This is a genomic window from Aureimonas sp. AU20, from assembly GCF_001442755.1.
Lineage (GTDB): Bacteria > Pseudomonadota > Alphaproteobacteria > Rhizobiales > Rhizobiaceae > Aureimonas.
The window spans coordinates 1,245,958-1,302,792 of the sequence record NZ_CP006367.1; the positions used below are offsets into that span (position 1 = coordinate 1,245,958).

Below are 56,835 nucleotides of genomic sequence, written 5' to 3' on the forward strand. Positions count from 1 at the left end.
GGCGGTTCTTGAGGTTCTTGCGCCGGTCCCGCAGATCGTCGGGTTCCGGCGTCTCGCTGTCCTCCACCCCGGCCTCGACCCCGCGATGGATATGCCGGCGATAGATCGCCAGCATGGCCTCCACGTCGGAATCGCGCGAGGGGCGGATCGCGATCTCATTCTCCTGATCCATGGACGGGCTCGAAACCTTTGGTCTTATTCCGCGACGACATAGGTGTGGAGCCGCACGCGGCCCGCCTCGTCGGTTTCGCGGTAAACGCCCTGGATTTCAACCTCGAAGCCGGGGAACGTGTTGAACGAGGATTCGAACATCTTGAGATAGTCGATCATCGGCTGGGCGCGCTCGCTCAGCCGCTCGCCCGGCACGATGGTCGCGATGCCCGGCGGATAGACCACGAAGGGCGTGGTCGCGATGCGCCCGGCGATGGCATCGATCGGCAGATAGTCGACATCGTTGCGCACGAGGCAGCGCGCCGCGTCGTGCGGTGACATGGCGATCTCCGGCAGGTGCTCGGCCGAGAACTGCATGGCCTGCAGGGCGCTGACATTGGCAGCGCGGAAGAAGCGATGCATGGAGGCGCAGAGATCGCGCACCCTGACGCCGGCATAGCGATGGGCCCGGCGGCGGTAGAATTCCGGGATGACGTCTTCCAGGGCTGCGTTCTCGTCGTGCAGCCGCTTGAAGGCGACGAGGCCGGAAATCAGCGTGCCGGCCTTGGAGGCCTCGACGCCCGGCGTCAGCAGGAAGAGAAGCGAGTTCAGATCGTTCTTCTCCGCCACGATCCGGTTTTCGCGTAAGTATTGCGCGACGACGGGGGCGGGAATGCCGTGCTCGCCATAGGCCCCGTTCGCCCCGTCGAAGCCGGGCGTCAGCAGCACCAGCTTGTTGGGGTCGGTCATGGCGAAGCCCGGCTCCATGTCGCGGAAGCCGTGCCAGCGGGCCTCCGGCGAAAGCTGCCAGAAGGCCGGGTTGGTGGCGAGCTGGTCGGTCGACACGCTTTCCCAGGGCACGACATGGGCCGCGCCCGGCCGCGCCGCGTCGGGAATCGAGACCGTGTCGGGCACGAAGGGCTCGAAGAACCAGCGCCGTTCCGGCCGCTGCTCCTTCTCCTCGAACTCGCGGCGAACGGCGCGGATCTTCTTGCGCAGCTCGATGCCGAGGCGGATCGTGTCGTCCCAGAGCACTTCGCCCGAGCGGCCCTTCATCATCTGCGCGCCGACGTCGAGCGAGGCGAAGAGCGGATAGAAGGGCGAGGTGGAGGCGTGCTGCATGAAGCTCTCGTTGAAGCGACGATGCTCCACGCGCCGCTTCTGGCCCTTGATGTGCCGGTCCTTGATGTGGATCTGCGACGCCTGGGAGAAGCTCGCCAGCTGCTTGTGGGTGGACTGCGTGGCGATGATGCCCGGCGCATCGGGACCGAGATCGGCCAGGCCCATGGCGAAGCGACCCGCATAGAGCGGGTGGAACTTCATGAAGCCCGCCCAGGCCTCGTCGAAGAGGATGTATTCGCACAGATGCCCGATCCGCTTCAGGATCATCTCGGCATTGTGGATCGTGCCGTCATAGGTGCACTGCTCCACCACGGCGACGCGGAAGGGGCGGGGCTTCTTCCAGGCCTCGGGGTCCTTCACCAACGGATGGGTGCGGATGCGCTCGCGCAGCGCCGCCTCGTCCAGCGAGGCGAAGTCCATCGGGCCGATCAGCCCGTAGGAATTGCGGGCCGTCGGCACATAGACCGGGATGCCGCCCGAGATCAACAATGCGCCGTGATGGGCGGCCTTGTGGTTGTTGCGGTCGAACAGGACGAGGTCGCCGTCCGTCACTAGGGCGGCCAGCGCCACCTTGTTGGAGGTGGAGGTGCCGTTGAGGACGAAATAGGTCTTCTCGGCGCCGAAGATCTTCGCCGCTTCCTTTTGCGCGGCGAGCGCCGGCCCTTCGTGGGTCAGGAGATCGCCGAGATCCAGCACCGAATTGTCGAGATCGTCGCGGAATACCGCCTCGCCCAGATGCTCCATGAACACCCGGCCGATCGGCGAGCGGCTGTAGAAGACGCCGCCATTGTGACCCGGGCAGGTCCAGAGCTGGTTGCCCTCCTCGGCATAGTCCACCAGCGCGCCGAAGAAGGGTGTCTTCAGCGTCTCGGCATATTGCTTGAGGCGGCTGATGAGATTCTTGGCGATGAAGGCCGGCGTTTCCTCCGACAGGAAGACATAACCGTCGATGAAGTCGAGCACCTCGACCGGCACGTCCTCGAAGCGCTTGCGGCGGATGAGAAGGATGATCGGGAAGTCGAGCCCGCGCCGGCGCATCAGGTTGATGAGCGCGGCGGTCTTGCCCTCCAGCCCCTTCTTGCCCCAGTCCACCATCATGCAGCCGATGGCCGCGTCCGTCTGCACGGAGATGGCGGCGTCCTCCAGCGTGCGGGCGCGCACGACCTCGAAACCGGACTTTTCGATCTCGTCGACGATCTGGTTGTACCGGGCGCCTTCCAGGTCGTCGGCGTCGAAGGAAGGCGTGGCGAAGAGGAAGGTAAAGCGTCTGAAATAGTCCATGAGGCACCCGGTTCGTCGTGGCGCGGACTGTCGGTGCGTTTCATGACAGGACCAAGACAGTCCGCCATTTCAGCCGCCAAGCGCCCGACAGGGCCGATGAGAAAAAGGAAAAGGGGAGAAGGGCGGGACGCCCGGCGGGGCGACGCGCGCCCGAAAACGAGACGGACCCGGCGCGCCGCTAGGCGCGCGGGTCCGCTCGCAAGAAGGGTTCGGGCAATCAGCCCTTGGTGGTCTGCGCGGGGGCGGCGGGCCGGTTCCCGATCATGCGCCAGTTCTTGTAGAACAGCGACTTCATCTGGTCGGCGATCATCGACACGCCCGAAAGGAGCGCACCGAGGAAACCCGGCACCGGGGTCGGCCGGATCACGTCCATGAAGACATTGTAGCGCCGCGCGTCCACCTCGTTCACCGAGCGATGAAACAGCGTGTCGTCGAAAATGTAGAGCGGGTTGTCGCGCCAGAGATGGCGCGCGCCGTTGCACTCGATGAAGACGCGGTCGCTGTCGGCCGGCTTGAGGTTGAGCAGCACGCGCAACGTCAGGCGCAGCGGGCCGTAATGCCAGGTGGTGGATTCCTTGCCGGAGAAGACCGAAACCGCGATCGTCTTGACGTATTTGAACTCGCGGTTGAACTCCGGCACCGTGTCGATATTCGGCTTACCGTACCAGCGATAGACATACATGCCCCGCCGCCCGTCATGGAACTTGGCGTCGATCTCGCTCGTGATCTCGTCACGCCGGCTGCGGAACGTGTCCAGCACGGTCTCGATCTCGGCGCGCCATTCCGGCGGGAAGTCGTCCAAGGTGTAGACGCCCGGGTTGCGGCGACTGAGAAGATCCACGAACAGGTTGAAGGGCGAGAGCAGCCAGGTGAGAATGCCGTTGCCCATGAAGTAGCGACTGACGAGGAGGCGGTTCTTGCCCTTGTTGCGCGATACGTCGATCGCGCCGCAGACGAGCCAGAACGCCGTCAGGATGGGCACGAACCACAGAAGCAGCGCCAGAACGGGAATCGCGATGGCGGCGCGGCGAAGCGCCTTCTTCTGGCCCTTGGTCATGGAATGGGTCCGCCTGCTATCCGAATCGGTTCGGCATAACGCACATTTGATTGTGGCGCGCGCAAGAGCTCCCTGTCGCGGCTCCGCAATTTTTTCGCCGGCGTGGCGGGCAGGTCGCCGCGGATGCCGGAGAGGGCCTCGCAAGCCCGCTAGCGCACGGCTTTCAAGACATCCGCCAGCCCGAGAGTGGGGGCGGCGGGGCGCGTCAGGTCGAGACTGTTGCCGAGCAGTTCGACATGGCGCCGCATCAGATCGGCCGCCGCCTCGCCCTCGCCCCGTGCGAAGCAGCCGACGAGCGCGTGATGGGCGTGGTCGTCGCACAGCGCTTCGCGCCGCGACCAGTAGAGCGCGATCACCAGCGAGGAGCGCGACATCAGCTCGCCCAGGATGCGCGCGAGCACGCTCTGGCCGGCGATCTCCGCGATCAGTCGGTGGAACTCGGCGGACTGGAACAGCGCGGCGTTGGCGTCCCCTATCGCCAGCGCGCGGTGCTCGGCCTCGATCGAGGCTTCGAGCCGGCCGAGGGCGGCTGGGGTCATGCGGGCGCTCGCGAGCCGCGCGATCTGCGGCTCGATCAGGGCGCGCGTCTCGAAGATCTCGCGCGCTTCCTCCGGCGTCGGCCGCGCCACCCGCGCGCCCTTGTTGCGCTCGATGATCAGGACGCCGTCCTGCGCCAGGGTCTGCAGCGCCGAGCGCACCACCGTTCGGCTGACGCCGTAGACCTCGGCCAGATCCTCTTCCGCCAGCCGCGTGCCGGGGTCGATCCGATGATGGACGATCGCGCTCATCAGCCCGTCATAGATCGGCTTCCAGGACGGGACGGGCGCCTTGCGCCCTTTCTTGGCGGGGGGAGGGGTCGCGATGTCCTGGGCGGTCATGGGATTCGGGGCTTTGAAACGGGACGACCTATCGTCGCATGGGGCGTGGATGCGGCAAAGATGCGATCCGATACAATATCTGTATACAATTTCAGCAGAAGGGCGACTTTCCGGGCGACCGGTGGCGAGCTGCCTCCCGCTCTCGCCCGCCGCAACCCCGGCAGGCCTGCCCTTCACGAATTGGAAGGGATTGGCACGCGGTTTGCAAACACTCCAACCGGACGGGTTTGGAGCAGAGCATGGCGCAGGGCGATCTGGAACTGGTGCAGCTGACCAAGCGCTACGGCGCGACGGTGGCGGTGGACGCGATCGACCTGCGCGTTCCCGCCGGCAGCTATTGCTGCTTCCTCGGGCCGTCCGGCTGCGGCAAGTCCTCGACGCTGCGCATGATCGCCGGGCACGAGAGCGTTTCGGGCGGCGATATCATCCTGGGCGCCGGCAACATCACCGACCTCGCCCCGGCACGGCGCGGCACGGCCATGATGTTCCAGAGCTACGCGCTGTTTCCCCATCTCATGGTTCTCGACAACATCGCCTTCTCCCTGAAGATGAAGGGCGCCTCCAAGGCCGATCGATATGCCAAGGCGCGGCGCGTCATGGATCTCGTCGATCTCGGCCGGTTCGAAACGCGCATGCCGGCCCAGCTTTCGGGCGGGCAGCAGCAGCGCGTGGCGCTGGCCCGCGCGCTCGTCACCGATCCCGGCATCCTGCTTCTGGACGAGCCGCTGTCGGCGCTCGACCCGTTCCTGCGCCTGAAGGTGCGCACCGAGCTGAAACGCCTGCAGCGCGAGCTCGGCATTTCCTTTCTTCATGTCACCCACGGGCAGGACGAGGCCATGGCGCTGGCCGATCTCGTGGTCATCATGAAGGATGGCCGCATCGAGCAGGCCGGCAGCCCGCAGGAGGTGTTCCACCGGCCCAAGACCGCCTTCGTCGCCCGCTTCATGGGCGGGCACAATGTCCTGACCCTCGACGGCCGTCCCGTCACCGTGCGCGTCGACCGGGTGCGCCTCGGCGCCGGCAACGCCGAGGCGCGCACGCTGAGCGGCGAGGTGCGCGGCGTCGAATATGGCGGCGCGACCGTCACCGTGGTTCTGGCCGCCGGCGAGGCGGGCGAGATCACCGCCGTGATTCCCGAAGAGCAGTTCAACGCGAGCCCCGCCGCCCTCGGCGAGGCTTGCCGCATCCATTGGGCGCGGGGCGAGGAATTCGCCCTTCAGGCCGCCTGATCCACCCACCCACCGTCCTTGCAACCGGAGAGCCTACGCATGACCGATCCCGTTCAGCCCGCCGGCCTGTCGCGCCGCTCCTTCCTCAAGTCCGGCTCGGCCGTGGCCGGCTTTGCCTTCGTGGGCGGTGCCTCCGTCACCGGCTTTCCCTTCGTCTCCGGCGCCCGCGCGCAGGAGGCCAAGACGCTGCGCTATCTCGGCACGGCGGTGAACCAGTCCAAGGAAATCGCCGACAAGGTGAAAGCCGATCTCGGCATCACCATCGAATACGTGCCCGTCACCACCGACGAGGTGACCAAGCGCATCATCACCCAGCCCAACACGTTCGACATCGTCGACACCGAATACTTCTCGCTCAAGAAGTTCGTGCCGACCGGCAACCTGATGGGCATGGACGCCAAGCGCATCAAGGAATTCGACAACATCACCACCGTCTTCACCAAGGGTGAGATCGACGGCAAGCCGATCGGCGGCCAGGGCACCGCGCCTTGGAAGGTGCTCTATCTCGAAGCCAACAAGTCAAAGAAGTTCTCCGCCAGCCCCACCGAGTGGATCTCGCTGATCCCCACCACCTACAATGCTGATACGCTCGGCATTCGCCCCGACCTCATCAAGCGCCCGATCTCCTCCTGGTCGGAACTCCTGAACCCCGAGTTCAAGGGCAAGGCCTCCATCCTCAACATTCCGTCCATCGGCATCATGGACGCTGCCATGGCGATCGAAGCCTCGGGCAAGTACAAGTATCCCGACAAGGGCAACATGACCCGGGACGAGATCGACATGACGATCGAGACGCTGATCGAGGCCAAGCAGGCCGGGCAGTTCCGCGCCCTCTGGTCGGACTTCAACGAGAGCGTCAACCTCATGGCCTCGGGCGAGACCGTGATCCAGTCCATGTGGTCGCCCGCCGTCACGGCCGTGCGCGCCAAGGGCATCGACTGCGTGTTCCAGCCCCTGAAGGAGGGCTACCGCGCCTGGGCCTCGGGCTTCGCCCTGCCGGCCACCCTCGACGGCCCGAAGCTCGACGCCGCCTACGAGTTCGTCAACTGGTTCCTCTCCGGCTGGGCCGGCGCCTTCCTCAACCGCCAGGGCTACTATTCCGCCGTGCTGCCCACTGCGCAGAAGTCCATGGAGCCCTACGAATGGGCCTACTGGATGGAAGGCAAGCCCGCCGAGAAGGACATCCTCTCCCCCCAAGGCCAGGTCATCGCCAAGGCCGGTGCCTTGCGTGACGGCGGCTCCTTCGCCGACCGCATGGGCGCCGTCGCCTGCTGGAACGCCGTCATGGACGAGGACTCCTACATGGTCCGCAAGTGGAACGAGTTCGTCGCGGCGTAAGGCGCTGACGTTGGCGGGGGACGCCGTCCCCCGCACCCCCTTGCCAGGGGAAATGATTTCCCCTGGACCCCTCTTTCTCTCGGGCGTGTCCCAACCCTGGGAGGGCCCCTGGCCCTCCCAGGGTTGGGAAAGAAGTCCCAAAAGAAAGCAAGGGTCCGGGAACTCGTTCCGTCCGCAGGACGGGCGAGACCCGTGGCTCGCCCGTTGGGCGGGGATCGGGGCGGCAGCCCCGCAAACCTGCGGCCACGGCCGCGAAGACCTCACGCGACGGAGGCCGTATGGCTGCGAGCGATCGGACGGGGCTGGCGCCCTACCTACAGGCGGCGCCTTTGGCGTTGGTGTTTCTGGTGTTTCTGGTGGTGCCGCTCGTCTTCATCGCGATGGTGAGCGTCTGGACCTACGACAATTATCAGATCCAGCCGGCCTTCACGTTGCAGAACTACATGGACGTGTTCGATCGCTGCATCGTCAGGCTGCCGACGCTGTGCACGACCTTTCGCACCTATGTCTCCACCTTGAGCTTTGCCGGGCTGGTTTGGGCGCTGACCTTCGGGATCGGGTTCACGATCGCCTACTTTCTGGCGTTCGAGGTGCGGTCCAAGGCGATCCAGTCGGTGCTGTTCCTGATCTGCACGATCCCGTTCTGGACCTCCAACGTCATCCGCATGATCTCGTGGATTCCGCTTTTGGGGCGCGAGGGGCTGGTGAACAAGGCGCTCGTCGGCATCGGACTGATCGACGCGCCGCTGGACTGGCTGCTCTATTCCAGCTTTTCGGTGACGCTGACCTTCGTCCATCTGTTCACCTTCTTCATGGTGGTGCCGATCTACAATTCCATGCTGCGCATCGACGGCTCGCTGATCGAGGCGGCGCGCGATGCGGGGGCGTCGGGCTGGCAGATCCTGTGGAACGTTATCCTGCCCCTGTCGAAGACGGGCATCGCCATCGGCTCGATCTTCGTCTTGACCATCGTGATGGGCGATTTCATCACGGTCGGCCTCATGGGCGGGCAGCAGATCGCCTCGGTCGGCAAGACGATCCAGACCGAGATCAGCTATCTCCAGTTCCCGATCGCCGCCGCCAACGCCGTGGTGCTTCTCGCCACCGTGCTTCTCATCGTCTTCGCGCTGCTGCGCGTCGTCGACATCCGCAAGGAGCTTTAGAGTGTCCTTCGACAATGCCTGGGTCGGCGGACCGGTCCTCACCCCCTTCCGCGGCGTCGCGGATGCTCGCCGATGCCGCCGGCATCGACTGCGCTCCTCTCCTTGCGTCGAGGGAAGCATGCCTCGCTCCCCCTCCGCCTGGCATCATCGAAGGACACTCTGACCATGTCCGAAAAACGCTCCCGTGCCTTCTTTCCGCTCGCCGTCTTCTTCACGCTCTTCGTCGTCTTCCTCTACGGGCCGACGCTGACGGTGCTGATCCTCTCCTTCCAGGGTCCGGAGGGTGGACTGACCTTCCCGATGAACGGCGTCTCGACCCACTGGTTCGGCGTGCTCTGGCAGGGGCTGGGCGTGGTGGACGTATGGGCCGCCTTCGGCCGTTCCTTCCGGCTGGGGCTGGTGGTGACGGTGCTCACCGTCGTGATTTCGGTGCTGGCGGGGCTGGCGTTCCGGCGGCGCTTCTTCGGCTCGACGCTCCTGTTCTACACCGCGATCGCCAGCCTGATCCTGCCCTCCATCGCCGTGTCGCTCGGCATCGCGCTGGAGTTTCGCATCTTCGACGATTTCGTGAAGGCCTATGGGCTGGGCGGCGAGGGCTACCAATCGGGAATGGGCCTCTTCACCTCGGCGCTCGGCGCGCATCTGACATGGACGCTGCCCTTCGGCCTTCTCGTGATGTTCGCGGTCTTCAACCGCTTCAACCCGGCCTATGAGGAGGCGGCGCGCGATCTCGGCGCCTCGCCCTGGCAGACCTTCCGCCATGTCGTGCTGCCCATCATCGCGCCCTATCTCATTGGCGTGGCGCTGTTCGGCTTTACCTTGTCCTGGGACGAGATCGCCCGCACCAGCCAGGCGATCGGCGGGCCGAACACCTTGCCGCTGGAGCTTCAGGGCCTGACCACGACGGTCACGACGCCGGCGATCTATGCGCTGGGCACGCTCACCACGGCCGTTTCCTTCCTGGTCATCGCGCTGACGCTGGGCACCGGCCTGTTCCTGCGCCAGCGGCGGCTGCGCGGGGCTTCGGACGCCGGCAAGGGCACGTTGTGAGAGGTCCCATGCATCTCTGCTTCATCAACCCCAATTCCACCGCCGGCATGACGGGCAAGATCGCGGAGGCCGCGCGCGCGGCGGCGCGACCGGACACGGCGATCACCGCGCTCACCAACGCGGACGGCCCGCCCTCGATCCAGGGCCCGGCCGACGGCGCCCTGGCCGAGCCCGGCCTCCTGCACCTGATCGAGCGCTATTCCGAGGATTTCGACGCTTTCGTGATCGCCTGTTTCGATGATACGGGGCTGGCGGAGGCGCGGCGGGTGACGCAGAAGCCCGTGATCGGCATCGGCGAGGCCGCCTATCGGCAGGCCGTGCGCGCCCGGCTGCGCTTCAGCGTGGTGACGACCCTGTCGATCTCCGTCCCCATTCTGGAAGAGAATATCGAGGCCTATGGCTTCGCGCCCTTTTGCGCGAAGGTGCGCGCGTCCGAGGTGCCCGTTCTCGATCTGGAGCAGCCCGGCAGCGCGGCGCGCGAGCGCGTGGCGGCGGAGATCGCAGCGGCGCTGAGCGAAGACCGGCCGAACGCCATCGTGCTCGGCTGCGCCGGCATGGCGGATCTGGCGGAGCTCTTTTCGGCCCGCTTCGGCCTGCCCGTGTTCGACGGCGTGGCCGCCGCCGTGGCCGAATTGGAAGCGCTGGGCGCGGCCGCAGAGGCGCAAGCCCGCGCCTGAGAGCGCGCGCGCTTCACGCGGCAAGGGAGGTGTGAAGCACCGGCTCGTATCCGGCCCGCAACACGTCCACAGTGGGCGCGGGCGTCAGCACATTCACGCTTCGCGCGCAGAGTGGCTCGGCGTCGAGATACCCGGCCGGGCTCCAGCGATGCCGCCGCCCTCGCCACACCAGCCAAGCCGCGCCGTCCGCCTCCACCATCGCGCCGTCCGGCAGGCTGTCGAGCGGGGCCTCATAGGTCACCTGCCGCCGGTCGCGCGTCACGCGCGCGGCATGAAGCGCGGCATCGACGGCCTTTGCGCCCGGCTTCGCATCCAGGGGCCAGCAGGCGAGGAAGCGCCGAAACGCTTCCGGGCAGCAAAGCGCGCAGGCGCGGTGACCGGCGGCGAGCGCCGTCGCCTCGTCCAGAAAGAAGAGTTCTGTATAGGCGCCGGGCGCCATCAGCGCGCGGCCTGTCGTGCCGTAGTCGAGCCGGCAGATGATCCAATGCGGATGGCGCCAGCGGCTCGTACCCAGCCTGCGGTTCTCGTCGTGCAGGATGCCGCGATTGCCCATGAACAGCCCTCGCGCGGGATCGGCGACGATCTCGCCGAAGGGCGTAACGCGGTTTGGCAACGGCATGGCTCGACCCTTCGGCTGGTGCGTCGAAGGGCAGGGGAGCATTCGAAAGGGGAGGGGCGCAAGGGCGCCGAGCCGCGCGGCGGCGGTCAGCCCGCCCCGGCAGCAGGTACGGCGGCTCTGGTCAGGACCGCACGTCTTCCACGAGCACGGCGCGGTCCGCCATGGCGATGACGCCGAGCGCCGAGATCAGATGAAACACCGCCAGCCAGAGCATGGTCTTCTCCCTTTCGTTCGGGAGAGCCTACGCGGCGCCAAGCTACGGCCGGGTTAGGGGACGTGGTTAGGATTTTGTATTGCTCCGCATGCTGGCAGTCCAGTCGGGATAGCCGGATGATAGTGTTATTATAATATACTATGGATGATGACGGAAAATTATCTTCTTGTCTTGAATGATCGGGTTCATAAACATCTCGAACTCAAATAAAGAAGCGTGCAGTCGGGCGCTTCGGGTGTGATCTATTCGCAGCCGCCCGGCCCCTTTCCCCGGTGAAGGAGCACGTCATGCTGGATCGCAGACAGTTCATGGGCGGAGTGGCGGCCCTGGCGGCCTCCGGGCGCGCGGTGGGCGAGAGCCTGGCGCAGGACGGAGCGGGCGATCCCTTTGCCGGGCGGGCGAGCCTTCGCGAGACCGGCGAGCGGGTCGGCATTCCGTTCGGCCTCTGCGAGCCGGCGAACCGCTATCCCGGCAACCGGCCCTATCTCGACCGGCTGGCGGGGGAGGCTTCGCTCTGCGTGCCCGGCAACGACTTCCATTGGCGCGCCGTCCAGCCCTCGCGCAAGGTCTTCAACAGCACCAAGCTCGATCTCTTCGCGCGCTATCTCGCCACCAAGGATCTCGGCATGGTCGGCCACACCCTGCTTTGGTACCACGGTGTGCCGGACTGGGTGGCACAGCTGGAAACGGCCGCCGACATGCAGGCCGCCATGGAAGCCTATGTCGGGCACATGGTGGCGCGCTTTCGGGGGCGGGTCGTGCGCTGGGACGTCATCAACGAGCAGGTGGACCCGGCCAGCCCGCGCGAGGACGGGCTGCGCCAGACGCCCTATCTCGACCGGATGGGCCCGGGCTACATGGCGCGGGCCTTCGCCGTGGCGCGCGAGGCCGACCCGAAAGCGCTGCTCTGCTACAACGAATACGGGTTCGAGCACGCCAAGCCGGAGGAAACGCGCAAGCGCGCCGCGCTTCTCGCCCTGCTGCGGCGCCTGCGCGAGGAAAAGGCCGAGATCGACTGCGTCGGCTTCCAGTCGCATCTCGACGGTTCCGCCAAGCTCGACCTCGACGGCCTGACGGGTTTCACCCGCGAGGTCGTGAAGCTCGGCTACCGCGTCGCCATCACCGAGCTCGACGTGAAGGACACGGGCCTGCCCGCCGACGAGACGAAGCGGGACCGGATCGTGGCCGATCAGGCCAAGGCCTATCTCGACTGCGTGATGGCCGAGACCAAGCCGGTGACGATCACGACCTGGGGCTACACCGACGACAAGTCCTGGTACCAGTTCTACGACTGGAGCCGGCGGCGCGACGGACGCCCGCTTCGCCCGCTCGCCTTCGACGTCGATTTCCGGCGCAAACCGCTCTGGGGCGTCCTCGACGCGGCGCTGAGCGTGGCGGGGTGACCGGAGGCGTCTGGGACGAGGATCGAGGGCGGCGAAGAGGACCGCCGCCCGTTCGCGGGTCGCGCTGTCGAACAGACGCCCCCGATCAGGCCCAGACCACGTCGCTGCTGTCCAGCGACTCCACGCCCAGCGTGCGGAACGAGTCCGTGCCGGTGCTGTGGTGCACGGTCCAGACGTCGCCCTCGTGGGTCAGCGTCGCGCCCGCCCCAAAACCGACGAGGCGGATCGTGTCGTGCTCCGTGCCGGTTCCCGCCGCGTGGAAATCGGTGATCGTGTCGAAGCCCGAGCCCTTCTCGAAGACGAAGGTGTCGTTGCCGCCGCCACCCGTCAGCCAATCGTCGCCGCCCTTGCCGTTCAGCACCTCGGCGCCGCCATGGCCGGTGATCCGGTTCGACAGGCCGTTGCCGGTGAGCGTCAGGTTCCAGCTCATCGCCGTCAGGTTCTCGACATTGGCCGGCAGCGTGAAGTTGCCGTAGGTTTCCACCGTGTCGATGCCTTCGCCGGCCTTCTCGACGATGGTCAGCTTGCCGGTGGCATAGGCGCGGTAGGTGTCGTCGCCTCGTCCGCCGATCAGGATGTCGTCGCCGCCCTTGCCGTCGAGAAGATTGTTGGAGCCCGAGCCGACCAGCCGGTCCGCCCCGGCCGTGCCGATCACGTTCGTGCTGTAGCCCGCGCTCACCGGCGGCTGCGCCGGCAGCTTGAAGTCGTCGGCGGCGAAGTCTGCGATCTTGTGGTTGCGGAACACCAGCGTGTCGTAGGGCGACAGCGCGAGATAGACGTCCGAGCCGACCTGGCTCATCGCGCCCTTCACGTCCGCGAACGTGGCGAAGGGCGAGGCGTCGAGCCGCACCACGTCACCCATCCCCGGCCCGGCCTCGAAGTCGGTGATGATGTCGGAGCCCGAATCCTTGCCGAAGACGAACGTGTCTCGCCCGGCGCCGCCGGTCAGAATGTCGTTGCCGCCGAGGCCCGCCAGGACATTGTCGCCACTGTTGCCGGTGATGATGTTGGACTGCCCGTTGCCGGTGCCGGCGATGTTGGCGGAGCCCGTGAGCGTCAGGTTCTCGACGAAGCCCGGGAGGGTGTAGGACACCTCGGAGCGAACCGTGTCGATGCCGCCGCCGCCGAGCTCCACGATCCGGGTGGCTGCGTTGCGCACGAGATAGGTGTCGTCGCCCGCGCCCCCGGTCAGCGTGTCGGCGCCCGCGCCGCCGTCGAGGAGATCGGCCCCCGCCGTACCGCTAAGGCTCTCGGCCGCAGAGGTGCCGGAGAGAGTGGTGGTCGGGGTGGCGGAGGTCTTCAGCGTGTAGTGGGCGAGCGTGTAGTCGTTGAGCTGATAGGCGGTGATGGAGTCGATCTTCATCTGCGCGACGAGATCCTTGGCCGGCGTTCCCGACAGGCCGCCGACCGCGATGTTGGCCAGCATGTACATGGCCGAGTTCATGTCGGAGGGCGTGTCCACCGTCATCATCTCGTGCCCGTCCACGAAGTAGGTCAGCGTGTAGGGCGTCCAGGTGACGCCGTAGGTGTGCGAGCCCGATAGGTCGTCCAACAGGCCGTAGCCGCCCTTGTTCATGCCGTCGCTGGCGGAATGGGCGTCGAAATGCACTGCGCCCGGCTGGTCGCCGAAGACCTCCATCACGTCGAGCTCGGGCGGCCAGGAATTGTTGACGGGCAGGAGCCAGAAGGCGGGCCAGACGCCCGAGCCCTGGGGCAAAGTCGCCTTCATCTCGAAATGGCCGTAGGTCTGGGCGAACACGGCCTCCGAGGTGATGAGGCCGGACGTGTAGGCATAGCCGCCGGCGGCGGCCTGCTTGGCCGGGTCGATCGCCTGCGCGGTGATGGTCAGCTCGCCATTGGCGACGGAGAACGGGTTGAGGCCGAGCGGCGCTGCGGCCTCCTTGCCGGGAAGGCCCCGGAACGTGTCGTCGACATAGATCTGCCCTTCCTTGTTGGAGGACAGCGTGTAAGCGTTGAGCCCGCCCCATTCGTACTTGGTGAGCCAGGTTCCACTGGTGCCGTCGAAGCGCGAGAAGCTGTTGAAGTCGTCGCGAAAGGTCTGGACCATCGCGCTCCTGTCGAGGTCGAAGACGAAGTCCTTGGCCGAGAGCGAGGTGGCGAGCGTGTTCTGGAGCGTCAGCGTCTGCCCGTCGCCGAGCGCGATGAAGCTGTTGGTGCCGACCTGCTGGATGGCGCCCTTCAGCTCCGCGAAGCTCTTGAAGCTCGCGCCGTCGAGGCGGATGCGGTCGCCCTCAGTTGAGGAGAAGTCGGCGATGACGTCGGAGCCTTGCCCACGCGCGACGACGAAGAGATCGGCGCCGCCCTTGCCGACGAGCACGTCGTTGCCGCCCCCGCCGTTCAGCGTGTTGTTGCCCTCGTTGCCGGTGACGAGATTGTTCAGCTCGTTGCCGATGGCGGTGGAGTTCGCCTTGCCCATGAGGGTGAGGTTCTCGACCGACTGGCCCTTGGGCAGGGCGAAGCCGATGTCGTTCCAGCTCAGCACCGTGTCGATGCCGCCGCCGGCCTTCTCGACGATGTGCGCCGTGGTGTCGGAGGCGACATAGGTGTCGTCGCCGAGCCCGCCGGCCAGCGTGACGTGCTTGGCATAAGCGATCATGTAGTCGTTGCCCGCGGTGCCGGTGAGGCTGTTGTTGGCGAGCGTGCCGGAGAAGGTCGTGGACGAGCCGCCGCTGACCGGCAGCGCGTTCTCGAACAGGACGTTCTCGGCCACGAGCTTGGCGGGCGCGACGTTCTTGAGGGTCAGCGTCTCGCCGTTGCCGAGCGCGATCACCGTGTCGGCGCCCACCTGACTCGCGCTCGCGCGAAACGCCTCGAAGCTCTCGAAGGCGAAGCCCTTGAGATCGAGGATGTCGCCCTTGGTGCCGGTCTCGAAATCGGTGATCGTGTCGGAGCCGTTGCCCTTGGCGATCACGAAGGCGTCGCGCCCGGCGCCGCCGGTCAGCGTGTCGTTGCCGTCGCCGCCGTCCAGCGTGTCGACGCCGCTCGTACCGACGATCGTGTCGGTGACGTTGAGGAGGCGGACATGGGCGGCCGTCAGGCTGCTCATCGAGACATTCTTGAGGATGACGCCCTCGTGCCCGCCGAGATCGATATGGAGATCGGCGCCGACCTGCACCATGCGCTTGCTGAGCGCGGCGAAGCTGCCGAAGGCGGCGCCGTCGATCTTCAGGAGATCGGCCTGCGCGCCCGTGGTCTGGAAGTCGGTGATCGTCTTGGTGCCGGTGCCCTTGGTGACCACGAACGTGTCGCTGCCGCCCTTGCCGGTCAACGTGTCGGCGCCCTGGCCGCCGTCCAGCACGTTGGCGGCGTCGTTGCCGGTGAGGATGTTGTCGAGGTCGTTGCCGGTCCCGTCGATCGCCGCCGTGCCCATGAGGGTGAGGTTCTCGATCGACTGGTCGCCCGGCAATCGATAGCTGAACCAGGTCTGCACGGTGTCGATGCCCTGGCCCGCAAGCTCCACAATGCGGGTGGTGCCGTTGACGATATAGGTGTCGTCGCCCGCCCCGCCCTTGAAGGTGACGTTGGCGGCCTGGGCGGAGAACTGGTCGTTGCCCCCGCTTCCCTCCAGCGCGGCGTTGGCGGTGCCCGCCGTCAGCCATTTGTTCGGCGCGGCGGAGGCGAGGAGCAGCTTGCCCGTCAGCGCACCGGGCGCGTCGCTTGGCGAGGGGGCCGGCGTGGCGCCGACGCCCTGCTGGCTGTCGGTGGCCGGAACGGATGTCTCGACGGCGGGAGTCGGGGGCGGCGTAGAGGGTGTCGGCGCGCTCTTGGCGAACTGAAGGTTGGCGCTGGTGAGGCTGGCGAGCGAAACATTGGCGAGGGTGAGGACCTGCCCGCCGCCGAGATCGACGCTGAGGTCGGCGCCGACCTGCAGGGCGCTTGCCTTGAACCCCGCGAAGTCCGACAGCGCCGTGTCCACGAGCTTCAGGACGTCGCCGCCGCGCGCCGAGAAGTCGGTGATCGCGTCGTTGCCGCCACCCTTGCCGACCACGAACGTGTCGGCGCCCGCGCCGCCGGTCAGGAGATCGTCGCCCGAGCCGCCCTGGATCGTGTCGGCACCAGCCGTTCCCACAAACGAGAAGCGGAAGTTGGAGGCGTCGAGATCGGCGGCGGCGACGCCCTTCAAGAGCACCGCGTCGCCCGCCTCCAGAAGGATCAGCGTGTCGGCGCCGTGCTGCACGATCCGCCCCTTGAGCGCGGCGAAGTCGGCAAAACCGGTGCCCTCGATCTGCAGCGTGTCGGCCGAGGCGCCCTTGGCCGCGAAGTCGCGGACCACGTCCTGCCCGCCGCCCCGCTGGAAGACGAACGTGTCGCGCCCGCCGCCGCCCACGAGAATGTCGTTGCCGCGCCCGCCATTCAGGGTGTTGTTGCCGGAATTGCCGGTGAGGACATTGTCGAGATCGTTGCCGGTGCCGGTGGAATGGGCGGTGCCGGCCAGGGTCAGGTTCTCGATCGACTGCGTGTTGTCGAGCGTGAAGGACGAGGCCCAGGTCTTCACTGTGTCGATGCCCTGGCCCGCGAGCTCGAAGATCCGCGTCGTCTGGTTATAGGCGATGTAGGTGTCATCGCCCGCGCCACCGCTCAGAACTGTGTTGGCGCCGCCGCGGATCTCGTCGCGCCGGCTTGTTCCCGTGAGGCTTGACCCCGCCGTGTCGGCATAGAGCCAGACCTCCGGCCGGGCGCTGGACTCGGCTGCGGCTGATTGGGCAAAGCCCGCCATCGCCGCCGCGATTTCGGCCTGCGTGGCGATCGCTGCCGGCTTGCTCTGGTCGGTTCCGTTCGCCTGCGTCGATTGGGTCATCTCTCGCATCCGCTTCTGCTGAAGGCGGGGGGCTCACGCCCGCCGGCCGTCAAGCCAACCATCTTGAATGGATCGAAGGATACGGAACCTCTGATATTGTTATCTGAATTCGATCGGACGCATTTTAGAGACTAAAGTCATTCGTCCTCTATAGGACAAATTATGTGCTGCTAACGAAGTATAGAAATATTAAGAAAATGTTGCGTTGCACTTGACCCTTGGTTGTAACCCATAGGATCATGCGAGCGCGAAGTCTGAATATCGGGAAGTGCAGCCGTTTTGGACGGCGGCCGAGATGTTCGACTTTCCTCTCGCTAGAGCAACGAGCATCTCCATGAAAATCGCCATCGTCGGATCTGGCTATGTCGGACTTGTGTCCGGCGCCTGCTTTGCGGATTTCGGCCACACGGTTCGCTGTGTCGACAAGGACGCGAGCAAGATCGCTGCCCTGCGCGAGGGGCGCATTCCCATCTTCGAGCCGGGTCTGGAAACCTTGGTCTCCACCAACGCGGCGGCCGGGCGCATTGCGTTCGACACCGATCTCGCTTCCGCCGTGGCGGAGGCCGACGTCGTCTTCATTGCGGTCGGCACGCCTTCAAGGCGTGGCGACGGCTTCGCAGACCTCACCTATGTCTACGCCGCCGCGCGGGAGATCGCCCATTCGCTGCGCGGCTACACCGTGCTCGTGACCAAGTCGACCGTGCCGGTGGGCACCGGAGACGAGGTGGAGCGGATCGTGCGCGAAGCGCGCCCCGACGCCGATTTCCACGTCGTATCCAACCCCGAGTTCCTGCGCGAGGGCGCCGCGATCGACGATTTCAAGCGGCCCGACCGTATTCTCGTCGGCTCCGACGAGCCGCGCGCGCGAGAGGTCATGGCGGAGGTCTACCGGCCGCTTTATCTGAACAGCGCGCCGATCGTCTACACCAGCCGGCGCACGGCCGAGCTGACCAAATACGCCGCCAACGCCTTTCTGGCGACCAAGATCACCTTCATCAACGAGATGGCGGACCTGTGCGAGAAGGTCGGCGCCGACGTGCAGGACGTGGCGCGCGGCATGGGGCTCGACAATCGCATCGGCTCCAAGTTCCTCCATGCCGGGCCGGGCTATGGCGGCTCCTGCTTTCCCAAGGACACGCTCGCCCTCATCAAGACCGCGCAGGATTTCGGCGCGCCCTCGCGCATCGTGGAAACGGTGGCGGCGGTCAACGAGCAGCGCAAGCGCTCCATGGCCCGGCGCGTGATCGAGGCCTGCGGCGGCAGCGTGCGCGGGCGCACGATCGCGCTACTCGGCCTCACCTTCAAGCCCAACACCGACGACATGCGCGACGCGCCCTCGCTTGCCGTCGCCACCGCCCTGCAGGACGGCGGGGCGCGGGTGCGCGCCTTCGACCCCGAGGGCATGGGGCAGGCGGCGCTGGTGCTGAACGACATCGCCTATGCCGCCGACGCCTATGGCTGCGTCGAGGGGGCCGACGCCGTGGTTCTGGTGACGGAATGGAACACGTTCCGCGCGCTCGATCTCGACCGGATCGGGGCGGCCATGAAGGGCCGCGTCTTCGTGGACCTGCGCAATGTCTACAAGCGCGCCGTGATGGAGGCCAAGGGCTTCCAGTACCACGATGTCGGCCGGGGCGGGGATGCGCCGGGCGCCGCGCGCGCCGCCGACGTCGCAGCCTGAGGTCAGGCCCCTTTGCCCGTCTCGGGATCGAGGCGGGCCGTTCCGGCGGGCCGAGACGGCGCCGCCGGCTGCATCGATTTCGCTTGGAGCCTGGCATGAACCCCTACACCAACACGGCGCTGGTCACCGGCGGAGCCGGATTCATCGGCTCGCATCTGTGCGAGCGCCTGATCGGCCGGGGCACGAATGTCGTCTGCGTCGACAACTACTACACCGGCACGCGCGCCAACATCGCCAGCCTCATCGGCCATCCCGGCTTCGAGGTGATGCGCCACGACGTGACCTTCCCGCTCTATGTGCAGGTCTCGCAGGTGTTCAACCTCGCCTGTCCGGCCTCGCCCATTCACTATCAGCGCGATCCCGTGCAGACCACGAAGGTCAGCGTGCACGGGGCGATCAACATGTTGGGCCTCGCCAAGCGCCTGAACGTGCCGATCCTCCAGGCCTCCACCTCGGAGGTCTACGGCGACCCGCTGGTGCACCCGCAGGTCGAGGATTACTGGGGCCACGTGAACCCGATCGGCATGCGCTCCTGCTACGACGAGGGCAAGCGCTGCGCCGAGACGCTGTTCTTCGACTACTGGCGTCAGCACGCCTTGCAGATCAAGGTCATCCGCATCTTCAACACCTATGGCCCGCGCATGCACCCGAACGACGGGCGCGTCGTGTCGAACTTCATCGTCCAGGCGCTTCGCGGCGAGCCGATCACCATCTATGGCGACGGGTCGCAGACGCGCTCCTTCTGCTATGTCGACGATCTCGTGGACGGCATGCTGGCCATGATGGATTCGGGGCCGGGCTTCACCGGTCCGGTGAATGTCGGCAATCCCGGCGAGTTCTCCATGCTGGAACTGGCCGAGCTCGTTCTTCGCAAGACCGGCTCTTCTTCCGCCATCGAGTTCCTGCCGCTGCCCTCGGACGATCCGCGCCAGCGCCGGCCCGACATCTCCCTCGCCAAGGCCGAACTCGGCTGGGAGCCCAAGGTCGCGCTGGAAGACGGGATCGAGCGGACGATCCACTATTTCCGAGCCCTCGTTCAGTAGGCGGTCCGCCATGCTTCACCGCGTCCACCCCGCCGCGCACGCGCCCGAAGCCGGTTCGGCGATCCTGTCGCCGACCGAACTCCTGGTTCAGATCTGGGGCATCGTCCGGCGCCATATGCTGCTGATCGGCGCGGCGGTCGCGGTGAGCCTCGCTCTTGCCGTGATCTATCTCCTGCTTGCGCCGCCGCAGTTCACCGCGACGGCCACCATGGTGATGGACGCGCGCCGCTCCACCACGATGATGAACCCGTCGGTCAGCGCCAACGTGGCCGAGACGCCGCTCGACAATCCGACCGTGGAAAGCCAGCTGGAGATCCTGCGCTCGGAAAACATCGCGCTCGCGGTGGTGCGTCAGCTGAAGCTGGACGAAGACCCCGACTTCACCCGGCCGACCGGGCTCGGCGCGGTGAAGCGCAGCCTGCGCTCGCTCGTCTCCTCCAATGAGCCGCCGACGCCCGAGCAGCGCCTGCGCGCGGCGGTGGCCGAGGTCGACAACAATCTCTATGTGCGCCGCATCGGCGTCACCTTCGTGTTCGAGATCAGCTTCACCTCTACCAGCCCGCAGCGCGCCGCCGAGGTCGCCAACGCGGTGGCCGACGCCTATGTCACCGACCAGCTCGACGCCAAGTACCAGTCGACCCGCCGGGCCGGCGTCTGGCTGCAGGAGCGCCTGGCCGAACTCGGCGCGCAGGCCTCAGAGGCCGACCGCGCCGTGGTGGACTTTCGCGCCACCAACAACATAGTGGATGCCGGGGGCGGGCGGCTCCTGTCCGAGCAGCAGCTGACCGAGCTGAACACGCAGCTCTCGGCCGCGCGCGGCAATGCCAGCGAGGCGCGCGCCCGGCTCGACCGGGTCGAGCAGATGATCGGCTCGGATCTGGCCGACTCGACGCTGACCGACGCGCTGCGCAACGAGGTCATCATCAAGCTGCGCAACCAGTATTCCGAGCTGACCAAGCGCGAGGCAGACCTCGCCAAGCGCCTGGGGCCGCAGCATCAGGCCGTCGCCAATGTCCGGGGCGAGATCGCCGAGGCCAAGCGCTCCATCAACGAGGAACTGGGCCGCATCGGCGAGGGCTATCGCAGCGACTACGAGATCGCCCGCGCGCGCGTCGCCACGATCGAGGCGAGCCTCAAGGAGGCGATCGGGCAGTCCCAGCTTTCCAGCCAGGCGCAGGTCCAGCTCCGAGCGCTGGAAAGCTCGGCCCAGAGCTACCGCGCGCTCTACGACAGCTTTCTTCAGCGCTACCGCGAGACCGTCCAGCAGCAGTCCTTCCCGCTGACGGAGGCGCGGCTCATCACCAGCGCCTCGCCGCCGGGACAGAAGAGCAAGCCGCGCACGTCCATGGCGCTGGCCGGGGCGCTGGTGCTCGGCGGCATCGCCGGCTTCGGCCTCGCCTTCCTGCGCGACGCCACCGACAAGACGTTGCGCCGGCCGAGCGACGTGGAGCGCCAGCTCGGCGTTCCCTGCATCGCCAGCGTGCCCGCCGTCGAGACCGTGCGCGGCAAGGAGGCGAGCGGGCTGCGCGAGGTCGTCGCCCGGCCCATCGCGCGCTTTGCCGAGTCCATCCGCGCCATCAAGGTCGCGGTGGATTTCCACCCGACCGAGCGCGGCCCCCAGATCGTCGGCTTCGTGTCGGGCCTGCCGGGCGAGGGCAAGACGACGCTGGCGGCCAATTTCGCCGAACTCGCCGCCCAGTCCGGCGCCCGCACGGTGCTGGTGGACTGCGACCTGCGCAATCCCTCGCTGACGCGCCGTCTGGCGGGCTCGGCCCGTGTCCGCCTCACGGATCTGCGGGACGGGACCGCCGCCGCCCATGCCATGCTGCGCACGCGCGACGGGCGGCTCGACTTCCTGCCGGCGGTGCAGCTGGAGGACGGCACCAGTTCCAACGACGTGTTGTCCTCGCGCGCCATGGCCGAGACGCTCGCCCATCTCAAGCAGCACTACGACTATGTGGTGGTGGACCTGCCGCCGCTCCTGCCGATCATTGACGCGCGCGCTTCGGCCGACATGATCGACTGTTTCGTGTTCACCGTGGAATGGGGCGGGACGCTGATCGACAATGCGCGCCGGTCCCTGGAGCTTTCGGACCGCATCCAGCGCAGGACCGTCGGCGTCGTGCTCAACAAGGTCGATGGGCGCCAAGCCAAGCGCTATTTCGAATACGAATACGCGCCCGGCAAGAGCGCCTATTATGGCTAGAGCGCAAGCCGGCTTCGCCGGCGGCCGGGTGGCAGGGGCAGGGGGCGGGGTGCAGTGGGAGCACTTGCGCTACGCCGCCTTCGTCGGCTTCTTCCTGATGATCTGGTTCTTTCCCAATCCGAACGCCGTGAGCTTCCGCGAGGACCCGGGCGCGGGGCGGGAGGGAACGGTTCTCGTCCAGCTTCTCTGGTTCGGGACCTTCGGCTTCGCGCTTCTCAACGTCCAGGACCGCTGGGGAGACGTGCGCCAGCAGTTCGACCTGACGCTGATCCTGCTGCTCGGCTGGTGCGCGGCCACCGTGCCGCTCGCGATCCTGCCCGACGTGTCGATGCGGCGCTACATCTTCACGCTCGTCGCCATGCTCGTGGCCATCCTGTGCATCGCGACGCCCCGCCGAAGCGCCTCGATCCTCTGGCTCTTCCTCGGCATCATCCTGGCCGAAACGCTGACCAAATATGTCTTCGTCTTCGCCATTCCCGAGTTCGGGAAACACGGCCTGTTCGGCGCGGAGCCGCAGCTGAACGGTCTCTGGAAGGGCCAGTTCGCGCACAAGAACATCGCCGGTCCCGTCTGCGTCTTCGAGCTGTTCATCCTTTATGCCGCACGCGGGCGGGTCCAGAGCTCCTGGCTCGTGTTGCTGGCCGTGCCGCAAGTTCTTTTTCTGGTCATGTCGGGGTCCAAGACCAGTCTGGCCCTGCTCGTCGCCGTCTTCATCCTGTCGAAGGTCGTTCTTCAGACGCGGTCCTTCATCGTCATCCTGCTGACGGTCTCGTCGGCGGTGTTCGCGATCAACGCGCTCACCATCCTGTCGACGCTCAGCGACTTCTTTCATGAGGTCGCGAGACTGGTGATCGGCGACGCGAGCTTCACCGGGCGCACCGATGTCTGGGCCATGCTGATCCGCTATATCGGCGACAATCCTTTCATGGGCGCGGGCATGCTGTCCTTCTGGCAGATCGGCCCCGCCTCGCCGGCGGCGACGGACGGCAACACCTGGGTATCGGTCGCCGCCTATGGCCATCAGGGCTATCTCGACACGGCGGCGACAATCGGCCTGCCCGGGCTGACGCTGGCGCTTCTTTTCCTGATCCTGCGTCCGGCTCTCGACCTCGGCCGCATCGACCGGACGGACACCCGGCTGCTTGGCATGTATGTGTCCTTCTGGCTCTTCGGCCTGCTTCACAACGGCACGGAGTCCAACATGCTCGGCCGCGCCGACAATGCCTGGCTGTTTCTGGTGATCGGCATCGCCGGCATCCGGCGATGCCGGGTCGAGAGCGCGCGAAGCAAGGCCGCTCCGTCGCCCGCGCGGCTTCCCTCCGGGCGTCAGGTAGGCCGTGCGTGACCAAGCACGCCATCATCTATTTCCTGGCCTTCGCGGTCCCAGGGCTCGTCGGCTTCGTGTCGTTCGGCATCTACACCCGCGTGCTGCGGCCGGAGGACTATGCCGTCTATTCCGTCGGCGTCAGCCTCGCCTATCTCATCGGCACCGTGCTCTACGGCTGGCTGCGCTTCGCGCTCGGGCGCTACCAGTCGGAGGCGCCGCGCACCGACTTCATGCCCTTCACTCTGCGCGCCTTCGGCGCGCTGACGGTTCTCGCCATTCCCGCGATCGCGGTCGCCGTTCTCCTCTTCCTGCCCGACCTTCCCGTGCTCGCGCTGGCGGCCATCCTGGCGATGACGGCGGCGCAGGCGTTGTTCGACATCACGCAGGAGGTGCGCCGGGCGCGACACGAGTCCGCCGCCTTCGCCCGGCTCAGCATCGCGCGCAGCCTCGTCAGCTTTTCGCTCGGCACCAGCGCGGCGCTGCTCTTCGCCTCCGGCTCGGCCGTTGTGGCGGGCATCGCCGCAGGCTTCGCCCTCGTCTCGCTCCTGTCCCTCCATCGCCTGCTCGCGCCGGGGAGGGGAGTGCGACCAGAGAGCGATGTCATCCGCCGCTTCTGGCGCTATGGCCTGCCGCTTTCCCTGTCCGGCCTCGTCTTTGCGGGAAACGCCACGCTGGCGCGGCTGATCGTCGGCTGGATGCTGGGCGCGGCGGCGGCGGGCCATTTCGGCGCCGCGCTCGACGTGACGAGCCAGCTGACCGGCATCGTCGCCTCGGCGGTCGCCGCGATCGTCGGGCCCATGGCCATCCGCGCCTATGCCGATCAGGGGCGGGCGGGCTCGAGCACGCAGCTCGCCACGGGCGCGGAGCTCTTCCTCGCCGCCATGGTGCCGACCGTCGTCGGCCTCATGATCGTGGCGCCGGTCTTCGGCGAGGTGGTGGCCGGCAAGGAGTTCGAGGCGGAGATCGCGCTGCTCCTCCCGCTTCTGGCGCTGTCGCGCGGGCTCAACGCCTTCGCGCAGTTCTATCTCCATATCGGCTTCCAGATCGTGGAACGTCCGCTTCGGCAGGTGGCTTGCGGGGCGGTGACGCTCGCCACGAACCTCGTCGCCTCGGTCCTCCTGATCGGGCAGTTCGGCGTCCTCGGCGCGGCCTATGGCATCGTGATCGGCGACGTCACGGGCGTCGCCGTCTCCATCCTGCTGCTGAAGCCGGTGTTTCCCATGCCCATACCCGCGCGCAGCCTGGCGCGCGTCGGCCTCTGCGCTCTGGTCATGCTGGCGGCCTGCCTGCCGGTGCTGAACGGCCTTTCGCTGCCGTCCTCCCGCCTGCTCGGGTTGACGGTCGTGACCGGCGCGGTCGCCTATCTGCTGGCCGCCCTCGCGCTCGATGTCGCCGGCGCCCGCAGCGACTTCCTGCCCCAGGCGGTTCGCCGCCTTCGCGGAGCCCTCGGTTCATGACCCCTCCCACCCAGCGACCGGCCTATTTCGAAAGCCTCGATCTCGTCCGGGGTCTCGCGGCGCTCGTCGTCCTGGTCTACCACACCGACTTCATGTTCGGTCTGCGCGGCGCGCTTCTGCCGGGTGGCTATGTCGCGGTGGACCTGTTCTTCGTCCTCAGCGGCTTCGTCCTGTCGCTGACCTATGGCGGCGCCATTGCTGGCGGCGACATGGGCCTGCGGCGCTTCCTGCTGCTGCGCGTCGCCCGCCTTTATCCGCTCTTCCTCGCGACGACCGCAGTCGGTTTCCTCGTCATGACGGCGCGGTTCGAGGCCAATGACGGCTGGATCGACACCGCGCGCCTCGTCCCGACCGGCCTCCTCAACGCCTTGATGCTGCCGAGCTTCCTGGAGCCGCAGGGCAGGGACACGCTGTTTCCCTTCAACGGCGCCACATGGTCGATCTTCTTCGAGATGGTCGCCGGCCTCCTTTTCTTCGGCCTTCTCGCCCGGCTGGACGATCGGCTGCTGCGAGCCTTCACGCTCGCTGCCGGCCTCGGCCTCGTCGCCGCCGTGCTTCTTTTTGGCAGCGCCGATATCGGCTGGGGCACCGCGAACTTCACCGGCGGTTTCGCCCGGGTCTTCTTCTCCTTCGCGGTCGGCATGTGCCTGCATCGCCGCTACGCCGCGCATCCCTGGCGCACGCCGCGCTGGCTCTTCTTCGCGCTTCTGGCTCTCGCGCTCGCGCTGGTGCAGCTGAAGGGCGCGCTCGGGCCGCCTGAGGTCTACGATCTCGCGATGGTCGGCTTTCTCATGCCGCTCCTCGTCGCGGCGGGGGCGGGCGCCTCGCTCGGGCGTCGCCTTAGCTGGCTCGCGCGGCGGCTGGGGGACATGTCCTACGGCGTCTACCTCAACCAGGGCTCGCTCATCATCCTCGCGGCAGGCGCCAGCCAGGCGCTGCTCGGCCGCCGGATCTTCGATCTCGGCCCCTGGGTCGGCTTCGCCTTCGCGGGTTTCGTGATGCTCGTGTCGCTCGCGACCTTCCACGGATTCGAAAACCCCGCGCGGCGCCTCTTGCGCCAGCGCCGGCCCCGGCCCGCCGCCGGCAAGGCGCGGGCCTGAAGGCGCGGCGCGACGATCGCAAGCCCGTCCGGTCGCTCCTCGGAGCGTCCGGGCGTTCGAAATGGGAATGAAGGCCCGATCGCAGGAAGGGATGCGCGAAAGCGATGTCTCGACCTTGCCGGGCAACATGGAGCATGCCTCGGATGACCAGGAGCCATCAGCCGCGCCGCTTGCCGCGCGAGAACGGGGAGGGGAGGGGACGGATCGCGTCGGTTCAGTCCGTCGTCCTGCCGCAAGACAGCCTGGTGAAGCGCATCCCGAGCCGCCCGCCCGAGTTTCGCGGCCCGGATTTCGACGCTCGCTTCGACTGCTCGACACTGATCTTCGACGCCGTCGGCAGCGCCGACGGGCGCACGGTGCGCCTTCTCTGCCCGGCGCTTCTGAACCTTCGCGAAGCCCTGGTGCGGGCAAGCATCCGCGCGCGCCCGTCCGGCCAGCCCTGCCGCTTCACGCACCGCCAGCTCGACCGGCACGAGGATATGCTGGTGGAGGTGGAGCCCGGCACGACCGCGCTGGAGATCGCCTCGGATCTCGGCACATTCGCGGTCGAGGTCAGCCAACCCCGGTTCGACTGGTTCGCCGGCGAGCGCGTGCTTCTCACCCTGTCGAAGAACAACGAACTCGTCTGGCTCCAGGACTGGGCGCGCTTCCACCGCGACCGGCACGGCGCGACGGCGCTGCTGCTCTACGACAACGGCTCGACCCGCTATGGCGTGGACGAGCTTCTCGCCGCGCTCGAAGAGGTCGAGGGGCTGAACCGCGTCGTGGTGGTGCAATGGCCTTTCCGGCATGGCCCGCCCGGCCATGGGTCGAAGCGCTACTGGGACTCCAACTTCTCGCAGCTCGGCATGTTCGCCGACGCGCGCTGGCGCTTTCTCCAGGGTGCTCGCTCGGTGCTCAACTGCGACGTGGACGAGCTCGTCATGTCGCGCTCCGGGGCCTCGGTCTTTGCCGCCACGGAGCGCTCGCGCTCGGGCGTCACGTCCTTCTTCGGGGACTGGGTCTTCGGCATCCAGGACGTGACGCGCGATCTCGACGACAGCCAGCCCGCGCGCTTCACCGACTACCGACACGCGCTGGCGCCGGTCGTGACCTATCGCTACGGCCTGATTCCGCGCCATCCCATGCGCTGCAACCCCAAATGGGCCGTGGTGCCGGCCCGCTGCCCGCTCGAGGCGCAGTGGCACACGCACACGATCAACGGCTGGTGGCGCGCGCGCCTCGTCAGCCGCGACTTTCGTTTCCGGCATTTTCGCGAGATCAGCACGAACTGGAAATACGACCGCTCCGAGCGTGAGCGCTTCGACCCCGCGCGCCACGCCGAGGACCCGATGATGCGGGACCATTTCGCCCGCGTGGATTGGGCGCGCTGATGTCTGGCTCGGGTCAGAGCGTAGAGGGCACGCCATGGGGATAGCGTGCCTTGAACCAGCGGACGAAACGCCCGACTCCGTCTTCCAGGTTGACGCTTGGCCGATAGCCATGGTCGCGCGCCAGCGCCGAGATGTCGGCCGCCGTGGCCCGCACGTCGCCGGGCTGCATGGGCTCGGGCGCGCGGATCGCCGGGCGGCCGATCGCCCGTTCCAGAAGGTCGATGAAGTCGGTCAGCGCCACCGGCCGCCCGCCGCCCAAATTGTAGATCCGGTGCGGGCGCTCCTCCGGCAGGCGCAGCGGCTCCGTGGCGACGCTAACGAGGCCCGCCACGATGTCGTCGACATAGGTGAAGTCGCGCCGGAGATCGCCGCCGTTGAAGAGCGGAACGGGCTTGCCCGCGAGGATGCGGTCCGCGAAACGCCACGCCGCCATGTCGGGCCGCCCCCACGGGCCGTAGACCGTGAAGAAGCGCAGCCCCACTTGGGGCAGGCCGAAGAGGTGGGCGTAGCTGTCGCTCATCAGCTCGCCCGAGCGCTTTGTGGCGGCATAGAGCGAGGCCGGGCGATCGGCTGCGTCGCTTTCTCGAAACGGCAGCGCCGCGCCCGTGCCGTAGACCGAGGAGGACGAGGCATAGACGAGACGCGGCATGGGCCGCAGATGCCGGCAGGCCTCCAGAACCGCGAGATGGCCGAGAAGATTGCTGCCGGCATAGTCGAACGGGCGATCGATCGACTGGCGCACGCCGGCCTGCGCCGCGAGATGGATCACCACCTCCGGCGCCTCGCGCCGCACGAGATCGGCCAGCGCCGGGGCGTCCGTGATGTCGAGCGCGTGAAACGCGAAGCCAGGCAGGGGGCCGAGTTCGGCCAGGCGCGCGCGTTTCAGCGCGGGGTCGTAGGAGGCGTTCAGATTGTCGATGCCGACGACGCTCGCTCCCTCGGCCAGGAGCCGGCGGGCGAGGTGGAAGCCGATGAACCCGGCCGCTCCGGTGAGGACGATTTTCGCCAACCGCAATCCCTCAACACTCGCCCCGCCGGAAGCCGGCGGGCTTCCCTTCCGCCCACGGGCGGCGATGCGCTCATAGGTAGAGAATTGCACGGATTCGCTTTATGATAGGTTGCAAAACCGCGAGGCGACCCGACGGCCCGGCCGGCTCCGCTTGCTTCTCCCCCCGTCTCAGGAAGGACGCCCATGCCCGGCGCTGAACTCGTTGTGGTGGCTATCCCGACCTGTCGGCGCCCCCGCACCCTTCGGCGCTGCCTGGAGGCCCTGGCCGAGATCGACCATGCCGGGCCGCTGCGGGTGATCGTGGCGGAGAACGACATGGTGGGGTGCGAGGGTCTGGCCGTTTGCGAGGCGATGGTCGCGGCGGGCTACCGCTTTTCGCTTCAGGTCGTGCTGGCAGAGGAGCGGGGCGTCGCCTGCGCGCGCAACGCGCTGGTGCGGGCCGCGATCGCCGATCCAGAGGTCTCGCACATCGCCATGATCGACGACGACGAATGGCCTAGGCCGGATTGGCTCGGCCATCTCCTTGCCGTGCAAAGGCAGGAAGGGGCCGATGTCGTGGGCGGCCCGGTGGAGCGCAGCTACGAAGTGCCGCCCGCGCCGAATGTGCTGAAGGCCGCCGAGGGGGCCTATGGCGCGCTCCGGACGGGGCGGGTGGATCTGGTGGACGCGACCAGCAACATCCTGTTCCGCGCCGCCGTGTTTCGCCGGCGGCCCGATCCCTGGTTCGACCCCGCCTATACCCTGCTCGGCGGCGAGGACCGGGACTTCCTGATGGGCCTCGCCTTGGCCGGCGGCGTCTTCGCCTGGTCGCGCGAGGCGGTGGTGCGGGAGGACTATCCCGCCAGCCGCTGCTCGCTCGGCTGGATGGTGCGCCGCGCCTATCGCGGCGGCAACACCGACATGCTCATCAATCTCAAGCACCGCCCGCCGAGCTTCACGCTTCTGCGCGAAGGCTCCAAGATCGGCGGTGCGCTCGGTGTCTCGCTTTTGAACATGACGCTTCTGGCCTGGAAGCCGGAGCGGCGCGTCGCCGGGCTGCTGCTGCTGGCCCGCGTCGGCGGCAAGCTCGCCGGCCTCGCCGGGCTGCGCTACCAGGAATATCGGACGATCCATGGCGGCTGACGCGCGAACCCTGATTTCAAGCAGGCAGGGCGGTGTCGCCGTCGTCATCGCCGTGCGCAACGGCCTTCCCTTCATCCGCGAGGCGGTGGAGAGCGCCTTGGCGCAAGGGCCTGCGCTGCGCCAAGTGCTGGTGGTGGACGACGGGTCGGACGACGGCACGCGCGAGGCGGTGGCGGGAATGGCCGACTCGCGTGTTCGCCTGCTGCGCAATCCCGGCCGGGGCGTTTCGTCGGCCCGCAATGCGGGGGCGGCGCGCGCGGACGCCGAATGGCTGCTGTTTCTCGACGCCGACGACCGGCTGGCGCCCGGCGCCCTCGAGGCGCTTCTCGACACGGCGCGCAGTGATGCGTCGCACCCCGTCGCAGTCTATGGCGACTACGAGCGGATCGCGGCGGACGGGCGCGCCTTCGGGCGGCGCCATCTCGTGCGCGGCAGGCGTGCCAAGCCGAGCGGCCGGATTCTGAGCGATCTGCTACGTGGCAATTTCATCATCAATGGCGGCGTGGTGCTGGTGCTGGCGGAGAGCTTCGCGGCCAGCGGCGGCTTCGACCCGGCCCTGTCGCTCTGCGAGGACTGGCATCTCTGGTGCCGGCTCGCCGCGCTCGGGCCCATGCTCTACACGCCGCACCATATCATGGACTACCGCGTCCATGGCGCGAGCGTGATGATGGGCGGCCATCGGCGCTTTGCCGATTTTCAGCCGGCGCTGGAGCGCATCCATGCCGACCCGCTGATCCGAGCCGGGGCCGATCCCGCCCGCCTTCCCGCCATGCGGCGGGAAGCGGAAGTGGCGCTCATGACCTATTGCGCCGCGCAGGCCTATCGCAACGGCGCCCGCTGGCCGGCGCTTCGTCTGGCGCTCGGTGCCATCGCCCACCATCCCCGCCGCGCGCCCTATGTGGCGGCGCGCTTCGGCGGGGCGATGGTGAGCTTCTAAGAAATGGCGGCGTCGCCGTTCAACTGCTTCGGCCGCCGCGCGAAGCGCAGGAGATCGGCCAGCAGTCCCGGCCAGAGCACGACCGGCACGGCATAGGCCGCGAGGCCGACCGGCACCAGCGCCGCGATGCGCAGCACATCAGGTAGGGCATCCAGCAGCGCGGAGTGGCGGAGGCCGAGAAGCGCGGCCACCATGAGGAACGTGCAGACGGCGGAGGGCAGGAGCGCCCGCAGGGCCTCGCTCGGGCGCAGCCCCGTTGAGCGACCGAGCAGAAGCAGGGCCAGCGGCACGGAGGCGATGTTGCGGCAGACATAGCCGATCGCCACCGCCTCGACGCCCCAGCGCGCGGCGGTGAAGGCCACCAGAAGGCTCAGCGTCAGGTCGAACAGGCTGAGAACGAGAATGCTGCGGCCCTTTCCCAACGCGATCAGGATCGAGGGATTGTGGAAGGTGATGGGAAGCGGCAGCGCCGAGAAGGCGAGGATCTGCGCGATCGGGATGCTCGTCGCCCATTGCGGCCCGAACAGGAAGGGCAGCGCTTCGGGGGCGATCAGCGCGGCGCCGGCAAAGGCGGGATAGATCAAGAGTGCGGTCAGCTGAAGCACGCGCAGATAGGCCCGGTTGCGGGCCGGCGCGTCGGACTGCAGCGCCGAGAAGGACGAGAGCGCCACCGACGACAGCGGGCGGATGCTGACGTCGAGGATCAGGTCGAGATAGCGCGCGCCGATGCGATACAGGCCGAGCGCGGCGGTGCTCAGAACCGAGCCGACGATGAGATCGAATGTCTTGGGGATCGCCATGTTGACGAAGGTCGAGGAGGCCAGCCAGACCCCGGCGGCGAGCTGGCGGCGGGCGATCGGGAACGAAAACCGGAAGGCCGGGCGATAGCCGTTCCACAGCCAGAGCAGGCCGCTGTTGAGGATCGAGAAGGTCAACCGCTGGAAGACCAGCGCATAGACGCCGAAGTCGAGCGCGATCAGAAGAACCGCGACCAGACCCGAGGTCACGGTCGCCAGCATGGTCCGCTTGGTAAGGAGCGCGAACTGAAACTCCTTGCGCATCAGCGCTTCGGGGTTGACGCCGATCGCGTAGATGAAGGTCGACACGGCCAGGATGTGCATGATGGGCACGAGGTCGGGCGTGGCGAAGAGATCGGCGGCGAACCCCGCCCCCAGCCACAGCACCGTCATCGCCGAGAGGCCCAGAAACACGCTCAGCCAGAACGATGTGTGCAGTTCGAGCTCGGACAGGTCCTTGCGATAGATCAGGACGTCGGTCAGCCCGGAGCGGCCGAAGATGTTCAGGAAGTCGATCAGGATGGTGGCGATGGCCACCGTGCCGAACTCGGCCGGGCTGAGGTTGCGGGCGAGGATCGCGAAGACGAGGAAGCCGAAGAGCTGCTGACCGACCGAGCCGCCGAGGCTCCACAGCGTTCCGGCCAGCGCCTTGGATTTGATAGTGTGATGCGGGCTTTGCATGGGGTCTATCGTGTCAGCCGGCGTCGGGCCGCGCGCAGTGCGCCGGCCATGACCGAGGGGTGCCGGGCGGCATGGAGCAACGCCTCAGGCGATCGGCGGCGCACGAGATCGAGAAACTCGCCATAGGCGGCGCGCATCTCGAAAAAGGCGATGCGCTGCTGCAGGAGGGCGCGCTCGCCCGGTGAGAGCCGCTCGCCATGGGTTTGCAGAAGGACTTCGTTCGCTCGAAGGGCGGCGCGAAAATCCTGCCGCGTCTGCGACAGGTGTGAGGTTTGGCCGGAGACGGGGCCTCGACGCGGCGTGTAGACATAGCCCGCCTCGGGCACGATCTGGAAGCGCGCGCCCTCGACGAGGCATCGGAACAGAAGATCGAAATCCTCGGCATAGCGCTGGTGCTCGGCGTAGACGAGCGCGTGCCGGGCCAGGAAGGCGCGGCTCCAGACCGGCTTCAGCCAGCCATAGGGCGTGCGGTCGGCCGACAGGTCGTGTCGCAGAAGGTCTTCGAGCGAGAGCGTCACCGGCTCCTGCATCTCGGGATAGGCCGTCGCGACCACGGCGTTGCAGCCGAGATCGAAGATCGCAAGATCGTCCGCGACCATGTCGCAGCCCTGCTCTCCGGCAAAGCGCGTGAGATGCGCCAGCCGCGTCGGCTCGAAGCGATCGTCCGCATCCAGAATGGCGATCCATTCGCCCGCCGCCAGCGCGAAGCCGCGATTGCGCGCGACCGAGGGTCCGCCGTTCCGGGGGAGGCGAACCGGGCGAACCCGCGCGTCCTCCTCGGCCAGCCGCGTCGCGATCGCGAAGCTCGCATCCGTAGACGCGTCGTCCACGATGACGACTTCGAGATCGGCAAGGGATTGAGCCAAAACAGAACGAACGGCGGCTTCGAGGCAAGCCTCGCCATTGAAGACCGGAATCACGACGGAGACGCGAGGGGCCTTGGGGGGAGCGGACGTCATGCGATCTCCCAGACCCGACCATAAGTCTCGATCAGCGCCGCGAACTGGGCGTCGTTGGCCGAGCCCTGGGCATCGTTCTCGAGATAGAGGGCGCTCGCCTGGCTGCCGTTCCAGTTTCGAAACCGCACCTTGCGGCCGACCTTGCGGAACTGGAGGCCCGCTCGCCGGGCCATCACGTAAAGCCACATGTCGTCCGCGCTGGGCGCCAGGCGGCGCGCGGCGTCGATGTCGAGCACGTCGGGATGCAGGAGAGAGGGCACGTAGACCACGCCGCCGAGGCCCGTGGGAAACAGCGTCGGCGCCGCTTTCTCCTCCGGCGTGTTCTGTCGCCATGCGCCATAGGGACGGACCTCGCCCGTGGCATGGAGCGCGATCTCATGCGTGCGAAAGCACGGGATCGCCCTTTCGTTGGCGCGCGTCAGACCTGCGGTGAGTTCGGCCAGCCAGGTCGGCCAGTAATAGGCGTCGTCGTCGGTGGTGACGACATAGGCTTCGGGATGCTCTTTGAAACTGTGGCAGAACTTCTTGTAGGAGCGGACATCCTCGCACAAGGCGATCCTGAGGCCGGCCTCCCGCAACGCCAGGACATCGCGCGGAAGCGCGGCATGATCCCCATGCGCGATCCAGAGCACGATCTCGTCGGCCCGGACGCTCTGCGCCAGAAGGCTTTTCAGCGTCGAGGCAAGGGTCGCGAAGCGCGGGGGATAGGAGGTCAGGGACACGACGAGCGGACGCTCCAGCCCATGCGAGCGTGCGCGGCTTCGCTGGCTTTGCCAGCGCCGGTCGATGCCCCAGCGAACGGCCGGGTCCGATGCCGTCAGGACATGTCCCTTGATCTCTCGCAACGCGGCACGGAAGGCCATGGAATTCACACTTCAAGTCAGGAGATGGGACAAGGCCAGGGACGAGAGGCAGGCGCGGGGGTCAGGCGCGGCGCGCCCGCTGCCGCCAGGCGCGCCGGGCGAGATGCCCGGCCAGGAATGGCGGCTCGACGAGGTAGCGATGCGCCATGCGGCGGGGATCGGCGCCGAGCCGGTGTAGCCATTCCAGCCCCCAGCGTCCCATCCAGCGCGGCGGGGTCGGCTCGAAGCCGGCGAAATAGGCGAAGGCCGCGCCGCCAAGGCCGATCACCGGCACGTCCAGCCGCGCGCGAACGGCCTCCACGAAGCGCTCCTGCCGGGGCATTCCCATGCCCACCACCAGGAAATGCGGCCGCGCGGCGTTGATCGAGGCGACCACTGCGTCCAACTCCGCCGAGCCCGGCCGCATGTCGAAATAGCCCGAACGCCCCTTGATGCGCAGCCCCGGCCAGCGGGCGCGGGCGCGCGCCAGCCCGGCCTCCAGCACCGCCTCCGAATGCCCCAGCACGAAGACGCCTTTGTTCTCCTCGGCGGCTCTCGCGAAGCTGTCCGTCAGCCAGTCCACCCAGGTCGTGCGATGGTGTCGAGAGACGGCGTGGCCGCGCGCCTTCAGCATCCAGACCACCGGCATCCCGTCCACGATCACCAGCGTTTCCGGCCGCGCCAGCAGTCGGTCGTAGGCGGGGTCGACATGGGTGACGTAGAGCCCGTGCAGATTGGCCCCGGCCACGACGATCTGCGTGCCCGCCGGCCTTTGGCGGAAGATCTCGTCCAGCAGCTCGGCCTTGGTCAGCGGGTGGAACCGCAGGCCGAGCTCGACGATCTCGCGTGGGAAGAGGGGAGCGGGCAGGGAGAGGTCCGGCATGGCGCGGGTCAGCCGGCGTTCCGATAGGCCTGCGGCGAGAAGGCCGTCATCAGGATGATCTTGAGATCGAGCAGGAAGGACCAGTGGTCGACATACCAGAGGTCGTGCTCGATCCGGTCCGACATCTTCTTCAGCGTGTCCGTCTCGCCGCGATGGCCGTTGATCTGCGCCCAACCGGTGATGCCGGGGCGGATGTTGTGGCGGCGGTGGAAGAGCTTGATCTCCGTAGCGAAGGTCTCGTTGAGCGCGATCGGGTGCGGCCGCGGGCCGACGATCGACATCTCGCCGAACAGGACGTTCAGGATCTGCGGCAACTCGTCCAGATTGGTTCGGCGCAGAATGGCGCCGACGCGGGTGATGCGCGGGTCGTTGCGCGTCGCCTGCCGAAAGGCCGCGCCATCTTCCATCACCCGCATCGAGCGGAACTTGAAGACGCGGATCGGCTGGTTGCCGTAGCCGTGGCGGGACTGACGAAAGAAGACCGGCCCCTTGGAATCGAAGCGAATGGCGAGCGCGATGCCGATGAAAAGCGGCGCCAGGAAGATCAGCGCCGCAAGCGCGGCCGTGAAATCGAAGCCGCGCTTGAGCGCCAGTTGAAGGCGCGACAGCGGGCGGTTGCGCACCACGGCGGCGGGAAGGCCGGCGAGCCCGTCGCCCTTGGCGCGCCAGAGCGGGCTTTCGGGATGCGGCAGCACCTCCACCGTCACCGGTGTTTCGCTGAGATCGTGCAAGAGCCGGTCCACGAGATCGCCGAGTTCGGCGGAGGTGTGGACGAGCACCTGTTCGACGCGCGCCGTGCGGCAGGTTTCCACGATGGTGCGCAGCGTCGCGGCCTCGTCGGCCCGCTCCGCGCCGGCCAGCGGCAGGCGCGCCACGACATGGCAGCCGCGCGCCGACAAGCGGCCTTGCAGGCGCGGGTCGGGCGACATGTCGCCGACGATCATCAAGCGCTGGCGCTCCACCCGCCCTTGAGCGAGGCGAGCGCGCACGAGGCGCTGAAACCCGCCGCGCAGGCTGAGGATCACCAGCGCGCTGGTGGCAAATTGCGAGACGAACGTGCCGCGCGAGTAGGTCTCGCCCAGACGCGTGACGAACAGGACCGCCAGCAGCGCGGCGAAGACCCGCAGAACGGTGACGAGGCCCGACCAGAGAAACCCGGGACCGGGCTCGATGGCGCGGTCGTAGCTGCCGCGCGCGAGGGAAACGCCCGCCACGCCGAGCCCGAGCGCCGCGCCGATCAAGGACGTGACCGACCGGTCCGGGTGCCATTCCAGCGCATAAGCCCAATAGAGATCGGCCGTCGCGACCGCGACCAGCGAGACGGCCAGCGCCTCGCCCAGCGCGAAACCCTGGCTCAGCCGCGCGAAAGGCAGCATCTCGGCGCCTTCGCGAAGAAGGGCGCCGTCCTCTCGCACCACTTGGTTCGATGTCATTCTGCGCCCTTCGATGGAGATTGGCCCGACCCGGTGGAGCGGTCGGCACGACGTCGCTGTCGTTAACTCTGGGTTAACGTATCGCGGTCTCCTCTTCGCCAATACAGCAGACGAGCATGGCAGTCATGCAAACAAAATGATCGACAAATTGAATGTAATTTGGGTGATACTTAGAAATTTTTGGAATGTATTTTAGAATTTAGAAATATAAATTAGTAATTATACCTATATCATGTAAATGAATTGAGAGAGTAAGACAGCCGCTGATAGAGCGGGGGCGTGCGCAACTCTCGCAGGTAAAGCTTCGCTCCTACGCCACTGCCGGACAAGCCGCTCACAGACCGTCGCGAACGCCCAAGCGCTCCCGTGCGTTCGACCTTTGACGCGGCATGGAAGAGGCGGAACAGGGCGCCTGGCCCGAGCGGGTGGCACACATCACGACCCGTCGGCGTCGGGGAGATGCTTGGCGAAACGCCAGTCGTTGACGATCACGTGCCTATTCGGCGCCTGCGACCTATCGGCTTCTTACAATTGGAAAACGTATAGAAGCCGCTCAGGGGCACCGCGCAGGCAAGGACCGGCGCGGTGTAAAGCGCAGCGATTGCGGGATCCCGCTGCATTCGGAAGGGATGCGTGCGCTTGCGCCTCCCATCCTGCGCCCGTTCTCGCGTTCGAACTCGCTCCACACCGCTTGGCTCCGCTCCGGCGTACGGTCGAGCGCGATGTCTGGGGTGGCCTCTTGGCGCGGGTCATCGAAATCCGACACGCCCGCGCCCAGCACCATCATCGATCACCGACGCGCTCACCCTCGCCGGCCCTCATTTTGATCTCGACGATATCCGACACCGCCATCGCCGAGCCGACCCGCTGAGAGGTCGAGCCCTGCGCGCGCCCGTCAGGCCTCCGCCAATCCGCCATCGACGTCGAACCGCACGCCCTGCGCCAGCGGCAGCGAGCGGCCGTAGTTCACGGCGTTGGTCTGCCGGCGCATGTAGGCTTTCCAGGCGTCCGAGCCGCTTTCGCGCCCGCCGCCCGTTTCCTTCTCGCCGCCGAAGGCACCGCCGATCTCCGCGCCGGAGGGGCCCATATTGACATTGGCGATGCCACAGTCGGAGCCCGCCGCGGAGAGAAAGCGTTCGACCTCGCGCATGTCGGTGGCGAAGATCGAGGACGAAAGGCCCTGCGGCACGCCGTTCTGCAGCGCGATCGCCTCGTCCAGCGTCTCGTATTTCAGGACATAGAGGATCGGCGCGAAGGTCTCTTCCACCACCGGCCCGGTCTGCGCCGGCATGGTGACGAGGGCCGGGCGCACGTAGAAGGAACCTTGCCCGTTCACGTCCACCCGCTCGCCGCCGTGCACGGTGCCGCCGGCCGCGCGCGCGGCCTCCAGCGCGCGGCCCATGCCCTCATAAGCCGCCTGGTCGATCAGCGGGCCTACCAGCGCGTCGCCCGCCACCGGGGAGCCGACGGAGATGGTTGCGTAAACGCGCTTCAGCTTCTGCACCAGCGCGTCGTGGACGCTTTCATGGACGATCAGACGGCGAAGCGTCGTGCAGCGCTGGCCCGCCGTGCCCATGGCGCCGAAGGCGACAGCGCACAGCGTCAGGTCGAGATCGGCCGAGGGCGTGACGATCGAAGCGTTGTTGCCGCCGAGTTCCAGGATCGAGCGGCCGAAGCGCGCGGCGACCGCCTGCCCGACCGTGCGGCCCATGCGGGTCGAGCCCGTGGCCGAGACGACGGGAACGCGGCGGTCCTCCACGAGGGCCGCGCCGACCGAGGCGTCGCCGATCAGGAGCGTCGAAAGGTACTCCGGCGCATCCGGGCCGAAGCGCCTGGCGGCCTTCTCGAAGATCGCCTGCGTGGCGAGCGCCGTCAGCGGCGTCTTTTCGGAGGGCTTCCAGATCACCGGGTCGCCGCAGACCAGCGCCAGTGCCGCATTCCAGGACCAGACCGCGACGGGAAAGTTGAAGGCCGAGATGATGCCGACCGGGCCGATCGGGTGCCATTGCTCGCTCAGGCGATGGTCGGGGCGCTCGGAGGGCAGGGTCAGCCCGTAGAGCTGGCGCGACAGGCCCACCGCGAAGTCGCAGATGTCGATCATCTCCTGCACTTCGCCCAGGCCCTCGGACACGACCTTTCCGGCCTCAATCGTCACCAGGCGGCCGAGCGCGTCCTTATGCGTGCGCAACTCCTCGCCGAGCAGGCGCACCAGCTCGCCGCGCCGGGGCGCGGGCACGAGGCGCCAAGCATGGAAGGCGGCCTCGGCCAGCCCGATCGTCTCGCGCGCGGCCTCCGGGTCGGTCTCCGGCACCTCGGCGATCACCTCCCCGGTGATGGGCGAGCAGACGCGCCGCGCGCCGCCCGAGAAGGCGGCGTCCGAAAGGCCGAGGGCGCGCAGGAGACCCGTGGTTTCCTCGCGAAGCGAAGGGGTGGACGGTGTCTGAAGCATGGAACCTCCTGAAGACTGGATGCAGCGGCCGGGTCGCCGGAAGAGGGCGGGACCCGGTGGAAAACTCGGTCGGGTCGATCCTGCGGATTGCCCCCGCCGTCGCTCCGGTGCAAGTCGCGCCTCGCGTCCGGCCTAATGAAGTTTATGCGATCCTCGCCGGTGCACCCGCCCTTTATGCGGGTTCGGCGCCTCGCGAGCGTCGGAAAACCTCTGGCAGATTCTTCGGCGTCGAACGTCGAGGCGGCCCCTCAGAACCGCGCGCCCGTGGCATGGGCCAGTTGCGCGCCGATCTCGTAATAGGCCTCCCGCGCGGCGCGAAAGCGCACGGGCCGGATTTCGCTTGTCGTCAGCGGCATCTCGCCCGGTTCGATCTCGCCCAGCGCGAGCTGCGCCAGGGCGCGGCCGAACACGGTGCCGGGCGCGATGCCGCGCCCATTGTAGCCGCTGAAGCCGAAGACGTCCCGCGCCGGCCGGTGAAAGCGCGGCAGGCTGTCGGCGGTCATGCCGATCTGGCCGTACCATTCGGTCTCGAAGCCGATGCCCTCCAGCTGCGGAAAGAGCTTGGCCATGGCCCGCTTTCCCCATTGCCGGTGGATCGGCCCGCCCGTTCCGCGCAGGGCGCCGACGGAGCCGAAGACAAGGCGCCCCGCCCGGTCGAAGCGGAAGGACGACAGGATTTCCCGCGTGTCCCAGGCGCCCTGCCGCTCCGGCAGGATGGAGCGCTTGAGATTGTCACTGAGCGGCTTGGTGGCAAGATTGAAATAGGGGAGATGCACCAGCTCCTCGCGGATTTCCGGCCAGATCCGGCTGGTATAGGCATTGGTGGCGAGGATGATTTTTGGCGCGCGGACCGTGCCGCCGGGGGTCTCCAGCGTCCAGAGGCCACTGCTATCGCTCGCCGCCGTCACCGGGCTTTGCGTGTAGAGGCCGGCGCCGGCCGCCAGCGCCGCGCGGGCCAGCCCGCGCGCATAGGCGAGCGGCTGGATCGTGCCGGCGCGAAGGTCGAGCAGCGCGCCGCTATAGGCCGAGGTGCCGATCTTCGCCGCCGTTTCCGCCGCATCAAGAAGCCGCACCGCCGCGCCGCGCGCCTGCCATTGCCGGGCGCGGGCCTCAAGCTCGGCCAGCCCCGTTTCGCCCACGGCGCAATGCAGCGTGCCCTGGCGCTCCGGCTCGCACGCCATGGCGTGTCGCTCCACGAGGTCGAACACCACGCTCGGACCTGCGCCGAGCAGCGCCAGCAGCCGCTCGCCCGCGTCCTCGCCAAGCGTTGCCGGCACGTCGTCCGGCATCACCCAGAGCCCGGCATTCACCAGCCCGACATTGCGCCCCGAGCCGCCGAAGCCGATCTCCTCGGCCTCCAGAACCGCCACGCCGCGCCCGGCCTCAGCCAGATGCAAGGCGGCCGAAAGCCCTGTGAAGCCCGCGCCGATCACCGCGACATCCACCGTGATGTCGCCCGTCAGCGCGCCGGTCACTGGGGCGGGCGGGGCCGAGCGCTCCCAAAGGCCGTGGCTGCGCGGATCGTTCTTCATGCGGAGCGCCCTTGCGCGGGAGGAGGGACATGCGCGAACAGGCCAGCCTCGGCCGGGATCGGCCGCTGCCGATCGGCCGCGCGATGGACTGCAACTTCCGCCCCTTGGCGAAGACGTGGACTCATCGGCTCCGGGCACGCGGCTGGGCGGGCGAAAGCCAGCCCGCTCAATGGAACATGACGGGCTGCGCCTTGGCTCCGAGAGCGCCAACCCGCACCCAAATCTACCCAGAAGGCCCGCCTCATCACCGCCGTCAGGCCACGGCGCGGGACTGAGCCGGGCCGAGCCGGGCGGCGAGGTCTGCCAGCGAGCGCGCTTCGGCCTGCTGGTAGAGCGCGAACTCGTCGGCCACGCTCGCGCCCAGCGCCGCCTCGAACGCATCGCGGCTGGCATGGCCCTCATAAGCCCGCTGCTCGGCGCCGCCGAGATTGGACTGGAAGATGCCGGCCGCGCTGACGGGGAGGAAGTCCTCGTAGACGATGGGGTCGGCCACGACCGCGCCTTCCGCCACCAGCCTGTCCAGTGCGGCGGCGTCCAGCGGGCCGTTGAAGGCGGGGGATGCGCCTTCGCGCAGGCTGTAGCGGAAGAAGCCGAGGCCTTGCCGGCGGATTTCGTCGTAGCTGTCGGGGAAGCGCCGGAACGCTTCCGTCAGCCGCGCGGCATAGTCGGCCCCTTCGCTGCCCGCGCCGCCGGTCTCGCGCACCTCGGCGAGCAACGTGTCGTAGAGCGCGCGGCCCTTGCGCGTCAGCGCGATGCCGCGCTGCTCGATCTCGCCGAACCGGGCGGTGTGCGTTCCCTCCACCGCGCCCGCCGCGCCGCCGAAACGGATCGGCTCCTCCAGCGCCTTGAAGCTGGTCTGGCGCAGGAGGATCGGGCAGGCGCGCGTCGGCGGCCCTTCCACCACGGTCTTGGCGGCGATGCCGCGCTCGGGCATGCCGGTCTGCACCGCGTCGATGTCGAGCGTGCGGGGCGTCAGATGGTTGATGTGCGGTCCCTTGAAGCTGACGACGTCGGCGATCAGACGATGCGCGTCGTGCAGCCGCTTGTAGGTCGCGGCGTCCACCGTCGCCTCGCCATGCCAGCGGAAGGTTTCCACCGCCTCGCGCACGAAGCGCTCGGCCTCTTCCCGCGTCAGGCCGCCCGCCGTCTCGCTGCGCTCGATCAAGGCCAGCGCGCCGGGCGTGAAGATAGCGCGCCGCTTCAGAATCGCCGCCGCCTCGGCCCGCAGCTCCTCGTCTTCGATCAGTTCGAGACGCAGGAGCGAAGTGAAGACGCGAAACGGATTGCGCGACAGGGCGGTGTCCGTCACCGGCCGGAAGGCGGTGGAATGAACGGGAACGCCGGCAACCGACAGGTCGTAATAGCCGACCGGCTCCATGCCCATCACGGCAAATAGCCGGCGCATGGTGAAGAGCTCCTGCGCCGTGCCGAGCCGGATCGCGCCATGGCGCTCCAGATCCAGCCGCTCCAACTCGTCGGCCCGCGCCAGATCGGCCGCGAGCGCGGGGTCGGCCGCGAGCACATCCGCGTTCACGTCCCGCACCAGCCCCATGAGCGTCCCGTATTGCGGCACCTCCTCGCGATACATGTCCGACATGGCCCGCGAGAAGAGCGTGCGAACGTGATCGCGGGACACAAGCGCCGAAGCGGAGGACGGAGAATCGGTCATGGACCTGTCGCCTTTCGGGAAGGGCGCAGCCGAACGGGCGCGCGCCAGAGCATGCGAAACCGGCATGAAGGTGTGCGAGCTGTCGCAAGAGCGCAAACGAGAATTTCGTCTGACATCATTCCAAATTGGAATGGGAATGTCGCTTTTGTCCAGTCTGCTGGAGGACGTTCAAGGGACGGTGAAGGCATTCGGGATGCCGCCGTTGAGGGGGAACGACGTTGCGGTCACGAACCCTGCATCGTCGCTGGCGAGATAGGCGGCCGTGGCCGCGAGTTCCTCCAGCGTGCCGAAACGCCCCATCGGCATGTGCGTGAAGCGACGCTCGGACTGCTCGGGCCCCAGGCGCTCGAACGTCGCCCGCATCTCGCTCGTCTCTATGGGGCCGACGGCAAGCGCGTTAACCCGGATGTTGCGGCGCGCCAGATGGACGCCGAGGTCGCGCGAGAGCTGCTCGACGCCTGCCTTTGCGGCGTTGAACGCCATCTGGCCCGTCGAGGCTCCCATGCCGGCGAGGAACGAAGAGGTGTTGATCACCGATCCGGCGAATGCGCCCTTGCCCATGTAGGGGATCGCGTGTTTGCAGCTCAGCCACGTCACCGTGAGGATCGAGGCGACGACCCGGTTCCAGGTCGCGAGGGTCGTGTCGAGCGCGGAGTGATCCTCGGGGTCGAGCGGCCCGGCATTGTTGTAAAGGACATCGATGCGACCGTACCGTTCCGCCACCTGCCCATAGGCACCCTGGACGGCGGCCTCGTCGTCAAGGTCCGCGACCAGCGCGAGCTCGCCGATCGCGTGGGAGCGACGGTCGACCCCGACGACGATTCCGCCTTCCTGCGCGAAGCGCCGGGCGACCGCTTCGCCCATGTCGCCCCCAGCCCCCGCGACGACGCAAACGCGCCCCTTAAGACGCCCCCGTTCCTGAGCCATGTCGATCCTCCACAAGCCGTTGGAGCTACAGGTGCGAATGTAGGCGTGGCGCCGTCGTCGTTCAGGGCCTCGGCCTCTACGCTGGAGACGGACCCGGCGAAAGCCTCGCCACATCGGCCGGCTTCCCGAACCAGCGCGCCATGGCCTGTTCCAACTCCGCTCGATCGATCCTGTCGCCGCAGGCCCAGCCGACCACGCCGTCCGGTCGGACCAACGCCGCCTTGACAGGCAGATGCTCCGTCGCGCGCGCTTCGAGGAAGGCGATCCGTCCACCCCAGCAAGCCGCCGCCTCGCGCAGGTCCGGGCGCGCCTCGAAGACGAGAAGGGCGCCTTGGCCACCGCGCAGGTGCTCGGTGAACCGCGTTCCGTCGGCGAGCGTGAAGTCGGGCGCGCTGCGGCCCGCCAGCGGATGTTCGCAGCCGAGATCGTAGCGCAGACCGACACCCCAGACCTGCTCGGCGAAATAGGTTGCGCCGTCTCGCGTGGCGATCAGGTCGCGGACCACGGCTTGCAGCGCGCGGGAGCTCGGGCTCGGCCGCATCAGCGCGACCTGGGCACGCGACCAGTCGAGGACGCGGTCGGCCACGGGCTGGCGCTCGCTCTCGTAAGTATCGACAAGCTCCTCCGGCGCGTCTCCCCGGATCGTGGCGGCCAGTTTCCAGCCGAGGTTCATCGCGTCGCCGAGCCCGAGATTGAGCCCCTGTCCGCCAAGCGGCGAGTGAATATGGGCGGCATCGCCCGCGACGAGCACCCGGCCCCGGCGGTACTGCGTTGCCCGATAAGCCCGATCGGTCCAGGTGGTCGCGAGATGAAGCGCCGTGACCCGAACGTCCGCGCCCGAGACCTTGCGCAGAACGGCTTCCACGTGCTCGCGCCCGATCGGGGAGGTGCGATGGAACGCACCGCCATCGAAATCAACCATCGCGATCGTGCCGGGAGGATTGAAGACGACCATTCCCGTCGCGGTGTGTTGTCGGCCGGGCGTCAGCAAGCCGGGATCGGCCAGTCCCACCTCGACGGAGTAGCCCGTGAACTCGGGCTCGGTCCCTGTGAAGCCGATCCCGGCTGCCTTGCGGACCACGCTGCGAGCGCCGTCGCAGCCGACGAGCCAGCGGCTCGCAACCGCCTCGCCTCCGGCCCGCACGACGACCGACCCGTCTGACTGCTCCAGTCCTTCCACCGCGCAGCCTCGACGGATCTCGACGCCTAGGGCCTCGGCCCGGGCTGTCAGAACGGTTTCCAGACCGGCCATGTCGACGGCAAGATTGCCGACCTCGCCCGGCAATCGATACCGCCAGTGGGACGTATCGATCTGGTCGTGGAAGAAGGGGATGCCGGCGAAGTGACCGCCGGGCCGGCGCGGCTGCGCCAGCCAGTGCGCCGTGCCGGGTGTCTTGCTGTTCGCGGCCCGATCCTTGAGACCGTCGAGGAGGCCGCGCCGGTCAAGACTCTCGATCGTCGGCACGGACAATCCGCGCACGCCGAACGGCGGTTCCTTCAGCGGCGAATGCGGATCGCGCGCCGCTTCGAGAACCAGCACCGAGCAGCCGCCGAGGCGCAGCTCGCAGGCGAGAAATAGGCCGACCGCCCCTGCGCCGGCGATGAGGACGTCATAGATTGCGGAAGGGGATGAAGGCATGGTCGAAGCTCCTCGAGTCGATGTTCGACCGGAGCGTTTCTCGAACCCGAGCCCGCACGGACGAACAGCGGGACGCAAGGCGCGTCCCTTCGTTCGTCGTGGGGATCCCCGGCGCGAGGCCAAAGACCAGAGCTTCCCTTACGGGAAGGACTTGGGCTTACCAAACCAAGTCTGCCTTTTCCGACATGAGACTTATAATCCCGCGCTTAAGGCGTCGCAACCGTTCAGTTCACGACGCGGCATGCTTGAACCTGCGCGGCGATGCCGTTACCCGATCACCGCTTCCTCCTCGGCGACGATGCGTCCGTAGGACGATAGGTCCATGAAGTTCGCGTGGTCGGGATCGACCTTTGAGAGGAAGTTGTCCGAGAAGTAGAGCGCGTTCATGTCCTCCATACTGTCGAACCACGCTTCCACGACCGAGTCGTAGTCGGGTCCCGAATAGTCCGGCGCCGGGATCGGGTAGGACACGACGAAGCGCTTGATGTAGCGCCGCGCTTCGGGGATCGCCATCAGGAGCGGCCTGTGGACCTCGCGCTGGTAGCGCACGAATTCGTCGTGGCTCATCCCTTCGCGGCGCTTCAGGGTGATGATCATCTTGATCATGGTTGTGCTCTCCTCTTCCAGACGACGGACACGTTTGGTGTCGGCGACGTCGATCGGTGGAGAAAAACTAGTCAGCCGTTGAGACACGATCTATCTGCGAGTGTGCCTGTTTCTTTCGTGATCGTCCGAGATGTCCGTAGATCCCCTGTCCGACGTCCTCGCGCTGTTGAAGCCGCATACCTACATCGCCGGGGGCTTCGACCTGGCCGGGCGCTGGTCGCTTGGGTTCGAGGCGCACACGGGCATCAAGTGCTATGCGCTGGTTTCGGGCAGCTGTTGGCTGGCGCTGGAGGGGCTTGCCGAGGCGGTGCGGCTGGAGGCGGGCGACTGCGCTCTTCTGCCCAACGGACGGCGTTTCCATCTCACCACCGACCTTGCGCTCCCGCCCGTTCCCTTCGAGACGATGGAGCGCCTCGAATGGCGAGGCGGCATGGCGACGCTGGACGGCGGGGGCGAGACACTGGTGCTCGGCGGGCATTTCGCCTTTGCAGGCGCCCATGCCGACGTTCTGCTGGGGGCGATGCCACCCATCGCGCACCTGCGCGGGGACGAGGAAAGCACGAACCTTCGCTGGGCGCTGGAGCGCATGCGGCGGGAATTGGTGGAGCCCCAGCCGGGCGGCGTCTTGGTGGCTCAGCATCTCGCCCACCTCATGCTGGTGCAGGCCCTGCGGCTCTACCTCAAAGGCGGGGCGGGACGGCATGTCGGCTGGATCTTCGCGTTGGCCGATCCGCAGCTTTCGGCCGCGATCGGCGCCATTCACGCGGAGCCAGGCTTTCGCTGGACCCTGTCCGCCCTTGCGGGCAAGGCCGCCATGTCGCGGTCCAGCTTCGCCAGGGCCTTCAGCACGACCGTAGGCGTGTCGCCGATCGAGTACCTGACGCGGTGGCGCATGCTGCTGGCGGGGGCGCGCCTGACGGACGGACACGAGTTGGTGTCGACCATCGCACAATCGTTGGGCTACGGTTCCGACGCGGCCTTCAGTACGGCCTTCAAACGCACGATGGGATGCGCGCCAAGGGCCTACGCCCGCTTCGGGCGCCCCACCAGTTCACCCCATCCCTGGGCAACGACCGCCGTCGCTCGAGCGGCCGGGCACGGCGACGGGCCAGAACGACCGCATCCATAACGAGCGTCCGCGTCTTTTGCATCGAACGGTTTTGTCGGATCAGTTCGCCCATGATGCGATGTCCAAGACGATGCGGGTTCGCGTTGGGCGCTCCCTTATGGTGGGAACCACGCGCCGATCGGGCACGTCACTGGGAATTCAACTTCGCATTGCTCTAGAGTCGGGCGATGGCAGCACAACCACCATCACACCGTTCGACGGACGTCGGATGATCAGGACATCGAACATTTGGGAACAAGATCCAAGCGATCGAGGAGGAGGTCGGCGTTGCTTCGGCTGAAGGGAAGGGGCGGGCGGATCTTGATGCCCTGCCCACGATTGCCGCACAGTCCGACGATCACTGATTTCCGGCGCAGCCCGTTGACCAATGCCGTTGTTCGGGTCTTCCCGCCGTGGACTTCGTCGCGAATGCTCGTCGATGCAGCCAGCATCACCTAAGCTTTGCTCCTCGCCCCCACGAAAACCCCCCGACCACCCTCCGCCCAGAGATCTTGTTGGGTGCTCTAAAGCCGAGATCAAACATCGGCGAAACGCCAATCGATCCACTGTGGGATTTTCAGCCGGATAGGCCGGAAGCGGCCTTGGCATGAGCGCCTTCGGAGGCTGCACATAAGGGGGCAAGCACGGCGCTCGTTTCGTCTTTGGGCGGGGTTGGTGCGACAGTGTCAGCGAACCGCTTGTCACCGGGTGCGCCAGCCAACCCCGCCTATGGCCGAAACTCTCTCTGCCGCAACCGCCGGTCGCTTCCCCAGCCAAGGCCGGCGATCAGGCTTCGGCAGCCTTTGCCGCCATGGTGGCCTTCGCCCACCAGAGCAACTCGTCCAACGCCGTCTTGGCCGAGGCCTGGATATGCGACTCGATCGCTTCCATCGGCTGGTTGCCGCCCATCGGATGGATGGTCATGAAGTCGCCGCCGCCGATATGGACGGCCGCGTGGGTCGAGACCATCTGCAACTCGATACCGATGCCGCGCAGGTGCTCCACGGCACGCGCCGCTCCGACGCCCCCGTAGCCGATCGCCGTGAAGGGCTTGCGGATCCACTCCTTGTAGGCCTGATCCAGCGCGTTCTTCAGGACGCCCGTGATCGAGTGGTTGTACTCCGCCACCACGAAGATGTAGCCGTCGAAGCGGGCGATGGTCTCCTGCCAGCGAACGGCTTCCGGGTTCTGGCTGGGCATCCACATGTTGGAGGCCGCCTCGTCGAAGAAGGGCAGGGCGTGATCGCGAAGATCGACGAGCTCCACGTCCATGTCCCCGCGAGCTTGCGCCTGCGCGAGCATCCACTGCGCCGGCTTGTCGGCAAATCGGGTCGGACGGGTCGAGCCGATGACGATGGCGATGCGAGGCTTTGACTGCATGGTATCATCCCGTATTCTGGTTTCGATTCGTAACCAGAATACGGGAGGCGCGCGTGGGTGAACAAGAAGGCACGTGTAGGGTACGTGGTCACCCGCACGAAACCGCCGCCTGCGAGCACATCAGCCGGATGCTCGAGCGGATCAGCGACAAGTGGACGCTTCTCGTGGTGAGGGCGCTCGGAAACGGGCCGTTGCGTTTCAACGCCCTGAAGCGGGAGGTGGGCGGCGTCAGCCAGAAGATGCTGGCGTCGACCCTTCGAGGCCTCGAGGAGAACGGCTTCGTTCTGCGCACCGTGACGCAGGACATGCCGCCCATGGTCGAATACGCGCTGACGGATCTCGGTCGGGACTTCGGCAATCCTGTCCAGACCTTTGCCGATTGGGTCATCCGCAACTCCGAGCGGATCGAGGCCTCGCGCGCCGCCTATGCCGAGCGCCGGTCCGTGAGGTAGCCTCAGCTCTGCTCGCCGATCGACGGGAGGGCCGCCAAGCCGTGCCTATCCCCGCAGCCGGGAGTTCCCAGAAAGGAGGGCGGTGCAAGAGTGCCGCGGCATCTCGCGGCATGGCGTCCGCCATGCCGTCACCGTCAGCGCATGCTCTTCGATGCCGATCCGGTTCGTGGTCCGCTCCTTTCAGCTAGAGCAGGCCGTCGCCCTGATGGGCTTTCGCCCTACCAGGGAACGGTCTCGCCGTTGCGATCGAGATAGCGCAGGCCCGGCCGACCCTTCTGGGCGAGAAGGACGTCCACGACCTTCGGGATGCTCTCCTCGATCGAAAGGGGCGCATCCCCGCCGCCGAGTTCGGTGCGCACCCAGCCCGGCGCCATGAGCACCATGGGGCGCGGGTCGTCGGCATGCCGGGCGGCGAAAGAGCGCATGTACTGGTTCAGCGCGGCCTTCGAACCGCGATAGACCTCGTGGCCGCCCCGCGTGTTGTTGGCGACGCTGCCCTGACCCGACGACATCACGCCGATTGTGCCGTCCGCGCCGACGAGGCCGCAAAGCCCTTCCACCGCTCGCATGACGCCGAGCGCATTGGTGACCATTACGCGAACGAACTCCTCGGTCGAAACCTCGGCGATCGTCTCTTCCTGGTGGAGATTGGCGGTGCCCGCGTTCACGAACAGGATGTCGAAGCGCCGCTCGCCCAGGCGAGAGCGCAAGTCCGCGATCTGGCTGGGTTCGGTGATGTCGAGCGTTTCGACCGCGACGCGGTCGGGCCGCGCCTTTGCCAGATCCGCCAACGGGCCTGGGCGGGACGGGGTGCGAACCGTGGCGGTGACCGACCACCCGCGCTCGGCGAGTTCCGCCGCCATGGCATGGCCGAGACCGCGCGAGGCGCCGACGAGGAGGATGCTGCCGATCGGATCGTGGGAAGAGAGGATGGACATGGATGGGTCTCCTTCGTGCTGCCACCCGAAGATGAGCGTCGCGCCGGTCTTGCGCTAGACGCCATGGAGGAAAGGTATGGTTGCACCAAACGCCATGTCATGAGGGGGCGCCTATGGCCCAACCGGAGATCGACCTGAACCTTCTCACCGCGCTGGACGCGCTGTTGAGGGAAGAAAGTGTGACGGGCGCGGCCACGCGCCTCGGTCTCAGCGTCTCCGCCACCAGCCGCCTGCTCGCGCGGCTGCGCGTCGCCACCGGCGATCCGCTGCTGGTGCGCGCGGGACGGCGCCTCGTCCCGACGCCGCATGCGCTGGCTCTCCGCGCCGAGGTGCCCGAGCTCGCGCGCGACCTCCGACGGGTCCTTTCGCCCGAGCCCGCTCGGTTCGACCCGGCCGATCTTCAGCGCACTTTCGTCATCCGTGCCAATGACGGATTCGTGGACCTCTTCGCAGCGGCGCTCATCGAAGCCGCCGAACTCGCCCCGGGCGTCTGCCTGCGCTTCGCTCCGAAGCCCGACAAGGATGCCGGGGTCCTTCGCGACGGGCGGATCGACCTCGAGATCGGCGTCCTCGGTGCATCCGCCCCGGAGATGCGCTTTCAGCATCTCTTCCGCGACCGCTTCGTCGGCGTGGTTCGCGCCGGCCATCCGCTGCTGGAAGGCACCATGGACCCGCAGCGCTTCGCGGCGTGTCGCCATGTCGTGACCTCGCGAAAGGCGGCTCCTGTCGGTCCCATCGACGATGAACTGGCTAAACTGCATCTCCGGCGCAAGATCGCGGCTGTGGTTTCCTCGCACCGGGATGCGCTTGCCATCGCGGCCGGGTCGGACCTTGTCGCCTCGGTGCCGAGCCTATGCTTGTCCGACATTGGGAGCCCGCATGCCGGCTCCCGCAAGGACGTCGTGTCCTTCGCGCTTCCCGTGCCGACGCCGGGCATTGCGGTCTCGCTTCAATGGCACCCGCGAATGGACGCCGATCCGGCGCATCGATGGTTGCGCACTCTCGTCAAGACGACTTGCACCGTGGCTCCGACCATCCAATGCGATCCCGGCCCCTCCGCCGTTGGGAAGGAGCATGATCGGAGCGCGTCACGGTGAAAACACCCCGGCCGTCCAGGGATCAGCGAAAGCCGGGAGTTCCGCAGGGTTGAGGGCTAAACCTGCCGCATGCCTCCGTCCACGCAAAGTTCGGCGCCGGCGATGAAGCTGGCTTCGTCGCTGAGCAGGAAGAGCGTGGCGGACGCCACTTCGTCGGGGCGCGCCAAGCGGCCGAGCGGGATCGGGGCGATCAAGGCGGTGCGCATCTCGTCCGACAGAACCGACATCATGTCCGTATCCGTCGGTCCTGGCGCCACGACGTTGACGCGAATTCCGAGCGGAGCGAATTCGACTGTCCAGGTGCGAGCGTAGGAACGCACCGCCGCCTTGGTCGCGGAATAGGTCCCATAGGGCGAGATGCCGGCGGCATCCGCGATCGATCCCATCAGAACCACCGAGCCGCCTTTCCCCATGGCCTTCAAGGCGGCCTGCATGCCGAACACCATCCCGCGAACGTTCACCGCGAAGTGCCGGTCGAAATGCTCGGGCGTTTCGTCCGCCAGAAGGGCGGCTTCCGAAAGGCCCGCGTTCAGAACCAGTGCGTCGATCCGGCCGTGAGCGTCCCGAACATTGGCCACCACGCGCACGAGGTCGTCCGGCGCGCTTGCATCCGCCACGAGACCGCGCGTCGCGCCGCCGATCCGGGCGGCCGCGGCCTCGACCTCCTCCTTGCGGCGCCCCGTCAGAAACACGGTCGCGCCCTCCGACGCCAGCCGTTCCGAGATCGCATAGCCGATCCCCTTCGCGCCGCCGATCACCAGGGCGATCTTGTTGTCCATGCGTGCCATCGTGCTTGTCCTTGTTGAACGACGGCATCTAGATATACGACGTGTATCTGGTCGCAAGAACGCACTTTGAAGAGCCTAGATATGACTGACGATACCGAGCTGGAGATTCTGTCCCGGCAAGCGCGCTCCGACATGGCGCGCATACGCCCGGTTCTCGACCGCATCGCCGACAAGTGGACGATCATGATCCTGACGGTCCTGTGCCCCAAGCCGGCCCGGTTCAACGAGATCAAGCGACGGCTCGACGGGATCACGCACAAGGCGCTCGCCGACGCCCTGAAGCGCTTGGAGCGCAACGGGCTCGTTACGCGCACCGTCCTGCCGACCGCGCCAATCGCCGTGGAATACGCGATCACGCCGCTCGGCCACTCGCTGCGCCAGCCCTTCGAAGCGCTGTGCGCCTGGGCGCTCGCCAATGGCGAGGCGTTCGAGACCTCAGAGACCGTTTGACAGGCGGTTGGTTCGGTCCGTCGAGGCGTCGAACAGTCTCCAAGCGTTCGCTGCTGCCCGCACCCGTATTTCAGCCGCGGCGCCGCCCCGATCGCGCTTAGGTTTGGCCGATCGACGGGAACCGAGAAGCCGGCGCGGAGGCATCGCCCTACGGGCGCTGGCGCAGCGCTTCGATGAAGGCGGCGAGCACAGGCCTCATCTGCCGCCGCGACGGATAGTAGAGGTGGAAGCCTGGAAAGGGCGGCGTCCAGTCGGACAGGAGGTGAACGAGACGACCGTCCTCGAGACGGGGGGCGACCTCGTGCTCCAGGAGATAGCCGACGCCCAGACCATCGAGCGCGGCCGCCAGCATGAGCTCCGGCTCGTTGAAGGTCAGCGGGCCGGCGACACGCACGTCCAGCGCCTCGCCATCCCGCTCGAACTCCCAGGCGTAGATCGTTCCGGCACCCACCATGCGGTAATTGATGCAGCGATGCCCGATCAGGTCGCGCGGGTGCCGGATCGGCTCGCGCCCGGCGAGATAGGCGGGCGCCGCGACCACCGCCATGCGCAGGTCCGGCCCGATGCGCAGCGCGATCATGTCCTGTTCCAGCTTCTCGCCGAGCCGGATGCCGGCGTCGAGGCGATCGGCAACGATGTCGCGATAGCGATAGTCGATCAGGACTTCAACGACGGCATCGGGATGGCGGGCGATGAAGGCGGGCAGGATCGGCCGGATCGCCGCCTCATAGGCCTGCCGCGTCGCCGTGATGCGCAGCGTTCCCGAAACGCGGTCCTGGCCGCTCTCCAGCACCTCGAGCACGCCCTCGATCGAGGCCAGCGCAGGCTCCAGTTCCGCGAGAAGCGTCAAGCCGTCCTCGGTGGCGGAGACGCTGCGGCTGGTGCGCTGGAGCAGCCGGTATCCCAGACGTGCCTCCAGGCGACGGATCGTATGGCTGAGATTGGAGGTCGATGTGCCCAGTGCGGCGGCGGCGCGGGTGAAGCTGCCGACACGGGCCACAGCCGCGAACGCGGCCAAATCGTCGAGGCTGGCCTTCGGCATCGTGCGATCTCGTTCAACGACCCCTTCGATGGGAACGGTCTAATCGAACGCTGCGGGATACGCCATCTCCCAGGCTTCGCCAACGATCCCAGGGAGACCTATCATGCTGAACAAGGATGCCGTCTGGTTCATCACCGGCGCTTCACGCGGCCTCGGCCGCGCACTGGCCGAAGAAGCGCTCGCTGCGGGATACCGCGTGGCGGTGGCGGCGCGCCGTCCGGCCGATTTGGACGATCTCGTCGCATCGGCGGGCGACCGGGCGCTGGCCCTCCCGCTCGACGTGACCGACAGGGCCGAGGGCAGGGCCGCCGTCGCGAAGGCCATCGACCGGTTCGGCCGCATCGACGTTCTCGTCAACAATGCCGGCTACGGCTATCTCGGCGCGATCGAAGAGGGAGAAGACGAGGAGGTGCGGGCGCTGTTCGACACCAATCTCTTCGCGCCCATCGACCTCATCAAGGCCGTGCTGCCCGACATGAGGGCGCGCCGCAGCGGCCACGTGGTCAATGTCAGCTCGATCGGAGGAATGGTGACCTATCCCGGCGTCGGATACTACAACGCGGCGAAGTTCGCCGTGGAGGCCATGTCCGGCGCGCTGGCGCAGGAGCTTGCGCCGCTGGGGATCGGCGTCACGGTGGTCGCGCCGGGCGCCTTCCGCACCGGCTTCCGGGGGCCCGACTCGCTCCGCCAGTCCGCCACGGTGATTGACGACTATGCCGAGACGGCGGGCAGGGCCCGCGCGGGAACGCAGGCCGGCCACGGCAAGCAGAACGGCGATCCGGTTCGCGGCGCTCGCGCGATCATCCAGGCCCTCGAAGCCGATCGTCCGCCCGTCCATCTTCTGATCGGCGGCGACGCGCTGGACCAACTCCGCACCAAGCTCGGCGACATGCGTGAGCAGACCGACGCCTGGGAAGCGCTGACGCGCAGCACCGATTTCCCCGCTGAGGTCACCGACACGGCCCGCTGACGCCGGCGAGGCGCGTGGGCCATGCCCGTCAGGGCACCGCGTGCTCCCACTCGGCATAGGCGCCGATAAGACGGGGAAACTCGTCCGGATCGGGAAAACGCTCGAAGCGGTGGGGCGCGACGGGGCCGACGAAGGGAAGCTTTTCAGAGGTGAAGCTTTCCACGAAGGGCGCGAAGAGAGCGGCGTCGGCGAACAGGCTCGATCGCACCACGACGATGTCGCCGAGGCCGGGCGGACGAGTGAGGACCCAGCTCGCGCAGCGCGGGCACCCCTCGTGGCCCGCCTTGGGATCGGCGCCGATCGATCGGGTCTCGCCCGCTTCCATGGCGATCGCGACCGAGGGATAGATCGCACCCAGCGAATAGGGGCCGCCGGTCATCCGCCGGCAGCCCTCGCAATGGCAGGCCCCGGTGGCAAGAGGGCGGCCACGGGCGCGAAGGCGAACGAAGCCGCAGCGGCAGGCGGCGAGGTGGTCGGTGTCCGTCGTCATGGCCTCGCTTCTCACCGGAGATTTCGTTCCAGATGTGGCACGGGCGTCTCCCGTGCCAAGATCACTCGACGTCGCGTATGTCGAAGCGACTGACCTTGTCGCCGGTGAAATGGAAGAGATGGCCGACCGTCTTGTCCTTCAGCCCCTTAGCCTCGACCGGATGGCCCTCCAAGTCACGAATGGTCTGACGGACCTCGACGAGCACGGACCCGTCTTCGACCTGCTGGAAGCGCAGGGGCTCGACATGCGGATCAATGAGCGACCATTGCCGCGTCCAGTACGCCCGAAGGCCGTCATGCCCCTCGACGTAACCGCCGTCCATGCCGTTCGCCCAGGCGACATCGTCGGCGAGCATGCCCACGACACCGTCGATGTCCCGGGCGTTGAAGCGTTCATACAGGCGCTGAAGGGTTTCGACGCTTTGGGACATGTCGGTTGCCTGTGCTGGGGTGCCGAAGAGAAGAAACGCCGCGACGACGATGGCGGCCGACGAGGCGTAAACCGACCTTGTCATCGCGTTATGCCCTCTTCATATATAGGAACCTATGATCTAAAATAGGCTCCTATGCAAGATCGAAATCGAACGTCCGACGTCCTCGCAACCCCCGGACATCTCGTCAGCTTGGCGGCACGAGCGTTTGCTCGTCTCAGCGAGGCGCGTTTGAAGCCGCTCGGCTTCGGTGTCGGCACTCTGCCGGTTCTGGTCGCGCTGGATGAGGGGCACGCCGAGACCCAGCGCGATTTGGCCCGCTTCGCCCGGATCGAGCAGCCGTCCATGGCGCAGATGCTGGCGCGGATGGAGCGGGACGGGCTGATCCGGCGGACGCCCGACCCCAACGACGCTCGCTCCAGCCGCATCGCCCTGACCGACATCGCCCGCTCCCGTCTGCCGGAGGCCTGCGCGACCCTTTTCCAGGGCAACCGCGAGGCGCTCGACGGCTTCTCCGCTGCGGAAGCCGGCCAGCTTGTCACTCTTCTCGGGCGCCTGATCGAGAATCTCGACCGGTTGGCGATGGACGACCGCGTGCCCCGACAGGCGCCCTGAGAAGCGGCGCTTTCGGTTCGACGGAGACCGAACGAAGATGGGCGGACCCGGAGCTTCGTAGGCTTCGATGTCGGGCAGGCGCTTCGACGGGCGCATTGCCCTGCGATCAGCGTGAAAAGCGAGGTGTGATGAAATGGCGTATCGAAGAAAGTGCCAGGTAACTGGAGTGCCCAATGGCATTCGAGAATGGCGCGCCGGTCAGAACAAAACTGCGAACACTTATGTGATTGAGATTGCGAGGTGATTCTTGATCACCGTCCCCGTCACCGACGGAGCGTTCATAGCGATACGCTGCGTCAAGCGGTGAACTCCGAACGCTAGCTGGGAGGAGTTTTTAGCAAGCCCGTCCGAGCAAGTTGCTGGGTGAAATGCTGAGTCGGCAGGCCGTAACTGACGACGACGATGTCAAGATCACGCTCGCCGACAATCCGAACTGCCCGAACGAGCGCGTCATCGATCCATTCGTCGGCATTGCCGAAGGCGCCGCCTCCGAGACGCGTGAGCAGAATTCGGTCCGATGCGCCGCGCTCGGCATTCAAAACGCCGGCAAGAAGGGTTGCTTCGTAGGCCGCCTCCAAAACGAGACGTGCGAACGATGTCCAATGCGCCTTTGGCAGCCGGCAGTAGGCAACTGGCAAGGCCGAGCAGAAGATTTGACTGACGGTCTGCCCAGGCAGAGGTCCGTCCGTCACCTCTACGTCCTGGTGCAGGCCGAACTGCATAAGACCACGTAACGCGTCCCGTTCATCCTCGTCGAGAGTTTCGAGAAGGTCTGATAGAGCCGCCAGCCCACTTTCGGTCGGCAGAGCATATCCATTCTGCATACGCCAGAGGTCTTCGACGATCCAGTTCAGACGCTGCGCCAGTTCGCGGCCCAGATCGGCAAGTCCGTCGAGCTGACGGTCGGCCGTTTGTCCGATGCCGTCGGCAACCGGAGCGAAATAGTTTCGGTAGATCGTTGCGGCTCCGGCCGCGATTGCGCAGGCGGGGCCTTGTGTTCGATCGTAAGCGTATCGGGTGACCCCGTCCTCCGGCGTGACATCCGGTCCGACCATTTCGAGCATGTTGAACTGCGACGCGACCTGAAACAGCGCCCCTTGGTTTCCCTCGTGGCCATGCAGAGCTCGGACGTCGCCTTGGACGATGGAAAGGCGGGATCGTCCCGCTCGGTGGACTCGGTTCGCTTCGATCCGCAGTTCAGAAAGGGACGGAAGCGTCAGACGGCCAACACCGTAGCTCCAGTCCGTTCCGTTAACGGAGAGTCGACCGTCAACAGCAGAGAGCCGCGCTTGCGTTTCGGCGTAGGTACTCTCCCGAAAATGCGTCAGTCGCTCGAACCAGTCCATTCTGCGCTTCTCCGTTTTCCTGTGCGAACGAAAATCTACTGGCTAGTTTCCCTTCCAGCGACCCGCCAATCTTGTTGTTTCAGACAGGGGCGTCAGTTTTTGTCGCCTCGCCGTGCGACGGACGCCGACAGATTTTTAGAGACCGAAACAACATGAACACGACGAGCTTCGAGCAGAGTCATTCGCCGGCTCCATTGCGCTGGCCAACACGCCACGAGCGGACGGCATGCGCTTTCATGGCGCAGCCGGAAAATCGGAGCGTTGATGGTCCTCAACAAGAGCCCGCAGAGCGGCCGGTTCGACGACCTCGACCTTGTCGCCCCACTGGTAGAGGAACCAAGCCATCTCAAGGTGACCAGCAGCGTGGAAGCGAACAGTCAGCGATCCGTCGGCGCTCTCCTCGATAGTTTGATCCGGGTGAAATCGGAAGCCACGCGCGTTCGCGGCTACGTCCGGCAGGAAGCGCCAGACGACCTCTCCATACTCATCCTTGTTCTGGAACACGCCGAACGCACGCTTGGCGTGATCAGCGAGTGAGAACTCCTGGGGCACATGTGAGCGCGCGGACATCATTTCCACGTTCGCCATCCGGTCGAGGCGCCAGAGGCTCGGCTCGCCTTCCATTCTCTTCGCAGTAAGCGCCACGAGGTAGGTCCGATGGCCTGTGATGAGGCCATAGGGGTGGACGACCTGACGCTTGACGCCGCCGGTGCCGCGATAGTCGAAGCCAACTTGCTTCATGGCGAGGAGCGCATCACTAATGGGTTCGATGACGGCCCGGTCCTGAAGCGGCCGAGGTCCTGGACGGGCAGCGAGGTGGTAGCTCTGCAGCATCGCCTCGATGTCGGTTTCCGCTCGTGACCTCATCTTGTCCGGCAATAGCATGCGGACCACTGCCAGAACCTTCTCCAGCCGTTCGACATCGCCTGGGTCTCCAACCGTCCTCGCGGAGGTGACGCTGCGCTCGAGCGCAGCGACATCGCGGGCGCCGATCGCCGATAAATCCCTAATGCGGCCGCGCCGAAGCCAGACCGTTTTTCCCTCCGGTTCGGTCCTG

The 56,835-nt window shown here is 67.1% G+C and carries 48 protein-coding genes (2 of these 48 cut by a window edge); 21 read left to right on the forward strand and 27 right to left on the reverse strand.

The window, feature by feature from the left end:
- The 4 genes from M673_RS05605 to M673_RS05620 all read right to left on the reverse strand — a co-directional run.
- On the reverse strand, window positions 1-172 hold the 5' portion of the coding sequence (locus tag M673_RS05605) for a GNAT family N-acetyltransferase (protein ID WP_061974320.1). It extends 389 nt beyond the left edge of the window; 172 of the gene's 561 nt are visible here — the first part of the coding sequence; the start codon lies at window positions 170-172; the stop codon falls past the left edge of the window.
- A 23-nt stretch (window positions 173-195) separates the two neighbouring features.
- Window positions 196-2,553: an Orn/Lys/Arg decarboxylase N-terminal domain-containing protein gene (locus M673_RS05610; protein WP_061974322.1), complete on the reverse strand. Its 2,358-nt coding sequence runs from the start codon at window positions 2,551-2,553 to the stop codon at window positions 196-198.
- 217 nt (window positions 2,554-2,770) lie between these two features.
- Window positions 2,771-3,610, reverse strand: coding sequence for an aspartyl/asparaginyl beta-hydroxylase domain-containing protein (locus M673_RS05615; RefSeq protein ID WP_061974324.1), 840 nt, complete (start codon window positions 3,608-3,610; stop codon window positions 2,771-2,773).
- Window positions 3,611-3,759: 149 nt separating this feature from the next.
- Window positions 3,760-4,488, reverse strand: a complete 729-nt coding sequence (locus M673_RS05620; protein WP_082639190.1) for a GntR family transcriptional regulator — start codon at window positions 4,486-4,488, stop codon at window positions 3,760-3,762.
- 239 nt (window positions 4,489-4,727) lie between these two features.
- Here M673_RS05620 and M673_RS05625 point away from each other — a divergent pair, with 239 nt between their 5' ends.
- The 5 genes from M673_RS05625 to M673_RS05645 all read left to right on the forward strand — a co-directional run bounded on the left by M673_RS05625 (window position 4,728) and on the right by M673_RS05645 (window position 9,945).
- A complete protein-coding gene (locus M673_RS05625; RefSeq protein WP_061974326.1) occupies window positions 4,728-5,717 on the forward strand; it encodes an ABC transporter ATP-binding protein in 990 nt (329 codons plus the stop codon).
- A 39-nt stretch (window positions 5,718-5,756) separates the two neighbouring features.
- A complete protein-coding gene (locus M673_RS05630; protein WP_061974328.1) occupies window positions 5,757-7,055 on the forward strand; it encodes an ABC transporter substrate-binding protein in 1,299 nt (432 codons plus the stop codon).
- 278 nt (window positions 7,056-7,333) lie between these two features.
- Entirely contained in the window at window positions 7,334-8,218 is an 885-nt protein-coding gene (locus M673_RS05635; protein WP_061974330.1) for an ABC transporter permease, read from the forward strand.
- 165 nt (window positions 8,219-8,383) lie between these two features.
- Window positions 8,384-9,268, forward strand: a complete 885-nt coding sequence (locus M673_RS05640; protein WP_061974332.1) for an ABC transporter permease — start codon at window positions 8,384-8,386, stop codon at window positions 9,266-9,268.
- Window positions 9,265-9,945, forward strand: a complete 681-nt coding sequence (locus tag M673_RS05645) for an aspartate/glutamate racemase family protein (RefSeq protein WP_202968032.1) — start codon at window positions 9,265-9,267, stop codon at window positions 9,943-9,945. Before M673_RS05640 ends, M673_RS05645 begins: the two co-directional genes overlap by 4 nt.
- Window positions 9,946-9,958: 13 nt before the next feature.
- Here the strand turns inward: M673_RS05645 and M673_RS05650 are convergent, their stop codons facing one another.
- Complete coding sequence (locus M673_RS05650; protein WP_061974336.1) at window positions 9,959-10,564, reverse strand: hypothetical protein; 606 nt, start codon at window positions 10,562-10,564, stop codon at window positions 9,959-9,961.
- Between the two features lie 501 nt (window positions 10,565-11,065).
- On the opposite strand from M673_RS05650, the gene M673_RS05655 reads away from it, so the two are divergent.
- Window positions 11,066-12,181 (forward strand): endo-1,4-beta-xylanase, encoded by a 1,116-nt coding sequence (locus M673_RS05655; RefSeq protein ID WP_061974338.1) that lies wholly within the window; start codon window positions 11,066-11,068, stop codon window positions 12,179-12,181.
- A gap of 85 nt (window positions 12,182-12,266) precedes the next feature.
- On the opposite strand, the gene M673_RS05660 is transcribed toward M673_RS05655, so the two are convergent.
- Entirely contained in the window at window positions 12,267-17,000 is a 4,734-nt protein-coding gene (locus M673_RS05660; RefSeq protein WP_061974340.1) for a family 16 glycosylhydrolase, read from the reverse strand.
- 334 nt (window positions 17,001-17,334) lie between these two features.
- Here M673_RS05660 and M673_RS05665 point away from each other — a divergent pair, with 334 nt between their 5' ends.
- The 7 genes from M673_RS05665 (at window position 17,335) to M673_RS05695 (ending at window position 27,187) form a co-directional block, all read left to right on the forward strand.
- Window positions 17,335-18,681 carry a UDP-glucose dehydrogenase family protein gene (locus tag M673_RS05665; protein WP_061974342.1) on the forward strand — a complete coding sequence of 449 codons (1,347 nt, stop codon included), beginning with the start codon at window positions 17,335-17,337 and terminating at the stop codon, window positions 18,679-18,681.
- A 95-nt stretch (window positions 18,682-18,776) separates the two neighbouring features.
- Window positions 18,777-19,724, forward strand: coding sequence for a UDP-glucuronic acid decarboxylase family protein (locus M673_RS05670; protein WP_061974344.1), 948 nt, complete (start codon window positions 18,777-18,779; stop codon window positions 19,722-19,724).
- Window positions 19,725-19,734: 10 nt separating this feature from the next.
- A complete protein-coding gene (locus M673_RS05675; RefSeq protein ID WP_061974346.1) occupies window positions 19,735-21,930 on the forward strand; it encodes a GumC family protein in 2,196 nt (731 codons plus the stop codon).
- On the forward strand, window positions 21,923-23,275 hold the full coding sequence (locus M673_RS05680; protein ID WP_148639983.1) for an O-antigen ligase family protein: 1,353 nt from the start codon (window positions 21,923-21,925) through the stop codon (window positions 23,273-23,275). The genes M673_RS05675 and M673_RS05680 overlap by 8 nt, the downstream gene beginning before the upstream one ends.
- A complete protein-coding gene (locus M673_RS05685) occupies window positions 23,272-24,714 on the forward strand; it encodes an oligosaccharide flippase family protein (protein WP_061974350.1) in 1,443 nt (480 codons plus the stop codon). The genes M673_RS05680 and M673_RS05685 overlap by 4 nt, the downstream gene beginning before the upstream one ends.
- Entirely contained in the window at window positions 24,711-25,814 is a 1,104-nt protein-coding gene (locus M673_RS05690) for an acyltransferase family protein (protein ID WP_061974352.1), read from the forward strand. Before M673_RS05685 ends, M673_RS05690 begins: the two co-directional genes overlap by 4 nt.
- 143 nt (window positions 25,815-25,957) lie before the next feature.
- Window positions 25,958-27,187, forward strand: coding sequence for a hypothetical protein (locus tag M673_RS05695; RefSeq protein ID WP_061974354.1), 1,230 nt, complete (start codon window positions 25,958-25,960; stop codon window positions 27,185-27,187).
- 13 nt (window positions 27,188-27,200) lie between these two features.
- Here the strand turns inward: M673_RS05695 and M673_RS05700 are convergent, their stop codons facing one another.
- The gene (locus M673_RS05700) at window positions 27,201-28,196 is read right to left on the reverse strand and encodes an NAD-dependent epimerase/dehydratase family protein (RefSeq protein ID WP_061974356.1); all 996 of its coding nucleotides are present in this window, start codon (window positions 28,194-28,196) and stop codon (window positions 27,201-27,203) included.
- A 183-nt stretch (window positions 28,197-28,379) separates the two neighbouring features.
- On the opposite strand from M673_RS05700, the gene M673_RS05705 reads away from it, so the two are divergent.
- Both M673_RS05705 and M673_RS05710 read left to right on the forward strand, forming a co-directional pair.
- Window positions 28,380-29,318 (forward strand): glycosyltransferase family 2 protein, encoded by a 939-nt coding sequence (locus tag M673_RS05705; RefSeq protein ID WP_061974358.1) that lies wholly within the window; start codon window positions 28,380-28,382, stop codon window positions 29,316-29,318.
- The gene (locus tag M673_RS05710; protein WP_061974360.1) at window positions 29,308-30,255 is read left to right on the forward strand and encodes a glycosyltransferase; all 948 of its coding nucleotides are present in this window, start codon (window positions 29,308-29,310) and stop codon (window positions 30,253-30,255) included. Before M673_RS05705 ends, M673_RS05710 begins: the two co-directional genes overlap by 11 nt.
- On the opposite strand, the gene M673_RS05715 is transcribed toward M673_RS05710, so the two are convergent.
- The 11 genes from M673_RS05715 to M673_RS05770 all read right to left on the reverse strand — a co-directional run bounded on the left by M673_RS05715 (window position 30,252) and on the right by M673_RS05770 (window position 44,672).
- Window positions 30,252-31,733, reverse strand: a complete 1,482-nt coding sequence (locus M673_RS05715; RefSeq protein ID WP_061974362.1) for a lipopolysaccharide biosynthesis protein — start codon at window positions 31,731-31,733, stop codon at window positions 30,252-30,254. The genes M673_RS05710 and M673_RS05715 overlap by 4 nt on opposite strands.
- 5 nt (window positions 31,734-31,738) lie before the next feature.
- Window positions 31,739-32,692: a glycosyltransferase family 2 protein gene (locus tag M673_RS05720; protein WP_061974364.1), complete on the reverse strand. Its 954-nt coding sequence runs from the start codon at window positions 32,690-32,692 to the stop codon at window positions 31,739-31,741.
- Complete coding sequence (locus M673_RS24530; protein WP_061974366.1) at window positions 32,689-33,555, reverse strand: hypothetical protein; 867 nt, start codon at window positions 33,553-33,555, stop codon at window positions 32,689-32,691. Before M673_RS24530 ends, M673_RS05720 begins: the two co-directional genes overlap by 4 nt.
- A 61-nt stretch (window positions 33,556-33,616) precedes the next feature.
- Window positions 33,617-34,417, reverse strand: a complete 801-nt coding sequence (locus tag M673_RS05730) for a WecB/TagA/CpsF family glycosyltransferase (protein WP_061974368.1) — start codon at window positions 34,415-34,417, stop codon at window positions 33,617-33,619.
- Between the two features lie 8 nt (window positions 34,418-34,425).
- Complete coding sequence (locus M673_RS05735; protein ID WP_061974370.1) at window positions 34,426-35,850, reverse strand: exopolysaccharide biosynthesis polyprenyl glycosylphosphotransferase; 1,425 nt, start codon at window positions 35,848-35,850, stop codon at window positions 34,426-34,428.
- Between the two features lie 895 nt (window positions 35,851-36,745).
- Window positions 36,746-38,299 carry an L-piperidine-6-carboxylate dehydrogenase gene (gene amaB, locus M673_RS05745; RefSeq protein WP_061974374.1) on the reverse strand — a complete coding sequence of 518 codons (1,554 nt, stop codon included), beginning with the start codon at window positions 38,297-38,299 and terminating at the stop codon, window positions 36,746-36,748.
- Between the two features lie 248 nt (window positions 38,300-38,547).
- On the reverse strand, window positions 38,548-39,831 hold the full coding sequence (locus M673_RS05750; RefSeq protein ID WP_061974376.1) for an NAD(P)/FAD-dependent oxidoreductase: 1,284 nt from the start codon (window positions 39,829-39,831) through the stop codon (window positions 38,548-38,550).
- Between the two features lie 253 nt (window positions 39,832-40,084).
- Window positions 40,085-41,500 (reverse strand): 2-oxoadipate dioxygenase/decarboxylase HglS, encoded by a 1,416-nt coding sequence (gene hglS / locus M673_RS05755; RefSeq protein ID WP_061974378.1) that lies wholly within the window; start codon window positions 41,498-41,500, stop codon window positions 40,085-40,087.
- Between the two features lie 168 nt (window positions 41,501-41,668).
- On the reverse strand, window positions 41,669-42,541 hold the full coding sequence (locus tag M673_RS05760; RefSeq protein WP_338013596.1) for an SDR family oxidoreductase: 873 nt from the start codon (window positions 42,539-42,541) through the stop codon (window positions 41,669-41,671).
- On the reverse strand, window positions 42,504-44,066 hold the full coding sequence (locus tag M673_RS05765) for an FAD-dependent monooxygenase (RefSeq protein ID WP_061974382.1): 1,563 nt from the start codon (window positions 44,064-44,066) through the stop codon (window positions 42,504-42,506). Before M673_RS05765 ends, M673_RS05760 begins: the two co-directional genes overlap by 38 nt.
- 267 nt (window positions 44,067-44,333) lie before the next feature.
- Window positions 44,334-44,672 (reverse strand): EthD domain-containing protein, encoded by a 339-nt coding sequence (locus M673_RS05770; protein ID WP_061974384.1) that lies wholly within the window; start codon window positions 44,670-44,672, stop codon window positions 44,334-44,336.
- A 130-nt stretch (window positions 44,673-44,802) separates the two neighbouring features.
- Here M673_RS05770 and M673_RS05775 point away from each other — a divergent pair, with 130 nt between their 5' ends.
- Complete coding sequence (locus M673_RS05775) at window positions 44,803-45,801, forward strand: AraC family transcriptional regulator (RefSeq protein WP_061974386.1); 999 nt, start codon at window positions 44,803-44,805, stop codon at window positions 45,799-45,801.
- 212 nt (window positions 45,802-46,013) lie between these two features.
- On the opposite strand, the gene M673_RS24075 is transcribed toward M673_RS05775, so the two are convergent.
- Together M673_RS24075 and M673_RS05780 are read right to left on the reverse strand one after the other, a co-directional pair.
- Complete coding sequence (locus tag M673_RS24075; protein ID WP_148639984.1) at window positions 46,014-46,232, reverse strand: hypothetical protein; 219 nt, start codon at window positions 46,230-46,232, stop codon at window positions 46,014-46,016.
- 334 nt (window positions 46,233-46,566) lie between these two features.
- Entirely contained in the window at window positions 46,567-47,160 is a 594-nt protein-coding gene (locus M673_RS05780) for an NADPH-dependent FMN reductase (protein WP_061974388.1), read from the reverse strand.
- A gap of 128 nt (window positions 47,161-47,288) precedes the next feature.
- Between M673_RS05780 and M673_RS05785 the strand changes: the two genes are divergently transcribed.
- On the forward strand, window positions 47,289-47,612 hold the full coding sequence (locus tag M673_RS05785; protein WP_061974390.1) for a winged helix-turn-helix transcriptional regulator: 324 nt from the start codon (window positions 47,289-47,291) through the stop codon (window positions 47,610-47,612).
- Window positions 47,613-47,830: 218 nt separating this feature from the next.
- On the opposite strand, the gene M673_RS05790 is transcribed toward M673_RS05785, so the two are convergent.
- Window positions 47,831-48,550, reverse strand: a complete 720-nt coding sequence (locus M673_RS05790; protein WP_061974392.1) for an SDR family NAD(P)-dependent oxidoreductase — start codon at window positions 48,548-48,550, stop codon at window positions 47,831-47,833.
- A 113-nt stretch (window positions 48,551-48,663) separates the two neighbouring features.
- On the opposite strand from M673_RS05790, the gene M673_RS05795 reads away from it, so the two are divergent.
- The gene (locus tag M673_RS05795) at window positions 48,664-49,647 is read left to right on the forward strand and encodes a LysR family transcriptional regulator (RefSeq protein ID WP_082639196.1); all 984 of its coding nucleotides are present in this window, start codon (window positions 48,664-48,666) and stop codon (window positions 49,645-49,647) included.
- A gap of 56 nt (window positions 49,648-49,703) precedes the next feature.
- On the opposite strand, the gene M673_RS05800 is transcribed toward M673_RS05795, so the two are convergent.
- Window positions 49,704-50,435 carry an SDR family NAD(P)-dependent oxidoreductase gene (locus M673_RS05800; RefSeq protein ID WP_061974394.1) on the reverse strand — a complete coding sequence of 244 codons (732 nt, stop codon included), beginning with the start codon at window positions 50,433-50,435 and terminating at the stop codon, window positions 49,704-49,706.
- A gap of 81 nt (window positions 50,436-50,516) precedes the next feature.
- Between M673_RS05800 and M673_RS05805 the strand changes: the two genes are divergently transcribed.
- Complete coding sequence (locus M673_RS05805; protein WP_061974396.1) at window positions 50,517-50,885, forward strand: winged helix-turn-helix transcriptional regulator; 369 nt, start codon at window positions 50,517-50,519, stop codon at window positions 50,883-50,885.
- 148 nt (window positions 50,886-51,033) lie between these two features.
- On the opposite strand, the gene M673_RS05810 is transcribed toward M673_RS05805, so the two are convergent.
- Window positions 51,034-51,927: a LysR family transcriptional regulator gene (locus M673_RS05810; RefSeq protein ID WP_061974398.1), complete on the reverse strand. Its 894-nt coding sequence runs from the start codon at window positions 51,925-51,927 to the stop codon at window positions 51,034-51,036.
- A gap of 103 nt (window positions 51,928-52,030) precedes the next feature.
- Here M673_RS05810 and M673_RS05815 point away from each other — a divergent pair, with 103 nt between their 5' ends.
- Window positions 52,031-52,897, forward strand: coding sequence for an oxidoreductase (locus tag M673_RS05815; RefSeq protein ID WP_061974400.1), 867 nt, complete (start codon window positions 52,031-52,033; stop codon window positions 52,895-52,897).
- Between the two features lie 28 nt (window positions 52,898-52,925).
- Here the strand turns inward: M673_RS05815 and M673_RS05820 are convergent, their stop codons facing one another.
- Both M673_RS05820 and M673_RS05825 read right to left on the reverse strand, forming a co-directional pair.
- Window positions 52,926-53,387, reverse strand: a complete 462-nt coding sequence (locus M673_RS05820; RefSeq protein WP_061974402.1) for a GFA family protein — start codon at window positions 53,385-53,387, stop codon at window positions 52,926-52,928.
- 61 nt (window positions 53,388-53,448) lie between these two features.
- Window positions 53,449-53,817, reverse strand: a complete 369-nt coding sequence (locus M673_RS05825; RefSeq protein WP_061977688.1) for a nuclear transport factor 2 family protein — start codon at window positions 53,815-53,817, stop codon at window positions 53,449-53,451.
- A gap of 135 nt (window positions 53,818-53,952) precedes the next feature.
- Here M673_RS05825 and M673_RS05830 point away from each other — a divergent pair, with 135 nt between their 5' ends.
- A complete protein-coding gene (locus tag M673_RS05830) occupies window positions 53,953-54,432 on the forward strand; it encodes a MarR family winged helix-turn-helix transcriptional regulator (RefSeq protein WP_061974404.1) in 480 nt (159 codons plus the stop codon).
- Between the two features lie 317 nt (window positions 54,433-54,749).
- Here the strand turns inward: M673_RS05830 and M673_RS05835 are convergent, their stop codons facing one another.
- Entirely contained in the window at window positions 54,750-55,778 is a 1,029-nt protein-coding gene (locus M673_RS05835; protein WP_061974406.1) for a hypothetical protein, read from the reverse strand.
- 234 nt (window positions 55,779-56,012) lie between these two features.
- Window positions 56,013-56,835: the 3' portion of a helix-turn-helix transcriptional regulator gene (locus M673_RS05840; RefSeq protein ID WP_061974408.1), read on the reverse strand. Its footprint extends 179 nt past the window's final position; 823 of the gene's 1,002 nt are visible here — the last part of the coding sequence; the start codon falls outside the window, past its right edge; it ends in the stop codon at window positions 56,013-56,015.

Excerpts from the sequence above, each read along its gene's own strand:
- M673_RS05610 (WP_061974322.1), bottom strand. The coding sequence starts at position 2,553 with ATGGACTATTTCAGACGCTTTACCTTCCTCTTCGCCACGCCTTCCTTC.
- M673_RS05615 (WP_061974324.1), bottom strand. The coding sequence starts at position 3,610 with ATGACCAAGGGCCAGAAGAAGGCGCTTCGCCGCGCCGCCATCGCGATT.
- M673_RS05620 (WP_082639190.1), bottom strand. The coding sequence starts at position 4,488 with ATGACCGCCCAGGACATCGCGACCCCTCCCCCCGCCAAGAAAGGGCGC.
- M673_RS05625 (WP_061974326.1), top strand. The coding sequence starts at position 4,728 with ATGGCGCAGGGCGATCTGGAACTGGTGCAGCTGACCAAGCGCTACGGC.
- M673_RS05630 (WP_061974328.1), top strand. The coding sequence starts at position 5,757 with ATGACCGATCCCGTTCAGCCCGCCGGCCTGTCGCGCCGCTCCTTCCTC.
- M673_RS05635 (WP_061974330.1), top strand. The coding sequence starts at position 7,334 with ATGGCTGCGAGCGATCGGACGGGGCTGGCGCCCTACCTACAGGCGGCG.
- M673_RS05640 (WP_061974332.1), top strand. The coding sequence starts at position 8,384 with ATGTCCGAAAAACGCTCCCGTGCCTTCTTTCCGCTCGCCGTCTTCTTC.
- M673_RS05650 (WP_061974336.1), bottom strand. The coding sequence starts at position 10,564 with ATGCCGTTGCCAAACCGCGTTACGCCCTTCGGCGAGATCGTCGCCGAT.
- M673_RS05655 (WP_061974338.1), top strand. The coding sequence starts at position 11,066 with ATGCTGGATCGCAGACAGTTCATGGGCGGAGTGGCGGCCCTGGCGGCC.
- M673_RS05660 (WP_061974340.1), bottom strand. The coding sequence starts at position 17,000 with ATGACCCAATCGACGCAGGCGAACGGAACCGACCAGAGCAAGCCGGCA.
- M673_RS05665 (WP_061974342.1), top strand. The coding sequence starts at position 17,335 with ATGAAAATCGCCATCGTCGGATCTGGCTATGTCGGACTTGTGTCCGGC.
- M673_RS05670 (WP_061974344.1), top strand. The coding sequence starts at position 18,777 with ATGAACCCCTACACCAACACGGCGCTGGTCACCGGCGGAGCCGGATTC.
- M673_RS05675 (WP_061974346.1), top strand. The coding sequence starts at position 19,735 with ATGCTTCACCGCGTCCACCCCGCCGCGCACGCGCCCGAAGCCGGTTCG.
- M673_RS05680 (WP_148639983.1), top strand. The coding sequence starts at position 21,923 with ATGGCTAGAGCGCAAGCCGGCTTCGCCGGCGGCCGGGTGGCAGGGGCA.
- M673_RS05690 (WP_061974352.1), top strand. The coding sequence starts at position 24,711 with ATGACCCCTCCCACCCAGCGACCGGCCTATTTCGAAAGCCTCGATCTC.
- M673_RS05695 (WP_061974354.1), top strand. The coding sequence starts at position 25,958 with ATGACCAGGAGCCATCAGCCGCGCCGCTTGCCGCGCGAGAACGGGGAG.
- M673_RS05705 (WP_061974358.1), top strand. The coding sequence starts at position 28,380 with ATGCCCGGCGCTGAACTCGTTGTGGTGGCTATCCCGACCTGTCGGCGC.
- M673_RS05710 (WP_061974360.1), top strand. The coding sequence starts at position 29,308 with ATGGCGGCTGACGCGCGAACCCTGATTTCAAGCAGGCAGGGCGGTGTC.
- M673_RS05715 (WP_061974362.1), bottom strand. The coding sequence starts at position 31,733 with ATGCAAAGCCCGCATCACACTATCAAATCCAAGGCGCTGGCCGGAACG.
- M673_RS05720 (WP_061974364.1), bottom strand. The coding sequence starts at position 32,692 with ATGACGTCCGCTCCCCCCAAGGCCCCTCGCGTCTCCGTCGTGATTCCG.
- M673_RS24530 (WP_061974366.1), bottom strand. The coding sequence starts at position 33,555 with ATGGCCTTCCGTGCCGCGTTGCGAGAGATCAAGGGACATGTCCTGACG.
- M673_RS05730 (WP_061974368.1), bottom strand. The coding sequence starts at position 34,417 with ATGCCGGACCTCTCCCTGCCCGCTCCCCTCTTCCCACGCGAGATCGTC.
- M673_RS05735 (WP_061974370.1), bottom strand. The coding sequence starts at position 35,850 with ATGACATCGAACCAAGTGGTGCGAGAGGACGGCGCCCTTCTTCGCGAA.
- amaB (WP_061974374.1), bottom strand. The coding sequence starts at position 38,299 with ATGCTTCAGACACCGTCCACCCCTTCGCTTCGCGAGGAAACCACGGGT.
- M673_RS05750 (WP_061974376.1), bottom strand. The coding sequence starts at position 39,831 with ATGAAGAACGATCCGCGCAGCCACGGCCTTTGGGAGCGCTCGGCCCCG.
- hglS (WP_061974378.1), bottom strand. The coding sequence starts at position 41,500 with ATGACCGATTCTCCGTCCTCCGCTTCGGCGCTTGTGTCCCGCGATCAC.
- M673_RS05760 (WP_338013596.1), bottom strand. The coding sequence starts at position 42,541 with ATGTGGCGAGGCTTTCGCCGGGTCCGTCTCCAGCGTAGAGGCCGAGGC.
- M673_RS05765 (WP_061974382.1), bottom strand. The coding sequence starts at position 44,066 with ATGCCTTCATCCCCTTCCGCAATCTATGACGTCCTCATCGCCGGCGCA.
- M673_RS05770 (WP_061974384.1), bottom strand. The coding sequence starts at position 44,672 with ATGATCAAGATGATCATCACCCTGAAGCGCCGCGAAGGGATGAGCCAC.
- M673_RS05775 (WP_061974386.1), top strand. The coding sequence starts at position 44,803 with ATGTCCGTAGATCCCCTGTCCGACGTCCTCGCGCTGTTGAAGCCGCAT.
- M673_RS24075 (WP_148639984.1), bottom strand. The coding sequence starts at position 46,232 with ATGCTGGCTGCATCGACGAGCATTCGCGACGAAGTCCACGGCGGGAAG.
- M673_RS05780 (WP_061974388.1), bottom strand. The coding sequence starts at position 47,160 with ATGCAGTCAAAGCCTCGCATCGCCATCGTCATCGGCTCGACCCGTCCG.
- M673_RS05785 (WP_061974390.1), top strand. The coding sequence starts at position 47,289 with ATGCTCGAGCGGATCAGCGACAAGTGGACGCTTCTCGTGGTGAGGGCG.
- M673_RS05790 (WP_061974392.1), bottom strand. The coding sequence starts at position 48,550 with ATGTCCATCCTCTCTTCCCACGATCCGATCGGCAGCATCCTCCTCGTC.
- M673_RS05795 (WP_082639196.1), top strand. The coding sequence starts at position 48,664 with ATGGCCCAACCGGAGATCGACCTGAACCTTCTCACCGCGCTGGACGCG.
- M673_RS05800 (WP_061974394.1), bottom strand. The coding sequence starts at position 50,435 with ATGGCACGCATGGACAACAAGATCGCCCTGGTGATCGGCGGCGCGAAG.
- M673_RS05805 (WP_061974396.1), top strand. The coding sequence starts at position 50,517 with ATGACTGACGATACCGAGCTGGAGATTCTGTCCCGGCAAGCGCGCTCC.
- M673_RS05810 (WP_061974398.1), bottom strand. The coding sequence starts at position 51,927 with ATGCCGAAGGCCAGCCTCGACGATTTGGCCGCGTTCGCGGCTGTGGCC.
- M673_RS05815 (WP_061974400.1), top strand. The coding sequence starts at position 52,031 with ATGCTGAACAAGGATGCCGTCTGGTTCATCACCGGCGCTTCACGCGGC.
- M673_RS05820 (WP_061974402.1), bottom strand. The coding sequence starts at position 53,387 with ATGACGACGGACACCGACCACCTCGCCGCCTGCCGCTGCGGCTTCGTT.
- M673_RS05825 (WP_061977688.1), bottom strand. The coding sequence starts at position 53,817 with ATGTCCCAAAGCGTCGAAACCCTTCAGCGCCTGTATGAACGCTTCAAC.
- M673_RS05830 (WP_061974404.1), top strand. The coding sequence starts at position 53,953 with ATGCAAGATCGAAATCGAACGTCCGACGTCCTCGCAACCCCCGGACAT.
- M673_RS05835 (WP_061974406.1), bottom strand. The coding sequence starts at position 55,778 with ATGGACTGGTTCGAGCGACTGACGCATTTTCGGGAGAGTACCTACGCC.